Origin of the sequence: Pseudomonas sp. QC2 (assembly GCF_002859085.1) — a bacterium.
GTDB classification, from domain to species: Bacteria; Pseudomonadota; Gammaproteobacteria; order Pseudomonadales; family Pseudomonadaceae; genus Aquipseudomonas; species Aquipseudomonas petroselini.
Genome location: NZ_PKKS01000028.1, coordinates 109,702 through 151,181 on the forward strand (window position 1 = coordinate 109,702; position 41,480 = coordinate 151,181).

Sequence of the window (41,480 nt, forward strand, 5' to 3'; positions counted from 1 at the left end):
GGCTTTAGGTTTAGATGAGGTTGTTCGGGCAACGGTTTTTAGGGATGAAGGTGTAAAAGGTAAGTTTAGCTGTTTTGCAAGATATTGTTATGATGAGGATTATAAGGATAAGCGAGATTATCTTTATGATAGAGTTGGTTTGCTCGCTATTGCATGTAAACCAAAGGAAAATGGTGTTCACCTAAAGCTTCCTGATCCGAGAGAAAATGAGGACGCTTACATTAAATATCATGCGCAAAACTTGGGGTTGTCTTTAGCCAAGGCGCAAGGCCTTAGAATGAAGTCTCGCTGTTATATTGCGCTACCTATTCGAGATACAAAAGATACAAAAAATGTTGGCGTTTTAGTTTTGGAAGCTTTAAGTGAAAATGGTTTGGTTGCTGGCCTAAATCATAAGCTCGAAAAATATGGATATTTGACGAAACTGTCTTTCTTGATGGAGCTTGCTGAAGTTTTGAGGCCAAAGCTTTCGGCTATGAAAGGGAAGTCAATATGAACTCTAGAAGCAATCTTAAAGATTTAGTGGCTTATGTGCTGTTGCGTTACCCCTATCCTGATGATTTGTCAAATTCGCGTTTGACTAAGTTGATTTTTTTGATTGATTGGAAGTTCTGTTTGGTCGATGGGCGAAAAGCATCAGGAATTGAGTGGTATTTTGATCATTATGGGCCGTATGTTGAAGACGTCATTGAGTTGGCTAGATTCGATAGTGATTTTCAGGTTCTATCCGTTAGGGGGCGAAGCGGCTCGATTAAAAATATTATAGGTCTTTCAAAGGATTTTTGTGATGTAGTAAGGTTGGATGAGGTTTCTGAGAGTTGCGTTAAGTTTATAATTGATTTAACGGCAGATAAAAGTTACGATGAGTTTATTGAATTTGTGTATTCATTGTATCCTGTAGTTACGTGTCCTAGGTATTCGGATATTGATCTTGTGAAGAAGGCTCGCGAGTACAAGAAGTTAATATTGGACTCGGACTGAGTCCTGTCGGTGCGATGACTTATTCTTGAACCACTGAACCACTGAACCACTGAACCACTGAACCACTGAACCACTGAACCACTGAACCACTGAACCACTGATCTCGTTTTGTTTTGTGGGATAGAGCTGCAGACTGCTTTTTAAAACTCAAAATTTTTGAGTTTAAGCTTTGAATTTTTCCTGAGTTGTTAGAGCTGTGTGTATTCGCTCGAAACGTGGCGCCACAATCTCTAGCTTTGAGCCAGTTCGTAACCTGAGCTATCTTCACTCGTCGCTTCCAACCCTGCGACCGGACTTGAGAATCCGAGAAACAATAGGCGCATAGGCGCCACCATCCATTAGACTGTTGGCGCTTTTTTGTGCTCGTATGTCTGTGTCATGGCGGCTATGCGTGGGAGACCTTCGGGTCTGCCGGGTTCCTATTGTCCCGGTTTCTCAGCCCGCGCATAGCTGCCACCCATTCGCATGAGAAACGAACGTGGCGGCTCACTACACTAGGAGCTTAGCCAATGAGCATTTCTGAAAGGCCGTACCCTCACAACACCATCCTCAACACCTCCACGCATTCCGGAGGTGCCCAATGATCAACCCACCCCTCAACAAAACCCTCGGCATCATCACCTTCGCCACCTGTGGCAAGCAGCCCAACCGCCACCGTCTATTCCGCGTCAATTCCGGTGTACCCATTCGCGATGCCCTGGAGCATGCCTCCGAGCTGCTGCACTGTTCCAAGATGCTGGCGTTGGACGCAGCCATGGACACGGGTGCGGATCGTTTTGCCTGGGCGGCGCATTATTTGGGGGAGATGGCGAAGGCGGTGGTGGATGATTTGGCGAATGGGATGTTGCCGAATGGGGGGGGTGAGGAGGGGGAAGTGGTAGGTGTGTAAGGCTGTAGTTTGATGGTGTGGGGGAAGGCCCTATCGGGGGCAAGCCCCCTCCCACCTTTTGATCGGGGTACAGCCGTCTCAGCCTTGTAGGCAATAAGCAATTGCCTGCCGATCAGGTCAGCAGGTGCTTGGAGATCAATCGCGAGATTTCGACGATGGAAGTCTTGCCGGTGAATTCGAATTTCACTTTGCCCAGCGACGAAAAATAAATCTCCAGCTCCGAATCCAGATCAAACGTCCCGGACGTCTCCACCGAATACGCGACGATGTTTTTATACGGCAGCGACGTAAAGTCCTTTTTGCTGCCGGTAATCCCCTGCACGTTCACCGCAATAATCCGCTTGGTGGTAAACACCACGCCGTCGCGCATGGCCTTGTAGGCGTCGACCACTTCCTCGCCGTCGAGCAGCAGGGCCGATACGCGCTCGGCGTATTCGTTGTTTTGTTTGAGCTTGAAGAAGCCTTTGTTGTTGAAGTCGATCATGGGCCTGCCTTTGGGTGAGTGGTGCGGTGGGTGTATGACGTTTTGCTCGCGGATCTGTATCTAACGCGCGCATTTTGAACGCCCTACCATGGCGTCCAAGCCTACAACATTGGCCAAATGTTTCACGTCGACAGAATAACGATCAAGGAGCCAAACAATGCCTGAAGTGTCCAGCTGGCTTGCCTATGCGCTGATCTCGCTCGGCATGGTGCTCACGCCCGGGCCGAACATGATTTACCTCATCTCCCGTTCGATCTGCCAGGGCCGTACGGCCGGGCTGATTTCCCTGGGCGGCGTGGCGTTGGGTTTTTTGGTTTACATGCTGTGCGCGGCCTTGGGGATCACGGCCTTGGTCATGGCGGTGCCGTTTGCCTATGACGCGCTGCGTTTCGGCGGCGCGTTGTACCTGGCCTACATGGCTTGGCAGGCCATACGGCCAGGCGGGCGCTCGCCGTTCCAGGTGCGGGACTTGCCCAAGGACAGCCCGCGCAAGCTGTTCACCATGGGCCTGGTGACCAACCTGCTGAACCCCAAGGTGGCGGTGATGTATTTGTCGTTGCTGCCGCAGTTCATCGACCCGAACGGCCATGGCAGTGTGCTGATGCAATCCCTGGTGCTGGGTTTTACGCAGGTTTTTATCAGCGTGAGCGTCAACGCGGTCATTGCCACCATGGCGGGGTCGATCGCGGTGTTTTTCGTCACCCGGCCGGGTTGGCAGGTGGTGCAGCGCTGGTTGATGGGCTCGGTGTTGATGGGGCTGGCGGTGCGGATGGCGGTGGAAGGGCGGCGCTGAACCGCGCGTTACAGAATGGCTTTCAGGTAATCCTTGAGTGCGTTGAGCGGGGCATTGAGTTCATCCAGTGTCGACGCTTGGCGCACGCCCAGCGCCAAGCGCTGCAACTCGCGACCCATCACTGTATCGGCCCCGCCCAATGCCTCAAGCGCTTGATCAACACATTCCGCGACTTTGGATTGAATCACCGCCAAATCCCTCTGCCGCACCAGCAGCCCGAATACCTCTCGCTCATACCCATCCATCACCGGATCGTCCCGCAAAACCGGGCTGCCGCCGTCCGTCTCGTGCACCAGCTTCAGTGCAAAAAGCGCAACCGCTTCCAGCGTCAACTCCATGGTCTTGGTTCCTAGGGCTTGGGGGAGGGCGATGATCACTGTTCTACGCAGGAAAAAAAAGACCCCAATACCGCGAACGGCCAGGCTCACGCCCCTGTGAAGTCATTTGCCCAAGGAACGATATTAATTAGCCATGTTCCAACTCGCCGTGCCAAGTGCACCCGGCCACCAGACGGACAGGGTGCAAGGCTTAACCCATTACAAGGACGCAAGCTCTCATGCAGTCATCCCCCACCCAAGCACCTTCGGCCACTGGCGAGCTGATCGCGAGTTTCCGCCACGGCAAGGGCTTCCTGATGTTCAGTTTGATATTCGGGGTTGTGTTGCTAGCCCTCGCCGGTTTTGTGCTGTACCTGGGCACGATCCTGCCACCGGGCAACGATGGCCCGGTCAACCTCCAGACATCCCGTGGCATGGCCTTGAACTTTGCCAACCCGCATACCCTGATCTACGCCACCAGCGCCTTGCTGGCCGTACTCGCCGTGGGCGTGTTTGCAGCCTACGTCTGGCACAAAAAACTGCGCGCCCCACGTTACAACGTGTTTGAGTTCGGTATCGAACGCATCATCAACGAGCAACGCGAGTACACGGCGTTTGCCGATATCGAAGACTTGTACTTGTTCGGCTCCGGGCAAACCGTGATGACCGGCATGATCACCAACCTGGCCTATCGCCGTAACGCGTCAGAGCCGTTTCATCGTGTGATTGAGAGCCTCAAGGGCTTTTACGAATTCCAGCAACTTGCGCGTGAGCTGCACGTTCGCGCACGCATGCCGGCAGTGATCGCGACGCTGGAGATGGGCGGGGCGGTGAAGTTCAACTGCATCAGCTCGGGGCAGGTCTGGGGCAAGCGCATGAGTGGCAACTTCCTGAAAATCACCACCTCGCCAATCGTCGTCAGCCGCACATGCCTGGAGTACCAGGGCCGCAAAGTGCCAATGTCGTCGCTGCGCACCGTCGACCTCAACGCCTGGACGGAAAAAGTGGTGATCAAGGATGAAAGCGGCAAACCCGTGTTGTCGACCATCGCCACCGGCATTCTGAGCCACGACCTGTTCCTCAATACCCTCGATGCCGTGTTTGCGGCGCAACAACAAGCACGCGAGCTGGCTTGAGCCTGCTGCGTCACAACTGAGGATTAAACGATGATCTATCGCGGCGCAGGCTGGCTGACGTTGTTTACACCGGTGGCGATGGTGCTGCTATTGATGTGGCTGTGGCCCGACCCCAGCGTCAAACCCGGCAACACATCGCTGATGCAGGTGTTGCTCGGCTTCGGGGCGGGATCAGCGATCAACACCGTGCTGGGCTTTGTACTGAACCGACAACCGCACGCCGATGGCGTCCGCCACCACTTCTTTTTCATGCCGATGCAGTGGCCGGCACTGGTGATCACGGTGGCCTGCCTGCTGATTGCCTTGCTGAAATAACCCTGCCGGCCGCTCGCCCAGGGCGGCCGCGTCTCGACCCGTTCAAGGCTGACATGGGAAGACGCGTGAGTGTCTCGTAACAGTATGAGCGAGCAGGCGACGCCAGCCTCAGATCCACTGGTCATTCACAGCCGTACGCTCCCCACCTTCATGCCCGGTATTCAAAATGCCCCGTGGCTCGATCATCATCAGCTTGGCCTCGCCTTCTGCGGCTGTGCGGTGCGCTACGCCGCGAGGAACCACGTACAGCTCACCCGGTGCGACATAGACCGGGCCGTCTGGAAGGTCGATACGCAAGGTGCCGTCGAGTACCAGGAAGGCCTCATCGGTTTCGGGGTGGGAGTGCCAGATGAACTCGCCTTCGATGCGGACGACTTTGAATTGGTAGTCGTTCATCTGCGCGACGACGCGTGGGCTCCAGGGTTGGTCGATCAGGTCGGCTTTTTGGATGAGATTTATGGGTTTTGTCGGGGGCTGTGACTGAGACATGTCGGAGACTCTGCTGGTTAAGAGTCGTCAGGTTAGCGAACGAGGTATCAAGGGCGCTTGTACGATCCTGCAAGCAGCCTGAGCGTGTCGGCTGGCGTCACCTACACTTAACGCCCTGCTCAGTCACACACCGGTCATAAACCAGACGGAAGGCACTCACGAGTCCTAAAGTTGAGGCGCTAGGGGCGGATAAACTCTATGTTGATTACATCCGCAGCACTGTTCAAGGACCGAACCCATGCCCCAACGCTCATCCAGCCGCCTGCCCCCTTCCGTTTATCCTCGTTTCCGTTGGTTCGCCTTGGTCCCGGTCGTGCCGGCCGTTTTGTGGATACTCGTGCAATCAACCTCGCCAGCCAATCTGGTGGCTTGCACGGCACTGGTGATGATCGGCCTCGGTGCCTGTGCCTGGAGCGCGGTTTCACAGCGCAACGCACTGCAGCGAGCGATTGCGCAGGCGCAGGCGGACCAGTCAAGTGCGGATGTGCATAACGGCATAGCCTCTCGGGCACAGCTTGATGAGGTATTGCTGGGCGCCATGCCCATTTGGGCCAAGCAGGTGGAAAGCTCGCGCCATCAGACCGAAGAAGCGATTGTGAGCCTGGCGAACCGTTTCACCGGGATCGCCACACGCTTGCAGGAAACGGTACAAGCGTCGCAGCACGCGGCCGGCGAACTGGACGGACAGGCCGCCGACGGTGCGCTTGAGGTGTTGGCGCGCAGTGACAGCGAGTTGAGCCAGGTGATCAATTCGCTCAAGGCCACTCAAATCAGCCGTGACCAGACCCTGGCCCAAGTTCGCAGCCTGACCGCCTACACGGGCGAACTGCGCACCATGGCCGCTGATGTGGCGGCGATTGCCGCACAAACCAACCTGCTGGCCCTCAACGCGGCCATCGAAGCGGCGCGTGCCGGTGAGGCCGGTCGCGGCTTCGCGGTGGTAGCCGATGCGGTGCGCAGCCTGTCGAGTAAATCCAGTGAAACGGGCCAGCAGATGTCGGCCAAGGTCGACATCATCAATAACGCCATTACTCAATTGGTGCAGGCCGCGTCCAGCAGTGCCGACCAGGACAGCCATTCGGTGGCCGAGTCCGAAAACAGTATTCAGATGGTGCTCACACGCTTCCAGAACATCACTGGGCGTCTGGCCGAATCCGCCGACCTGCTCAAGCAGGAAAGCTATGGCATCCGGGATGAGATGACCGAGGTATTGGTCAACCTGCAATTCCAGGACCGGGTCAGCCAGATCCTCAGTCACGTGCGCGACAACATGCACGCCCTGCATGACCATCTCCTGCAGGCCAACCAGACCCCGGACCAACCGATGGCCATCGACGCCCGCCAATGGCTGGCGCGCATGGAAACCACCTATGCCACCGACGAGCAACGGCGCCTCCATCATGGAGAGGCGGCGGTGCAGCAGAACGCTCAAGACATCACTTTCTTTTAGGAGTACATCATGGCGAAGAGTGTATTAGTGGTTGACGACTCCATAAGTGTGCGGCAGGTCGTCGGCATAGCCTTGAAAAGCGCCGGTTACGACGTGATCGAGGCCAGTGACGGCAAGGACGCCCTGAACAAGCTGACCGGGCAAAAAGTGCACCTGATCATCAGCGACGTGAACATGCCCAACATGGATGGCATCACCTTCGTCAAGGAGGTCAAGAAGCTGGCCAACTACAAGTTCACACCGATCATCATGCTGACCACCGAGTCTCAGGAATCGAAGAAGGCCGAAGGCCAGGCCGCGGGCGCCAAGGCGTGGGTGGTCAAGCCGTTCCAGCCGGCGCAGATGCTGGCGGCGGTCTCCAAATTGATCCTGCCCTGACACCCGGCGCCAGGGAGGCCAACATGCCGATCACTCACGAAACCATCGACGACACCGCCCATGTGGGCATCGACGGCGAACTCACGATCTACACCGTCGCTGAACTGGCGGGCGCGTTGTTGTCGCAGATGGGCGCTGCGCCGCGCCTGGAACTGGACCTGTCCCAGGTGACGGAAATGGATGGCGCCGGCCTGCAGTTGCTGGCAGTCATCCAGCGTGAGGCCGGCATTGCCGGCACCGCCTTGAGTGTGACCGGCCATAGCCAGGCGGTCATGCAGGCGCTTCAACTGTGTCGCAGCGCCGCGCTTTAATCGGCACTGTCCCGTCCATTGATCGACAAGGAAAGTCCAGGTGAGCATCAATCTCGATCAGGCACTGCAGACCTTCATCGTCGAGGCGCGCGAGCTGCTGCATGCCATGGAGCAATCCCTGCTGCAGCTGGAAAGCGAGCCCGGCGACCAGGATGCCATCGGCGCGATTTTCCGCGCCGCGCACACCATCAAGGGTTCCGCCGGACTGTTCGGCCTCGCGTCGATCGTGGGGTTCACGCATATCGTCGAAGACGTTCTCGACCGCCTGCGCGACGGCAGTGTGGCGGTGGACGCCGCCTTGATCGCGCTGCTGCTCAAGTGCGGCGACCACATGCTTGAACTGATCGACGTGGTCGCCAGCCGCGGTGAGGTGCCAACCCCGGCCGCGCTGGAGCGCGGTGAGACCTTGCGCGAGGCGCTGAGCGCCTATCAGCCGCTGCACAGCGCCACTGCCGACGTCGTACCCGCTGCGGTGGACGACGACACCGGGGCCGAAGTGCTTTGGCATATTTCTCTGCGTTTCGGCGTGGACGTGTTCCGTAATGGCATGGACCCGCTGTCGTTCCTGCGCTACCTCGATACGCTGGGGCAAATGGTGCAGGTCACCACGCTGACCGACAGCATCCCCGCCCTGGAGAGCTGGGACCCGGAAAGCTGCTACCTGGGCTTCGAGATCGACCTGCGTTCGACGGCCAGCCATGCCACGCTCAACGAAGTGTTCGACTTCGTGCGCGACGACTGTGACGTGCACATCAGCGCGGTCGACGAAACGCCCGAAAGCAGCGTCGCCCTCGGCAGTGACCTGATCGCGCAAGCCGAGCCAGGTCCGGCGCCCGCCTCGCTCCAGCGCCTGCCGGCGAACAGCGAGGCCAAAACCCGCGACGGCAGTTATGTGCGGGTCAACGCCGACAAGCTCGACGAGTTGATCAACCTGGTCGGCGAACTGGTGATCGCCAGCGCCGGCGCAAGCCTGTTGGCGCGCTCCTGTAACAACGACCCGCTGCAGGAGGCTACCTCGACGGTATCGGGGCTGGTGGAAGAGATCCTTGATGGTGCCCTGCACCTGCGCATGATCCCTATTGGCGACACGTTCAACCGCTTCCGCCGCGTGGTGCGCGATGTCAGTCAGGAACTGGGCAAGGACATTGAGCTGATCATCAGCGGCGCGGAAACCGAGCTGGACAAGACCGTGGTTGAGAAGATCGGCGACCCGCTGATGCACCTGCTGCGCAACGCCATGGACCACGGTATCGAAAGCGCCGATGCGCGACGTTCGGCGGGCAAGTCGAGCAAGGGGCATCTGAGCCTCAATGCTTATCACGACTCCGGGAGCATCGTCATCGAAATCGCCGATGACGGCGCCGGTCTCAACCGCGACCGCATTCTGGAAAAAGCCGAGGAGCGCGGGCTGGTGGCCAGCGGCGCGGTGCTCACCGATCAGGAGGTCTACAACCTGATCTTCGAAGCGGGTTTCTCGACCGCCGAGGCCGTCACCAACCTGTCCGGGCGTGGCGTCGGCATGGACGTGGTCAAGCGCAATATCACACTGTTGCGCGGCACCGTGGACCTCGACAGCCGCCCCGGCCAGGGCACGATGGTACGCATTCGTTTGCCGCTGACCCTGGCGATCATCAATGGTTTCTTGGTCGGCATCGACCAATCCACCTACGTGATTCCGCTGGACATGGTCCAGGAATGCATCGAACTGGATGAACGCCAGCGCCAGTCCAGCCGCGATCAGGGCTATCTGGACCTGCGTGGCGAGGTGCTGCCACTGGTGGACCTGCGCGACCACTTCAGCCACGAAGGCCCTGCCGCGCGCCGTCAGAACGTGGTGGTGGTGCGCTATGCCGAGCACAAGGCCGGGCTGGTGGTCGATGACCTGCACGGCGAGTTCCAGACCGTGATCAAACCCCTGGGCAAGCTGTTCGGCGCACTGCGCGGTATCAGTGGCTCGACCATCCTGGGCAGCGGCGCGGTGGCCCTGATCCTGGATGTACCTGCACTGCTCAATCAAATCGTACAACTGGAAGCCCGCACGGCTCAGGCGCCTCAATCGCCAACGTTCGTCGCCCGCTGACGTCTTTGCAATTCCATGGAGGTTCCCCGATGAAATGGTTCTACGATCTTAAAATTTCCACCAAGCTGATCAGCTCGTTCCTGGTGGTCCTGGCGCTGACCGGGGCCATGGGCGCCTTCGCGATCCTTCAGCTCGGTGCCGTCAACCAGGCCGCCCAGGACATCAAGGGCAACTGGATGCCCTCCATGCGCGCAGCGGCAGGCATGCGTTTTTTTGCCGCCAACTATCGCTTGAAAGAAAACCGCCACATCAGTACCGAGATTGCCGAAGAAAAGGTCCAGGCCGAACGCGAAGCCATCGAGGCGCGCCAGCAGTTCGAAACCCGCATGCAGACCTACGAGCAATTGTTGTCGAACGATGAAGATCGTCAACTCATGCTCAGCGTGAAAAGCGCATGGGACGCCTACATTGCGAGCAGCAAGCAGGTACTGGAGTTTTCCCGTCAGAACGAGGAAGCCCAGGCGCGCAGTTTGCTCAGGGGAGAATCCAAAGGGCATTTCGATGAGGTGACCAGCCGCCTGCAGAAAATGGTCGAGCTCAATGACGCCGGTGCGACTGCCGCGGGTGACAAGGGCTCGGTGCTGTATGAAAGCTCACGCATGTCGATCATCGCGGTACTGGTCGCGTCCCTATTGATCGGTCTGGGCCTGGCGATATTCATCGCGCGGATCATTTCCCGCCCGTTGCGCCAAGCTGCCAGCGCCGCCGAGCAATTGGCCGAAGGCAACCTTAACGCGCACATCGAGCCAGGTGGCAAAGATGAAACCGGCCTGGTGCTCAACGCCATGCGTAACATGGTCGGCAAGCTCGCACATATCATCGGCGAAGTGCGTAACGCCGCCGATAACCTCGCCAGCGCCTCCGAACAGGTCAGCGCCACCGCGCAATCGATGAGCCAGGCCACCAGTGAGCAGGCCGCCAGTGTCGAGGAAACCAGTGCGTCGGTCGAGCAGATGAGCGCCAGCATCAACCAAAACACCGAAAACGCCAAGGTCACTGATGGCATGGCCAGCAAAGCGGCCAAGGAAGCCACCGAGGGCGGCGAATCGGTACAGCAGACGGTGGTGGCGATGAAGAAAATCGCCCAGCGCATCAGCATCATCGATGACATCGCCTACCAGACCAATCTGCTCGCGCTCAATGCCGCCATCGAGGCCGCTCGGGCCGGCGAGCACGGCAAGGGTTTCGCCGTGGTGGCCGCCGAAGTGCGCAAGCTGGCCGAACGTAGTCAGGTAGCCGCCCAGGAAATCGGCGAACTGTCCTCCAGCAGCGTGGAAATGGCCGAGAAAGCCGGCAAGTTGCTCGACGAAATGGTGCCTTCCATCAACAAGACGTCCGACCTTGTGCAGGAAATCAGCGCTGCATCCGAAGAACAGGCCGCCGGTGTCGCGCAGATCAACACGGCGATGACCCAGCTCAACCAAGTGACCCAGCAAAACGCCTCGAGCAGCGAGGAACTGGCGGCCACGGCCGAAGAAATGAGCAGCCAGGCCGAGCAACTGCAACAGGCCATGAGTTTCTTTGTGCTGGATTCAGCGTCCAAGGTCGCGGGTCAAAGCGCCGGCGCGGACAGCCCTGGCAGCACGCCCAACCGTCAGTCGCCACGCCCTAAACCAACGGCGCCGCGCAAGGCGTTCGCCTACACCATGGCCAGTGCCCCGGACGAATCGGATTTCACCCGCTTCTGATCGCACGATCGATGCGCGCCTACAAGGGAGAGTAGTGACATGGGTGCAGTAATGACGACTCGGCAGACTGCGGTGGCGGTCGATGAGGATGCGCAGTACCTGACCTTCATGCTGGGCGGCGAAATGTTCGCCATCGGCATCCTGGGGATCAAGGAAATTATCGAATACGGCAGCCTGACCGTGGTGCCGATGATGCCCGCTTTTGTGCGCGGGGTGATCAACCTGCGCGGCGCGGTGGTGCCGGTGGTGGACTTGTCGGCACGCTTTGGTCGGGCCAACTCAGCGATCACCCGGCGCTCCTGCGTGATCATCATCGAGGCGAGTACCGAGGACGGTCAGCCACAGGACATCGGGCTGCTGGTCGATACGGTGTCTGCGGTGCAGGAGATCCCGGCCACGCAGATCGAACCGCCACCCAGCTTCGGTGCGCGCATTCGCGCCGATTTCATCAGTGGCATGGCCAAGGTCGACGGCAAATTCGTGATAGTACTGGAAGTGGACAAGGTGCTGTCCATCGACGAGATGTCCAGCCTGGCCGAGGCCGGCCAGGCGCCAGCCCCTGACCTCGACCCGCGTTGAGGCTCGATCATGTCAGACACCGTCTCCATCGACGATCGCGAATTCGGTCAGTTCCAGGCCTGGCTGTACCGCGCGGCCGGCATCAACCTGTCGCCGGCCAAGAAAGCCTTGGTGGCCGGGCGCCTGTTCAAACGCCTCAAGCACTATGAGCTGCAGAGCTATGGTGAGTATTTCAAGCTGATCATGAATGACCAGCGCAAAGGCGAACTGCAGGTTGCACTGGATTTGCTGACCACCAACGAAACCTATTTTTTTCGCGAGCCCAAGCACTTCGACTTCCTGCGTCAGCACGTGCTGCCCAAGGCCGCGCCGGGCCGGATGTTTCGCGTGTGGAGCGCGGCCAGTTCCACGGGTGAAGAACCCTACAGCCTGGCGATGACCCTGGCCGAAAGCCTCGGCACCACGCCCTGGGAAGTGATCGGCTCGGACATCAGCTCCCAAGTGCTGGCCAAGGCGCGCACAGGGCATTACTCAATGGAACGCATCGAGACATTGCCCCAGCCGCTGCTGGTCAAGTATTGCCTCAAGGGCGTTGGTCGCCAGGAGGGCACCGTCCTGATCGACAAGGCCTTGCGCAGCCGCGTCAATTTTGTCCAGGTCAACCTTAACGAAGCGCTGCCGGTTCTGGGGGAATTCGAGGTGATCTTCCTGCGCAACGTGATGATTTATTTCGATCAGCAGACCAAGAGCCAGGTGGTCGCGCGTCTGTTGCCGCTGCTCAAACCCGGTGGTTACTTGATCATCAGCCACTCGGAAAGCCTCCACGGTGTCAATGACACCTTGAAGCTGGTGGCGCCGTCGATTTACCGCAAGCCATGAAAAAGCCTGTGGGTACGACCGAAGTGATATTGGCGCCTGGCCAAGTCAGCTTTGCGACGCGGCCGACGCGCCTGCGTACCTTGCTCGGCTCCTGCGTGGCGATCACCTTTTGGCATCCGCAACGGCTGATCGGCGGCATGTGTCACTTCATGCTGCCGGGGCGCCTGCGCAAGCATCAGCCCCTGGATGGCAGGTATGCCGACGAAGCCCTGGAACTGCTGCTGCGCCACGCGCAAGTCAATGGCACGCATGCACGGGATTACCAGGTCAAGTTGTTCGGCGGCGGCGAGATGTTTCCTGATCTGCACCGCCGCCTGCCGACGCAGGACGTGGCCAGCCTGAATATTCGCGCGGCACTGGCCCTGGCCGAGCGCTATCACCTGCACCTGACAGCCCAGGACATGGGCAGTACCGGTTACCGCACGATCATGTTCGACCTGTGGAACGGCAACGTCTGGGTTCGGCACCAACCAATGGGATTACTTCAAGAAGATGCCTACCAAAAAAATCAGTGTGCTGGTGGTCGATGATTCGGCCGTGGTGCGCCAGGTACTGCTGGCGATTCTCAGCGATACGCCGGATATCCACGTCATGGGTGCCGCGTCCGACCCAATTTTCGCCATGGACAAACTCGCTCGGGAATGGCCGGATGTGATCGTGCTGGACGTCGAAATGCCGCGCATGGACGGCATCACGTTTCTCAAGAAAATCATGAGCGAGCGGCCGACGCCGGTGGTGATCTGTTCCTCGCTGACCCAGAAAGGCGCGGAAACCTCCCTGCAGGCGCTGTCGGCGGGCGCAGTGGAAATCATCACCAAGCCCTCAACCGGTTTAAAGAGTTTCCTGATTGAGTCGGCGGCCGAGTTGGTGGCAGCGATCCGGGCCGCAGCGAACTCCAACGTCAAGAACCTGGGAAAGCGCAGCGTCAGCCCGCCATTGACCCCGGCCAGCAAGCTCAGCGCCGATGCGATCCTGCCAGCCGGCAATGGCCATGCCATGGCCCAGACCACCGAGCGTATCGTCGCCATCGGCACCTCCACCGGCGGCACCCAAGCGCTGGAAGCCGTGCTGACGGCACTGCCGCGCGTGTGCCCAGGTATGGTTATCGTGCAGCACATGCCCGAGAAGTTCACAGCTTCGTTCGCCGAGCGCCTCAACAGCGTCTGCGCGATCGAGGTGCGCGAAGCGCGCAACAACGACCGTATCCTGCCCGGCCTGGCCCTGATCGCACCGGGCGGCAAGCACCTGATGGTCACCCGCAGCGGCGCCTATTATCACGCTCAAGTTATCGATGGACCGCTGGTCAACCGGCACCGGCCTTCCGTGGATGTGCTATTTCGCTCGGTGGCCCGGTTCGCCGGCAGGAATGCCACCGGCATCATCATGACGGGCATGGGCGACGATGGCGCACGCGGGCTCAAAGAAATGCTTGAGGCCGGGGCCGCGACAGTCGCCCAGGATGAAGCCAGTTGCGTGGTGTTCGGCATGCCCAAGGAAGCCATCAAGCTCAACGCCGCTCAGCGCATCATGGCGCTGGAGGATATTTATCGGGCGATCCTGCATAAGTGAAGGTGGATGTTGGGCTGAGGTGACGATTTTCTTCCTCCGAACGCTCGTAACGCACCCGGGCGGTACATCGGACATTGCTCGCCACAGGCATTCGATGGTTGGCGCTTTTTGTGTGCGCATGTGTGTGGCCTGTCGCTGGGCGTGGGAGAGCTTTGGGTCTGCCGGGGTCGTATTGTCCCGGTTTTTTAGCCCGCGCAGAGCTGCTGTCCATTGCCATGAGAAAGGAGCGTGGCTGTTTTCGATATTTGCCGGATGAGGTGGTGGAGGAGGGGGGCGCGGCGGGTGTGTAGGCAGGTGGTTTGAGGGTATTGGGGCTGGCGCTGTCGCAGGCGGGGCAGATCCCACAATGGACTGTGTTTCAGGTGTGTGGTGGGTAGCCATTCCGCTGATAAGCCACTTTTATGCAGGCGAAAAAAAGACCTTGAATTTCAAGGTCTTTTTTTAAGATGGTGCCCGAGGGAGACCCGCGGGCTCTATATAATTCGTGCCTTGTAGGGGAATTATACAGTTAGGGATACAGGGTGGGATACATGCTGCTGGTTCCTAATTCAATCAAGCTTGTGGCACACCACGCTCACGCTGCCGCTCCCGTACTAAATAATCCATTCGATTGCTACCGAGCAACGTATCTAGCTCCGCTTCTGGGATGATTTCGGCGCGACTTACCTGTTCGATGAAATGTTCGAACCTGTTGGCGCCAATTAAATCTGCGTCCGTCTCCGTCGGCATGCGGATCACTCTCTCGATGTCATCCCTGGTCAAGTGAGAGAACAGGGGGGTTACCAAGCGAAGGAAGACATCGTTCGTGCTGTGATAACTTCTCGATTCAGAGATCAACCCAAATACTCGTTCTTTTGCTAGCTCGGCCATGCCGTATTCCTGAATTGCTACCGCAAGCAATTCAATCCCAAAGCCAAGAATCCGCCTTCTCACAATTTCGTCGATTTGGGGGTGGCGACCCAGTCCTACCATCGCTGGAAGAACATCTACATCCGGACCTACCCGTACGAACTCACTCAGCCGGAGTCGGGCTGCCTCATCTATGAGAGTAACTGCTTCGGGCACCGCTGCGATAAGGCGCGCTACCGCTGGCAGTCCATTGTCGTCGACACGGCGAACAAGTGTGCTCAACTTTTGAGCGATTCTCGATTCTGCCACCCCACGGTGAGTGTCAAGGAGCGACGATAAAGCAGTCCCAACCTGAATCTTTCCATACAGGGGGCTACCGGTCTCGGCGTATTTAAAAACTAATTCATCCACCAGGCCACGAACCAAGGCATCTGAGGGATTGGCCAACGGTGTTTGGCGCAGTGCGGTCGCCGCCTGATGTCGATCTTTCGGAAAGTACTCAGAAGCGATGGTTACGATGATTTCAGCAATAGCTGGCCGGCCCTGGATTGGAGGTTGTGACAGAACATGTTCGACAGCATTTCTGAGATGTAATCTCGCGAGCTCGGCCGAAGGGCGATGCGGCACACCGGCTCTTTGGAATGAGGGGTGTGCGCATTGGTGACGATCTTCACGCAAGCGTTCCAGGTCGGTAAATTGCTGATGATTAAAAAAGTTCAGCTCTTTTCGGCAGGTCGAGAGAATCGTACGCTCGAACTCGAGAGCATTTTTTACTCCCTGATCATTACCGTGATTAATTTGGGTTATGTAGGTTTCGTACTGGGTGTTTATACGAACGGCAATGGGGTCGTTGGCTAAAGCGAGCTCTCTAATTTTGTCCACCAGATCGAATACCACTGCGATCCAGGTGTGGACGATGGACGAGCGATAAGCCCCAGCTCGGTAACATTGAATCGATTCGGCTATGTAATCTCGAGAGCGCTCCGCTCTACACTTCAATGCTAAGGCGTCGATGTCGGCTAAAGAGTCAGTCATTGGTGCACCTTCTTCCAAGGAGGTTGATGGACGGTAATATCCATTTACGAGCACGGTGTGTTTTTAGCACAACACGCCGTGTTCGTATGCTCGGAAGGCGCCGGGGACCCTGAAGGTTTAGGTGACGTACGGGGCATGAAACCCGCGGGATCGAGGTAGTGGGAGGCGTTGAAAGTTACTGAAATTTCAGTAGTTGAAATTGAAAGGATTTTGAGAAAAAGGCCCATCGTTACAGCTTCGGTAACGGTGGCTGTATCTGTTGCTAATAGTAAACAACCGAGGGGCGTCAACCTTGGTGATGGGTGTCAACCACGTCAACCTGTCAACCGACGTATAAAAAACTGCCGCTAACACGATCTCGCGGGTTTCCTACCCCGTGCCAAACCCATACGTGCAGGGGCCCCGATGCTTCTTGAAACCAGAAGCTTTATCGATCAGCCCCTCGCTGGTGGACGATTCACAGACGGGGTTCGGGGTATCCCCTTAAAACTGTGTTACGCCTGTTACGTGCGTTACGCTACTCCATAACTATATGATTTTAGAAGGTTTATAGGGTGTTACACATCGGCTCGCAGTTCATCGATAGCCGTGTTACATGAAAAATAGGTGTTACATCAATAACTGTTTGCAAGGAGCCGGTTAAGATAATTGAGAAGACTGCCATCGGACCTGAGCTCTCGCTTGGATGGTCCGCTGATGCAGAAGCAGTGGATTAGTCTTGGCATCACTGAAAGGCGGACGTTTAGTTTTGTCTGTACAACCAGCAGGAATTTGGGTGTTGAATGCGACCCCACCTATGCTGGCTCTGCAGTTAAAATGCACCTGGTAGACCTTAGTGATTGAAGCGCCTTCTTTATCAGTGTTGAATGGCTAAAAATAGGCAGAGCACGAGCCTTGCTGCTTCACACCGACGCCAAGTTCGCCCTTGGTTTCTGGGAAGTCAAAGAACTCAATGCTGTTGGGAAAAGGACGAAACAACCCCAATGTCGAATATTGCAACAGAGGTCGATTCAGTCCGCGCTTCCCGCGCGGGTCACACCTTTCATGAGCGTTGGGCTGCGAGGAAAGCTCTCCAGTTGGTCTTTCCCGATGACTGTTTGTTTGCGATCGCCGTGGAAGGCATTTCTTCTACGGAGACCGCGAGCCCAGGAGCAAAAGCGGAAGAGGTAGCTGATCTCGTTTTATATTACGGTGGTGGAGATAACTTTAGAACATGCGATCGGCTAGAGACGGTTCAATTTAAATACAAATTGCGAGCGGAAGCTGTCACAGCAGTTTATCTTCGCAAAACAATCGAGAAATTCAGCGATACGATTTTAGGTTATGACAAAGAGTTTCCAACAACTAAAGTCGACAAAAAGCTATCTTTCATCTTCGTGACAAATTCAGACTTTACGGAGACCCTTTGGCAAGCAATTTGCTCCCTAGTTAACGGATCTAAGCCTAAGTCCGCAGGGGCATCCACCCAGGCTAAAAACCTCAGGCAATGGTGCGCCAATCGTGGCTTATCTGACGTAAGTCGTCTTTTTTCTAGAATAGTTTTTCGAGCGGGGGAAAAGAGTCTTGCGGGTCAAGAGAACTTACTCAAAAGAACACTCACTGACTGGTCACCAGGATCAGATATAGAAGCTCGTCTTAGGCTCTACGACCTGCAGGATTTAGTTTTAAAGAAAGCCGGGCCAACTGGTCAAGGTAAGAATTTGATTCGACGGGAAGATGTACTGGACGCGATGGATTGCGAACCAGAGGATCTTTTTCCGGCGGAATCTCGTTTTATCGACGTCGGAGCAGTTGTAGAGAGAGCAGAGCTTACTGTAACAAGCAATTTGATAAAGACTTCAAATTTACCTGTCTTTGCCCATGCAGAGGGCGGGGTGGGCAAAACTGTCTTTGTCCAAAGTCTTGCTGAAAGAATGGCTGCAGAGTTTGAGGTTGTTATTTTTGATTGCTTCGGCGGTGGGGCTTATCGATCAGAAAATCAAGCGCGACATTTACCTAAAATTGGACTAGTGCAAATCGTCAACGAGCTGGCTTCACGAGCACTATGTGATCCTATGCTTCCGGGTGGGGATGATAGTCGAAAAATAATTAAGGCAGCGTGCAGACGTTTTGCACAAGCAGCAGTGGCAATCCGAACCCAATCAAAAAAGCTTGGTTTGCTTATTATAATAGATGCTTCGGACAATGCTCAATTAGAGGCCGAATTTCGTCACGAGGAATCTTTTCCCAAACGTCTATTGTCGGCAATAGATGAAGATCCTATCGACGGTGTGAAAATTTTATACACAGCACGCACCCACCGTAAAAACTCCGTAATTGGACGAGCGCAAGTAAATGAAGTGGAGCTCGGCCCCTTTAATGATTTGGAGGCTAGAGAGTTTCTAGCCGCTCGTAAGCCAAATGCCACCAGCGTGGAAATATCTACCGCTCTAGCGCGGTCTGGGCGGAACGCACGGGTTCTCGACTATCTCGTACAAACGTGGGGTAAGAATGTTGTCGCTGATGTTACGGCAGAACCAATTTCCGTCCCCGAAATCATTGCTCAGCGCTGCGCTAAGATTGTTTCTGACCTCCATATAGCCGGTTGGTGTGTTACAGATATAACGGAATTTTTCGTCGCAATATCACTTCTCCCTCCACCAATTCCACTCGAAGAACTGGCGGATGCGCTCGGATGGTCTGTGACTCAAGTAAATACGGCTGCTTCTGATCTGGCTCCGATGCTAGAGATTTCATCGCACGGCGCAATCTTTAGGGATGAGCCAACGGAGACATTCGTAAGGGAGAGTTACTCAGAACAAACGAAAGCTCAAACAGTTATTGCAGATCGGCTCCTTTCTTCACAATCCACATCGAGCTACGCGGCTGAAGCACTGCCACACTTTCTAGTTGTTATAAATGACAGCGACAGAGCATTTGCCCTTGCTGAATCGAACAGCTTTCCAACAGCTGTGCAGTCTGAATTCGGACGCCGAAGACTTTCACTCGAGAGACTGCGTGCAGCTTTCAGACTGGCGGTCGCACAAGATGACCTGGATCGAGTGCTCGGCTTAAGCATGAGGCTTGGACAAGTTGAAACTGCCAACATGAGGGGTGATGGTTTTATTCTTAAGTCGCCAGCACTTGCGATAGTCCTTGGCGACTCCGACTCCTACCGCCGACTTTTTGCAAATCGCTCAGGCTGGCGTGGAGCGAGAAGTGCTCGATTAACGATTGCGCACCGATTTGCGGGTAACTCCGATGAGGCGCAGATACAATGTGAAAGCACAGTCCGCTGGATAAATTGGTATATGGAGCAGCGACGCGACGAAACAAATCGAGACCTAGAAGCACCAAATTTGGATGATTATGTAGCCGTATTATTTCAGCATAGCGTCGAAGGAGCATTTGCTAGAATTGATCGTAATTTGTCTAGTTGGTCCTCTCATTTATCGCTGGATGTAAGTGAAAGACTTCTGCAGTTGTTGGAATTATTCGATCAAGTAAATGGCACGAAAATATTTGCTTCTTTTTCTTCGTTTGCGGCTTCAGATGTTAGTAAGTCTCGAGAACTCAAATTGTCATTTTTATCCAGGCCTTACTTGTTAAGTAGGTCGCATTTAAAGGTGTTGATAAAAAAAGTTTCTGTCCTCGAAACTCCTAAAGTCGACAGGGTTGAGCGTTTTTCTAACAGAGACGAATCCAGTTATTTTGAAACTAATGCCGCCTTAATCGCATTGCTCTATAGCTCCCGAAAATTTGCAAAAGTTATCATAAGTAGCGCTTCTATGTCTCGCCCGTTAAGTTACGATTACGGTGAACGTTTTGGTCACTCCAACATCTGGCCCTCTATTTTCCGAGCATGTATTCGCGTGTGGTCCTCAGGAAAGCGGATGGCATTCCATGATCTGCTTCCGCAAAACGTCAAGATAACTAAGCATGCTAAGGCTGCGACCAATCGAACTGATTTGCGGGGATTTTTGAAGGGGCTTCGAGAACCAGTAGCCAACGTTGTTAGTGACAGGCGTGATCGCAAGAATAAAGCAAAATTTAGTGATCGTGAGTGTGAGGATATTAGCCAAGGTATATTCCTTGCGCATGAGTTGATTGCTCCGATCGAAAACGCGATCTTCGAGCACAAAAGCCTATCAGGTAATGCCTTCTCCGATTTTCTGAGTGTATGGAGTAAAAATACTAGGTCAGGCATTAACTTTCGATCTGAAACAGCCGCCGACGCACTTGTCCGCGCGGTTGGATTTGGCTGCGTAAGTATATTGTTGCAACATTCCTCCGCGCCATCGGTTGAAGACGTTAAGACACTGCTCGGCCTAGTCTCCACAACAGGATTTACGATTCAGCAGAAAATGAGTTTGCTGCGTCAGATCACTCAATGGGCAACCCTCCATAACCTTGCAGGTGCTTTTGCTCAGCACATTGCAGCACAATTACGCCAGGATGATGATATAGGGCGGCGTGGAGAAACATATGTCGATCTCGCTGCTTCAATATTGTCGATGAGCATTGACGAAGCGCGTGGTTATTATCGCCAGGGTCTGTCTGAATTAGATCAAATAGGAGGGGAGAGTTATGAGCAAATATACTCACTACTTAACTTTGCGAGTGAGCAGCAAGGTGGGCTTTTAAAGCCCGAACTAGGCCAGCGGCTTATGAACTTGTGCCAGAATATTATAAACAATGAACCTAAAAAATTCGGTTGGAAATTGTTTGCACGAGCTGCTGCAAAGACTATTGGGTTTCCTGCTCTAGCGAAGTTAGTACGTTGGCACGACCAAGATGTTGCCGATTTTTCCTATGGATTACCACAACTCGCTTGTTATTTTGCAATGCACGGGCATCTAGATCCGCGAAGAGCCGCTTTTATTCTCGCTATTTGTGAGGATCATGGCTGGTGGGATTGGCGGGCTGGTGAAGGTATCGCTGACCTTCTAGAAAAAGCTGAAAAATCAGATCATAGGAAAATTTTCCACACGATTATCTGTAAGTTGCGTGAGGATAATCCTTTTGGTGGGTGGGCTTCGCTTTGGGAGAGTTTGCTTGAGGCTGGTAAGAAATACCCAAATGCAATCACAAGCGAAGAGTTCAACGAGATTGACCAACTCTGGAAGGACGCAAAGCTAAAGCAGGATGAATTCAATAGCCGCAATAGCTCTTCACCAAACGTTGTACACGCTCAAATTGACACTCCTAGTGAAAATTATATTGAGAATTTCATCACAGATCTCATTGCAGAATGCGATTCTTCCTCCTCTACTGCAATTGACAAAGCTCTAAAGGCTATTTCGGCTGACGGAGAACTTTCCTATGATGTTCGTCAGCGCTTTATAGTTAAATTGCGTCTAGCATGCCCTTATTCTAAGCGTTTGGGTTTTTTGTTTGCAGTTTGTGATGCTGCTGAGCTTCGATTTGATCAGTCGATAGAGATATTAAACGAGAGTTTGTCATTTTGGAGTGGTTCGTCCTCGCATCTTGCCTTGGAAGCCAAGGGACTTGTCGAAAGACTTTTCACGGCCAGGAGTACTGAGCTTTTTGAAGATCAATTTCCTAATATTTCCCGCGATATACACAAGCTCACCAGCCTGTGCGGAGACAAACGATTTGTAATCCAGCTCGTTCTTCGTAAGATTACAGCAGATGGAGTTGATCTCGATGGGGACCATTGGTTGCAGCTGGCCACCTCACTATGCGAGGTTACTACCGGAAAATCCGCTTTAGATGCGCTGGAACATTTATTGTCTGGTCCTACAGCTCGCATGGCTGACGAAATTGGAGAGGGCGCATTTTGCCCTGAGGAGGCAACTTTTGGTACCGAGGAAGAGGTTGTTTCTGGTCTCATTTGGCACCTCTTAGGTAACGACGATGGCTACATTCGCTGGAAAGTTGCGCGACATTTAAACTCCCTTCATGAGCTTGGGCTGACTCATGATCTCAGTCTAGTGCTTGATCGCTTCGATCAAAGATCAGTAGCGGCAATGACAACGGCTGAGAAAAATCTATCGTTCCAAAATTCTCAGCAGTGGCTGCTAATGGGATTGGCGCGTACAACCTCGCGCCATGGGCAATCATTACAGTTGTTAAGGCCAAAGCTGGCAGCTTTAGCAAAGCGATCTGATATGCACGTTATACATAAGCTTCATATTGCCAGATGCTTAACTCATATAATTGGTCCAAATAAGCAAGACTCATTTGTAGGTGAGTTGTTTAATGAAATAAATGATCCTAAGCACGGTATCGTTGTTTCCGATAGCTATCCCGTCGCAGCAAAGCCAGCATCAGACTTTAGTTTTGATTATGAATTTAAAAAGCATGAGATCAGATCACTTGCAGAACTGTTCGGTGTGGCGGAGGCAGTTGTTGAGGATGCTCTTTCTTCCGAAATAAAACGTCTGTGGCCGGAAGCTACTTCTATGGATCATTTTCTCGGCCCTGAGCGATACGATTTGGCCCAAAATGATAGATTCCAGTTCTTTAGAGAACATATTCAAAAGCACGCGCTCTTAACTGTCGCCACTAATTTTTCTAATTTTTTGCCGGTGGTGGTCCGTAGTTATGAGGTTGAAGAAGAGTCTCCTTGGCTAAGGTGGCGCAGATCCTACGATGTAACATTCGACGATGGCTCGTGGTTGTCTGATCATAAGGATCCACTCCCGCAGCAAGCCAAAGAAGATTTATTAGGTAATCAAATCAGTCGACAAGACGCGTTATTAGATCAAGAGACGTTGTTGCAGAAATTAGGTCTCGTATCTGGTTCTAGCGCAGATATGTTTCCAGTGTACGGTCGTTGGTCATCTCCTGATGGAGTATCTGTAACGATCTCAACTGCGCTAGTCGAGCAAAAGGGTGCATCGCCCAAATGCGTTGCTTTCTCGAAAAGAGCCAGTCATGACATTTGGCTGCCACAGTTTTGGGATGACGGATACTATGACGGTCGATCTCGGCGTAAGAATCCATTCGATCCATTTGTGTGGGCACCCGACATGCAAAATCTCGGTATTGACGAGGGCGAGGAAATCGCTGCTACGGGCCCGGGAGGACGGCCACGTCTTGGGATAGAGCTTACGAGATATTTAGGGTTGATGAATGAGCCACTAAGTGGAGAATGGCGCGTAGGGGATGGAAGCATCGCGTTGAGAAGCCAAGTTTGGGGCCGCTGGGCGCCTGATCCTGATCATCGACAAGCGCATCACCATGAAGATGGTGAGATTTTATGGGCTTCAAATGATTGGCTTGATGGAGCTTTGGCCCGCCTAAACAGACAACTTGTTTTTGTCGTGACACTTCATAAATATAAGTCTTCACAAAGTTATAACCCCTCTAACGGTGTCAGGTCTGTTCTTGTTGGCCTCAGGCTTAATGACCGGTCGCTGAGACTGTGGCCAGCAAAAAAAGCTTCTAAGGTAGATTATTAGTCATTTGCAAAATCTGTGCGATCTTTGCCGGAAGCCATATAGTGAAAGATCAACTGTTGGTGGTCTTTCATCAGGTTCATCGGGCTTCTTATTTTTTTAGTGACTATCTTAAGTCTCTTATTGCTTGAGTTGTTTGACCGTATGTTTATTGGAGTCGCGGGCTGTAGACATAAATGACGCGGCTCACTGATGCGAAGCACCGCTTTCGGAGGAAAGTGCTCATAAGTCTAGGCCGCTGTAGACCGCGAACCGAAAAGGTGTGAGTCCTTATTTGCAAGGGGTGGATCTAGCGATACGGAGGTTTTTTAGGCTTCCACTTCGTCGTTATCCGCCCCTTCTTTTGAGCTGAAGGTCGATGAAATTGAGCTCTGTTTTGATTGCATCAATCGTGAGACTCTCGACGTTACTGGCGGTGTTTGCTCTTGAATTGAGTTTTTTTGTATTGGCCATGGTGAGAATGATCCCGTTCAAATGGAGCTTTCGGGCCTTTAGATAATCAGGCGTTTGTACGCTGTTCTGTGGTGGTTTGTTCATGTTTGGACCGATGGTAGGCCCGAAGCAGCCGACCCTCGCCTGTTGCTTCGGGGAGGATTCAGGTTAGGCTGCCAGTAGGTCAATAAGGCTGTGTTGGCGCGATCGATCTACGAGTTCTCGCCAAGTCCAGCTTCCAAAGTGCTCGCCCTGTTCAGGGATATCCAACTTCATCAGTGCAACCGGGTCACGACTAATCAGGTTGCGTGCAGCCCACAGCTTGCCGCCGGTCTCCAGCAGTGCTTTCGCAGCCTCGTTCCACTGTTCTTCCAGCACAGTGTTCGCCAGGTGAGCCGCGTTGTTCTCGATTTTGGCGCGTTCTGTTTGTGCCTCTGTGATGTGCAGATCTATTGTCACCAGCTCTTGTTCCAGAGCGGTGATCAGCAGTTGTTGGCGGCGGTGATGCTCAACAGCAGTTGTGAGGTTTTTTGCTGCCTTTTGAGCTTCTGCGTTAGCGGCTTTCTCGCCCTCCACATCGCCCCAGGCGACAGCCTGCGCATAGGCGGTTGCTGCGTCCGTTTCAGCTTGTCGAGCTTTTGCCATGTCCTCCTGATCGCTCTGGCGGACCTGCTGCAACCGGGTCTCGATACTGGTGCGCTTTTCGTTGAGTTCCATCTCGTCGGCTTTCCAGGTCGCCATGGCGCTAATGTAGTCCGCAGCCAAGCTCTCACGGTTCGCCAGTGCTTCGAGGCGATCAATCTTTTGATTCAGGTGATAGATCTCAAGACCTCGCGAGTCGATGCGTCTTTTGTGATCGTTGATTTCATCTTGCACTGCGCGTTGACGGCCTTGCTGGATAACCTCTGGGCTCACCAGCGCTTCTTCGAAGGGCGCCAGGTCGCGCTGAATGCTCTCCATTTCGAGGGTCAGTGTGTCGCGGCGGTCTTTCAGTTCTTGGATAGTGTTCATCTGTATTGTCCTGGGCACTGCGGTTGATAGGGATGGTTGTCGAACGGCTGGCGAGGCCGGGAATGAGCCGGCGCTACCTCGATCAGCAGGCATGCCGTCAGGCGGCCTTTGCCTCGCCTTCATCCGTTCCTGGAACGGTTTTCACCACGTAGCAGCGCTGGGGCCCTAACCCGGGCAGACGGATCAAGCTGTAGGCCTTGCCGTCACTACCCGGCTCAAGCACGCCGCGTTGCAGCAACTCCTTGTTCACCGCACTGATGTTCATGCCTTTGAATATCTCGGTCCTCCAGGCTTCAGGCAGTACGTAATAGGTGTTGGTGGTGTGCAGGGCGTCGCCCATGCCGTGTTCCAGCGTCTTGCGAAAGCCCAACCGATCAATCGTGCGCGGCCCGTGCTCATCGAGCTTGGCGGCGGCAGATTCCCAGCGGGTAAAGCGGCTTTCTCCAAACCGCTCGATGACCTGGCGCAGCCGCGCCAAGATCGCATCGCCCTCGAAGTTTCCGGCGCCGCCGCGTTCGGCCAGCCACGCATGCAGACACACCCGAGCGGCGGTCGTGGCTGTGCCATCCGGCCAGCCGGTAACACCAAAGGCGGTAGCCAACTCTCCGGCGGCGGCGGCGAGGCCGAAGCGAAGGGCGGCACGCTGCGCCTGACCACTGGCCGAGGCTGGTAGGTTTTGGGTGATGAACTGTTCCACCGTGCGGCGCACGATCACTGTCCACCTGAGCATTTCCCCAGGCGCACACAGTGCGTGCAGGAAAGCGGTGAGGGGCGTGCCGTAATATTTGGCTACTCGGGCCTTGAGCGCATCGGAGAGGGCGGCAGCGTCCTCAAAACCATTCAGCACATCGAACATGCCGAGGCCTTTGCTGGCATCCGCTGGCACGGCGAGCATGCGCACCTCCATACCGGCTTTCAGCTCCTTGTTTGCATCCGCCATGTGCTGCGCCAACGTCTTCTCGCCGGTCGAGAGAAACAGCAAGCGCCACTCCTGCACCTGTCGGCCCGCTTGTCCTCGATCATTCGCCCGGGCCTTGCCGGTGCCGTTGCCGAGCATGTACACCGTCTCGCCAATAATGCGCGGGTCGCACATGCCGATTTCATCCAGTACCAGGAGACCGTCTGAGTGTGCGGCGGCGATGGACTCCAGGGCGTTATCCGTGGAGCGCCACGAGCGCACCAGACGAGGCCCACCATAAACCGAGGCTGCGACTTGCAAGTGAGTGGTCTTGCCGCCGGAGCTGTCGCCGTAGAGGTGGAAGCCGCCCGACTCATGTCCGAGCATATTCAACAGTGGGCCTGCAAAGGCCACAGAGACGACAAACGCTAAGCGGTGGTTGCCAACGCACAGCGCGCCGATTTGTTGCTGCCATTGCTCCAGAGAGCCGGCCTCGCTGATCGGTGGCAGTTGGGCACCGGCTTCATAAAAATACAGGTGCTCGGAGTGTGAGCCGATCTGCTGTTCGGGCAATAGGAACGCATTGTCGTGCCAGCCCAAGCGTGTCACCAATCGTGCGCGCTGGGCGCTATCGAAGCCGCCGAGGTAACTCTGCAGGTCATTGCGTGCGTTGCGCCCTGATCGGCTTCCGGCAAGGCGCAGGCCCATGTCGACCAGTGGGCCGAGTACATCCTTGCCGAAGTCTCCGGTCATGGTTCGGGCCGGAATGTTCCAACGCTTTTTGGCGCCGTCCGGGTCATCGAACTCGACCAACAAACCCCAGTTGTGGCCCTTGTCGTCGCGAGTGCGAGCGATGATTTCGAGAGGCGAACACACAGGACGCGCCTCGCCATCGTCGCCGGAGTAAAATACCCCATCGGGCGTCAGGCGAAAGCCGCCCGGCAACAGATCATTTTTCGATTTCGCTGGGCGTTTGGCGGGCGCCTTGGCCTTCTGTTCTTGGGGTTCAGTTGGCTTATCGGCACTGCCGAAAAGCTCACCGCTATGCACCAGCTCGGCGACGTGGTCAGCGGTCCAACCTTTAGCTATCGCGTCCGCTGCATCGTCGCCGTCTGCCCATTTTCCGCCTTTGACGAGTGTCGGCTTAGCGCCTTTGTTGCTGGGCTTGAGCTTGAACACGTCGAGCGAGATTCGTTGTACCGAAGCGGCGCCCAGCTCAATCAACTTGAGCTCGATGGCGTCCATGCAGGTTTTACCGCTGGCATCGTTATCCGGCCACAGCACCACCGTGCGCCCTTTGAGTTGCGTCAGGTCGGCCTTGTGCCAAGAGTTGGAACCGTTCGGCCAGCAAGTGGCCACGTGTTCAGGCATAAGTTCAGCAGCCGCGTCAGCGGCCTTTTCGCCTTCACACAACACCACAGGTGCGTCGGAGCGCTGTGCGAGCTCATCTAGGCGCAGCAGTGGCCGAGGTTCCGGCAACCCTTGCCAGCGCCATTGTGTGGTTTGTACATCGGAGCGTTTGCACCAGGTCAACGGCGCAAAGACCTTTCGCGGTTTGCCGTCTTCATCTGGGCCCAGGTCGAAGCGATACAGCGCCATGACCGGCTGGCCCTTTGCATCGCGATAGATCCACACCTTGGAAGGGGCGCCGTGTTGTCGGTGCTTAGCTGGGCACTTGTTCATGGCCTCGGCCGGGATCGGCTGAATCGCGACCCACTCAGGCACTGCGCTTTTCGTCGGTGCGCTTTTGGTGGTTGCAGATCCTGCGGAAACGTTGAGCAGATCCGCCAGCTTTTTGCAGGCATCAACGTCCGTGCCGCCGTCGATGTAGCGCACCAGGTCGATCAGGTCACCGCCCTTATCGCCGGTGGCAAAATCCGCCCAGGTGCCTTTGCTCAAATTGACCTTGAGCGAGCCTGCTCGTTTGTCCGTGCGCGTTGGATTAGGTGCTGTGTATTCCTTGCCGCCATCAACACGTTTGCCGTTTGGCAGCCAGTGAGTAAGGACGCGGTCGATGTTCTTCAGAGCGGCGCTTTTTACGTCAGCGAAGCTCGGGCGTTTTGATGTGCTGCCGGTGCGCTGAGTCATGGTGCGGTCCTCGACTCAAGCAACGCCTCGTTCACGTCGTCGATCAGCGCCTTCGCCATCTCGCCGAGGTAGAACGCGGGCCAACTAAAACGCTCGCCCGCATCGCTGATGGCGGCGTCGAGGATCAGTTGGTTGGCGTGGTGCAGAATCTGAGAGACGGCTTCAAGTGCGTCCTCCAGCGGGATACCGGCATTCACCCGAAACAGGTTTTGGCCGTTACCGTTGGCAGGGGAAAACTCGGAGCGTCCAAGCGTGCCGGAGTGGGTCATAGCGCACCGCCTTTCTGACCCATCGGCACAGAAGAGGCATCACCGTACATGGTGAGTGTTTTGATCAAGCCCAAGGTGCCACGCACGTCCCAAATAACAGATGACAGCACGCGGTTGGAGAGTAGCGGTTTATCGCCGTCTAGGTGATCCTCGAGCAGCATGAGAACTGAATTGGCGCGGTCGAGCGCACAGGTGATGGCGTCGATGGGCAGACCGGCTTCGGCGTCTTGGCTGACGCAGAGTAGATCCTCGGGTAGTGCAAAGCCTGGGAGCATGCTCATTGGGCACCTCCTGCGGCTTCGAGGGCACGAGCCTTGGACATATGGGCGTTGTAACGGGAGAGACGTGTAGCGAGGCTGGAGTTGGCGTGTAAAGCGGCGAGAGCCATTGCTCGATGAGCGGCGGCGCGAATTTTGGATGGATTGAGGGCGTGCATCTGATGAAGCTCCTGTATGTGAGGAGCTGCCACGGTTCGCCGCTAAACGAATTAGGGTGGCAGCTGTGCGCGGGTTAGCGGACCGGGCATACAGGACCCCGGCAGACCCGAAGGTCTCCCACGCACAGCCACCATAAACGAGAGTCGCAGGCACAAAAAAAGCGCATGCAATCGAGTCGGAAGCGCTTGTGCGCCTGTATGTGCTCGGGCCGCTAAACCCGGTCGTTGAATTTGCAACGACGGTCAGAGAGTAACGCCCGTTTTTTGAAAGTGCAACCGTGCGGATCGCTTGCGGATTTTTTCGATGGGGCATAAATTGATTAGGCATGTAGATTTACCTCAACGCCTCCGGTTGCCGCCGGGGGCGTTTTCGTTTCAGGCATGGACGTCCCAGCGCAGGGAAACAAAGGGCAACAGGTCGCCTTCGAGGCAGGCGCGTGCATCCTCGTAGGCGTCGACTTGTTGGCCTTCGTCGACGATGATTGCTTGAGGGGCTTGGCAGGGAACTGACAATGCGCACCAGATGCCATCTCTCCATCGCATCACCATGACGTCCCGGTTAAGGCGTTTTTGCTCCGTGCGGTAACGCTCAAAACGCTGCATACCGCGTGATGAGAACCCGACTTTTCTGAGTACAGAAAAGGGCTGCAAGATGGCCTTGTTAGCAACACGACTTTTCATGCTGCCACCTGATCGCGGGCTGCGATGCGTGCCCGTGTCCATGCCTGCACTTCCCCCAATACCCACGCAACCGGAGCGCTTCGGGCATTGCTGTTACTCAGCTTCACCGGCAACGGGAATCCGCTTTCAGGTTGACGCATCAGCTTGTAGATAGTCGGGCGTGCGAGCCCAACGATTGAAATGACCTCGGGCATGCGGATAAGCGTCATGGAGGGATCATGTGAGGGAATTGCTTTTAATACGGTAGTCATAGCGAGCTAACCCTTTGTTAATTGAGATAACGGGTCATACGCTACGCAGGGGAGGGGGAGTGGACTGTGTCTGCTCCCTTTTATTTCAGAGGTCTAAGGCCCAGAGCGGTCAAGTGCTCTCGAATGGTTTTTTTTGTTCCGTTGCCCGCCTGATCGAAAAGCAGATTGGTCAGTTCAGCATCTGTGAGACTGCGCTTTTCACTTTTCCGACCACTGATGATTTGCTCTGCGGCTGCCTTGATTTTTGTTCGCCTATCCATAGCAGCGGTTTTTATCGCTGAGCTGGGATTGCGGTTCCCATTGCCTGCTTCCTGGCCCCTCTTCGTCGCCTTTGTCGAAAATGCGTCGTCGAGAACTCGATGCATCAGGCTTGATGTATTGAAGCCTTTTTTAAACACATCCATCTGTTCCACTTGGCGATAAAGACTCGCCATCAACAACGCCTGGTTCGCCTCGCCTAGTAACGTCGCGAATTCTTCTCGTGCCCTGATCTCATTCCCGCTGCTGCGGTCCCGCTCTTTTTCGATCAGGGCAAGGTACTGGCGTGGTGAGTCATGTCTCAGTTGCTCTATCAGGTCTGCATCAATGTCGTAGGTCGCGAGTTCAAGGTCGAATAGCCAATTTGCGAGCGTCTCAACGGCCTGTGTTCCAAGTACCAGGGCGTAGGTAGCCACGAGCTGTGAATCTGCTGCGGAACAGCTGACCCGAAGGACCCATCGAATCACGCTTGGCAATGAGCCTGCTTCCGCAGAGTCGGCATGGTCGTAGATGGCATCACGTACGGAGTAAAGGGTTCGTGTGATCAATTCTGCACCTGGGGAGTAGGAACCCTCCTCAAGCCAGAACGATGTGGCGGTGTTGATCAGATCGAAGGCACCTTTGAAGTGTTCTTTGAACTGCGGAAACAGCGCAAGACTGCGAACGGCTGCCTCGACGTCGTCCTGATCCCACACCAGGCACGTTACGTCGAAACCTGCGATTTCGAGTTCGAGCTCTTCTGCCTCGATGCCCCGCTCAGAGTCCATTTAGATCTCCCCGCCGCCCCGAAGCCGGTAGGCTGTTACAGCGATTTGCAGGTGGAGGCGCCAATGCCAGCAGGGTTGAGGGCGTGGCCTTTCTGTAACACGACTGCTCGATGTAACACGAGGTGCGCAGAAGTTTTGCAGTGCGTGTAACGCCAAATATCTTCAATAAAAACAATTGGTTAATGGTATTCGTAACGCGCGTAACACCCGTAACACCATTTCTGAAGGGGTATAGGGCTAACGGCTTCACACTGCCTTCCCAAATTGACCTTGCACTACATTGCCGGCCTCTAGGGAATCGAGATGATCGGCGTACCACTGCATCATTTTTACGCGTTGCTCAAAGTATTGGGCCTTGTTGTATACCCCCGAGATGCCTTCCTCTTTGTGAGCCAACTGCGCTTCAACATGTTCCTTCGGCCAGCCATTTTCTCGAAGTAACGTGCTCGCGGTGTGTCGAGTACCGTGCCCTACTAGGCGACCTTTGTAGCCGATGGTAGCGAAGACTTTGTTGATTGTGTTTTCGCTGATGGTTGGGTTCTTTGCTCCGACGCCGGGGAAAAGCCAGCGACCCCGTCCCGTTAAACAGTGCAGATCCCTAAGCGCTGTAACAGCTTGCAGGGGAAGCGGGCATACAAAATCCCGGCGCATCTTCATCTTGGCAGCAGGTGTCGTCCAAATGGCCTTCTCAAGGTCGAACTCTTTCCATTCAGCCAAGCGGACCATGCCTGGGCGGGACGCCGTCCAGATACAAAGCCATGCGGCGGTGCGTGCCGTCAGTCTGCTCGGAGTGTTTTTGAGTGCTTGGAGGAATTCAGCCAGTTCAGGCTCCAGCAAGTGTGGATGCTGCTGAGTCTTGGGTGCCTGGGCAGCAATGTCGCGAAGGCGGCTGCCCGGATCGTTTTCGGTGAGTCCTAAACCAATTGCTCGACCGAAGATTTGGTTGATCCAGGTGCGGCACTTTTCCGCGACGTTGTGAGCGTCTCTAGCTTCTAGGGATGACTGGAGATCTGCACAGTCGGTGCGGGTGATTTCGTCGAGGGGCTTATCTCCCAATGCCGGAAGTATGTCCTTGTCGAGGTAGGTGCGGATTTTGTGAAGGGTAGAGGGTGCGAGGCCCTTTTCTTCTTTTGCCTTGAGCCAAGCTTCAGCGGCAGCTCGAAACGTTCGGGCCTTGGCCGCATCGATTGCAGCTTTAGCGGATCGTTTCTGCTCAAGGGGATCGGCGCCGCTACTCACTACTTTGCGTAGATTGGCAGCTTTGTCTCTTGCCAGCGCACCACTGACCTCTGGGTAACCCCCGAGCCCCATCCAAGCCCAATTGCCCGCCGGACGTTTGTAGCGTAGCTGCCAGGATTTACCACCATCAGGTTTGACCCTGAAGTAGAGGCCGTTTCCGTCTAGCTCCCGGTATTCCTTTGACTCCGGCTCCAGCCCTGCAAGCGTTGTGTCTGCGAGAGGGCGGCGCTTGATATCTGCGCGCTTCATCCTTGTATCCCAAAGTTCGGTATTTTTCTCAGGATACAAGCAGGGATACAGGGATACAACGGATAAGGGGATACAGAGGTAGATAGCCAGACACAAAAAAACCGGCTCAAGTGGCCGGTTTCTCTGCTGCTGAGAGTCTGGTAGAGACTTTCAGATACTGCTATATGGTGCCCCGAGGGAGACTCGAACTCCCACTCCTTTCGAAAACGGATTTTGAATCCGCCGCGTCTACCAATTCCGCCATCAGGGCTCAATGGCGGCGAAGTATAGAGATGAGATTACCGTTGGTCAATCACGTTTCATGGTCAATTTTGACTATTTCCGCTAGACTTCCCGGCCCTGCTAGACGAACCCCATCATGCGCGTTGCTGACTTTACTTTTGAGCTCCCTGATTCGCTGATCGCTCGCCACCCTTTGGCCGAGCGTCGCGCCAGTCGACTGCTGACCCTGGACGGGGTGAGCGGTGCCCTCGCACACCGTCAATTCACTGATTTGCTTGAGCATTTGCGCCCAGGCGACTTGATGGTGTTCAACAATACCCGGGTGATTCCGGCGCGGCTGTTTGGCCAGAAAGCTTCCGGCGGCAAGCTGGAAATTCTGGTGGAGCGGGTGCTGGACAGCCATCGTGTGCTGGCCCATGTGCGCTCCAGCAAGTCGCCGAAACCGGGCTCTTCGATCTTGATCGATGGCGGTGGCGAAGCCGAGATGGTGGCGCGGCATGATGCGCTGTTCGAGCTCAAGTTCGCCGAAGAGGTGTTGCCGTTGCTGGAGCGCGTCGGCCATATGCCGTTGCCTCCTTATATAGACCGCCCCGACGAAGACTCGGACCGCGAGCGCTATCAGACGGTGTACTCCCAGCGTCTGGGGGCCGTCGCCGCACCGACTGCCGGGCTGCATTTCGACCAGCCGCTGCTGGATGCGATTGCGGCCAAGGGGGTCGAGACCGCCTATGTGACCCTGCACGTGGGGGCCGGCACGTTTCAGCCGGTGCGTGTGGATAACATCGAAGACCACCATATGCACAGCGAGTGGCTGGAAGTCAGCCAGGACGTCGTGGACGCGGTTGAAGCGTGCAAGGCGCGCGGCGGGCGGGTGGTTGCGGTGGGTACCACCAGCGTGCGCTCGCTGGAGAGTGCGGCGCGTGATGGCGTGCTCAAGCCGTTCAGTGGCGACACCGATATCTTTATCTACCCAGGCCGGCCGTTCCATGTGGTCGATTGCCTGGTCACCAACTTCCATTTGCCGGAATCCACGCTGTTGATGCTGGTGTCGGCATTTGCCGGTTATCCCGAGACCATGGCCGCTTATCAAGCCGCCATCGACAATGGGTACCGTTTTTTCAGCTACGGTGATGCGATGTTTATCACCCGTAATCCGGCGCCACGCGGCCCAGAGGAACAACTATGAGTCGTATGTCGTTTGAATTGCTCGCCACTGACGGCAAAGCCCGTCGTGGTCGCCTGACGTTCCCGCGCGGCACCGTCGAGACCCCGGCGTTCATGCCCGTGGGCACTTACGGCACTGTCAAAGGCATGCTGCCGCGCGACATTGTCGCCACCGGCGCCGAGATCATCCTCGGCAACACCTTCCACCTGTGGCTGCGCCCGGGCACGGAAGTGATCAAGAAGCATGGCGACCTGCATGACTTCATGAAGTGGCAAGGCCCGATCCTGACGGACTCGGGTGGTTTCCAGGTGTTCAGCCTGGGTGCCATGCGCAAGATCAAGGAGGAGGGCGTGACCTTCGCCTCGCCGGTGGACGGTTCCAAGGTGTTCATGGGCCCGGAAGAGTCGATGCAGGTGCAGCGCGACCTGGGCTCCGACATCGTGATGATTTTCGACGAGTGCACGCCGTACCCGGCTGACGAAGACGTGGCGCGGATTTCCATGGAGTTGTCCCTGCGTTGGGCCCAGCGTTCGAAGAACGCCCATGGCGATAACACGGCGGCGCTGTTCGGTATCGTCCAGGGCGGTATGCACGAAAGCTTGCGTAAACGCTCGTTGGAAGGCCTCGACAAAATCGGTTTTGACGGCCTGGCCATCGGCGGTCTGTCGGTGGGCGAGCCCAAGCACGAGATGATCAAGGTGCTGGATTACCTGCCGGGCCTGATGCCTGCTGACAAACCTCGTTACCTTATGGGCGTTGGCAAACCGGAAGATCTCGTAGAGGGTGTGCGCCGCGGTGTGGACATGTTCGATTGCGTGATGCCAACCCGTAATGCCCGCAATGGGCATCTGTTCATCGATACAGGCGTGCTGAAGATCCGTAACGCGTTCCATCGCCATGATGATTCGCCGCTGGATCCCACCTGTGACTGCTACACCTGCCAGAACTTCTCCCGTGCTTATCTGCACCATCTGGACAAGTGCGGGGAAATGCTGGGTAGCATGTTGAATACCATCCACAATTTGCGTCACTACCAAGTCCTGATGGCTGGTTTGCGCGAGGCTATTCAACAGGGTACATTGGCCGCCTTCGTCGATGCCTTCTATGCCAAGCGCGGGCTCCCTGTGCCGCCCTTGGACTGAGTTTTCCGACCCTAAGATTCACTATTTGCAACTGGAGTGCTAAATGAGCTTTTTTATCTCTAACGCCATGGCTGATGCCGCTGCGCCTGCTGCTGCCGGCCCTATGGGCGGTGGTTTCGAGTGGATTTTCCTGGTCGGTTTCCTGGTCATCTTCTACCTGATGATCTGGCGTCCACAGGCCAAGCGCGCCAAAGAGCAGAAAAACCTGCTGGGCAGCCTGCAGAAAGGTGACGAAGTTGTGACCACCGGCGGCATCGCCGGCAAGATCACCAAGGTTTCCGATGCTTTCGTGGTGCTGGAAGTCTCCGACACCGTCGAAATGAAGTTCCAGAAAGGCGCCATCGCCGCCACGCTGCCTAAAGGCACGCTGAAAGCGATCTAAGTAACAACCTTTACCAATCGACGGGGCGCGCAAGGCGCCCCGCGTTATAAGCGGGCGGCGTGATGCTGAACAAATACCCTCTGTGGAAATACGTACTGATCCTGGCGGTGCTGGCGATCGGTTTTATTTATTCCGCTCCCAATCTCTATCCTGATGACCCTGCGATCCAGATCACGGGCGCCAGCACTTCGCTGCAAGTCAATCAGGCTGACCTGGAACGCGCGAGCAAAGCGCTGACCGATGCCGGTATCCAGGTTAAAGCGGCAACATTGGCAGCTGATGCGAAGGGCGGCTTGTTGCGCCTGACCAAGCAAGAAGACCAATTGCCGGCCAAAGATGTCGTGCGCAAGGCCATGGGTGACGACTATGTGGTCGCGCTCAACCTGGCACAGACCACACCCGCCTGGCTGCGCAGCATTGGCGCGCACCCGATGAAGCTGGGTCTGGACTTGTCCGGTGGTGTGCACTTCCTGCTGGAAGTCGACATGGACAAAGCCCTAGACGCGCGCCTGAAAGTCTACGAAGGCGACGTGAAGAGCCTGCTGCGTAAAGAGAAGCTGCGTTATCGCAGCCTGCCGCAGCTCAACGGTGCCATCCAGCTGGGCTTCGCTGACGAAGCTTCCCGCGAACAGGCCCGTGCGCTGATCCGCAAGAACTTCAACGATTTCGATATCGTCCCGGCTGACCTCAATGGCCAGGCTGTACTGCGTCTGGCGATGAGCCCGGCGAAGATCGCGGAAATCCGTGAATACTCGATCAAGCAGAACTTGACCACGGTTCGTAACCGCGTCAACGAGCTGGGTGTGGCCGAGCCGATCGTTCAGCGTCAGGGCGCCAACCGCATCGTGGTTGAGCTGCCGGGCGTACAGGACACCGCTGAAGCCAAGCGTATCCTCGGTAAAACCGCCAACCTGGAATTCCGCTTGGCGGCTGAGCCGGGGGCTACCCGCGCCACTTCCGAAGAGTTTGAGTTCCGTGAAGGCAACCGTCCTCCCGCGTTGATCGAGCGTGGCTTGATCATCACCGGTGACCAGGTAACTGACGCCAAGGCCGGTTTCGGCGAGCACGGTACACCTGAAGTGAACATCCGCCTGGATGGCCATGGCGGCGAACTGATGAGCCGCGCCACGCGCAGCAACGTCGGTCGTAGCATGGCGGTGATCTTCATCGAGCAACGCCCGGTGACCACCTACACCAAGCAGATGGTCAACGGCGTCGAGAAAGACGTGCCGGTACAGACCTTCAAGGAAGAGAAGAAGATCATCAGCCTGGCGACCATCCAGTCGCCGCTGGGTGCTCAATTCCGTATCACTGGCCTGAACGGCCAGGGCGAGTCCTCGGAACTGGCCTTGCTGCTGCGTGCTGGCGGCCTGGCTGCGCCGATGTACTTCGCTGAAGAACGTACCATCGGCCCGAGCCTGGGTGCGGACAACATCACCAAGGGTGTCGATGCCGCCTTGTGGGGCATGCTGTTTGTGTCGCTGTTCATCATCGCCATCTATCGCTTCTTCGGCATCATCGCCACCGTGGCCCTGGCGGGCAACATGGTGATGCTGCTGGCCTTGATGTCGCTGCTGGGCGCTACGCTGACCCTGCCAGGCATCGCCGGTATCGTACTCACCATGGGTATGGCGGTGGACGCCAACGTACTGATCTTCTCGCGGATTCGTGAAGAGATCGCCGCGGGCATGACCGTACAGCGCGCAATCAACGAAGGCTTCGGCCGGGCATTTACCGCGATTCTCGACTCCAACCTGACCACATTGCTGGTCGGCGGGATTCTCTTTGCCATGGGCACCGGCCCGGTCAAAGGTTTTGCGGTAACCATGTCCCTCGGTATCTTTACCTCGATGTTCACGGCCATCATGGTGACCCGCGCAATGGTCAACCTGATCTTTGGCGGGCGTGACTTCAAGAAGTTGTGGATTTAAGGGGCTGCCATGTTACGTACAATCAACTTCATGGGCGTTCGCAACATTGCGTTCGGCGTCACCGTGCTCCTTACCGTTCTGGCGTTGTTCAGCTGGTTCCATAAGGGCCTGAACTACGGGCTGGACTTCACCGGCGGTACGCTCATCGAGCTGACCTACGAGAAGCCGGCCGACGTTACCCTGGTGCGCAGCGAGCTGGTCAAGGCCGGCTACCACGAGGCCGTGGTGCAGAGCTTCGGTGCCACCACCGACCTGCTGGTGCGTATGCCTGGCGAAGACCCGCAACTGGGTCACCAGGTTGCCGAGGCTTTGCAGAAGGTCGGCGGCGACAACCCAGCGTCGGTCAAGCGCGTCGAGTTCGTGGGCCCGCAAGTCGGTGAAGAGCTGCGCGACCAGGGCGGCCTCGGCATGCTGATGGCGCTGGTCGGCATCATGATCTACCTGGCGTTCCGCTTTCAGTGGAAGTTCGGTGTCGGCGCCATTGTGTCGCTGATCCACGACGTGATCGTGACCGTGGGTATCCTGGCGTATTTCCAGATTACCTTCGACCTGACCGTACTGGCGGCGGTGCTGGCGATCATTGGTTACTCCCTCAACGACACCATCGTGGTATTCGACCGGGTTCGTGAGAACTTCCGGGTACTGCGCAAGGCAACGTTGGTCGAGAACATCAACATCTCCACCACCCAGACCCTGCTGCGGACCATGGCGACGTCGATCTCCACCTTGCTGGCGATTGCGGCACTGATGATCTTCGGTGGCGACAACCTGTGGGGCTTCTCCCTGGCGCTGTTTATCGGCGTGCTGGCGGGTACCTACTCGTCGATCTACATCGCCAACGTGGTGCTGATCTGGCTGAACCTCAGCAGCGAAGACTTGATCCCTCCTGCCGCTACCGGCAAGGAGGTCGACGACCGCCCTTGATGGGGTGTCGTTGACTTGCTGTTACAAAGAAGGCACGAGGATTGAACTCGTGCCTTTTTTTTTGCTCCAAGGCTGGGTATAGCGCGGATCGTTCGGTCCGTTTGTGATGGTCAGGAGGTTCAACGTGAACAAGTCGTTACTGGTTGGTGCGGTATTGGGTGCTGTCGGTGTGACTGCCGGGGGTGCTGTTGCCACCTACAGCCTGGTAAAAAGCGGCCCTGAGTATGCGCAAGTGCTGGCGGTGCAGCCGGTGAAAACCCAGATTAAAACGCCGCGTGAGGTCTGCAAGGACGTCGCCGTGACTCGGCAGAAGCCCGTGCAGGATCAGCACCAGATCGTCGGTACGGTGGTCGGTGCACTGGCCGGTGGCCTATTGGGTAACCAGGTCGGTGGCGGTAACGGTAAGAAGCTGGCTACCGTAGCCGGTGCGGTCGGTGGCGGTTATGCCGGTAACAAGGTTCAGGAAGGTATGCAGAACCGCGATACCTACACCACCACGCAAACCCGTTGTAACACCGTCAACGACATCAGCGACAAGGTTGTCGGTTATGACGTGCGGTACACCTTGGATGGCAAGGAAGGCTCGGTGCGTATGGACCGTGATCCAGGCGGCCAGATTCCGGTCGACAAGGAAGGCCGCTTGGTGCTGGGCCAGAACCAGCAGTAATCTCAAGCCTGGTACAGATGCAAAAAATTATGTGAGTTCAAAATGTGGGAGGGGGCTTGCCCCCGATAGCGGTGGATCAGTCAGCTTGTTAGGTGCTGACCCACTGCAATCGGGGGCAAGTCCCCTCCCACAATTGATTTGTGTTGTTGCTGGAGTCGCGGCAAACCTCAAATCCCAGGCATAAAAAAAGCACCCCTCGGGGTGCTTTTTTGTGCCTGCTCGCTTAGCGCTTCAGCGAAGCTGGCAGGTGCGGCTGGATCGCCGTCAGTACTGCCTTGAAGCATTTGGTGTTGCCGGCAACCACGTGGCCTTTTTCAAGGAAGTCGTGACCGCCGGTGAAGTCGCTCACCAAGCCGCCTGCTTCCTGGATCAGCAGCGCGCCTGCAGCCATGTCCCACTCGGACAGGCCCGACTCCCAGAACGCATCAAAACGACCGGCAGCTACGTACGCCAGGTCCAGGCTTGCTGCGCCAGCGCGACGGATGCCGGCGGTCTGGCCAACCAGGGCGCGGAACATGCCCAGGTAGTTTTCCAGGTTGTCCATCTGGTCGTCACGGAACGGGAAGCCGGTACCCAGCAGGGCGCCGTCCAGGCTGGTACGACCGCTGACGCGCAGGCGGCGACCATTGAGTTGGGCGCCACGGCCACGGCTGGCGGTGAATTCTTCCTGGCGGACGGGGTCCAGCACAACGGCGTGTTCCAGGCGGCCACGGTATTTGCACGCGATGCTCACGGCAAAGTGCGGGATGCCGCGCAGGAAGTTGGTGGTGCCATCCAGTGGGTCGATGATCCACAGGTAGTCTTCGCCTTCGCCGCTGCCTTTGTGCATACCGGTTTCTTCACCGAGGATGCCGTGGGTAGGGTAGGCCTTGCGCAGAGCGTCGATGATTTTCTGTTCGGCGGCGCGATCCACCTCGGATACGTAATCCTTGGCGTCTTTTTCGTCGACCTTGATGGTATCCAGGCGCTCGATGGAGCGGAAGATCAATTCACTGGCGCTGCGGGCGGCGCGCAGCGCGATATTCAGCATGGGCTGCATGGATGTGTCACCTAAGGTTGTTAAAGAAAGCCGAGCATTCTAGCAGAAACTTTCTTCAGGTGAAGGACGACGTTAGCTTTCATGGCATAACCTTAGGCTGTTCTGTAAGATTTGCTCCCCTTTCCCGTGTCCGAGAGCGCCTCCCTTGCTGCAAAACATTCGTGTCGTCTTGGTCAATACCAGTCATCCCGGCAACATCGGCGGGGTGGCGCGAGCCATGAAGAACATGGGGCTGACGCGCCTGGTGCTGGTCGAACCGCGTCTGTTCCCGCACCACGAGGCTGATGCCCGTGCGTCCGGCGCCAATGACATCCTGGAAAAAGCCCAGGTCGTCGCCACCCTGGAAGACGCCCTGGTCGGCTGCAACCTGGTACTCGGCACCAGTGCGCGCGACCGGCGCATCCCCTGGCCGCTGCTGGATCCGCGCGAATGCGGCACCAAAGTGGTGGAAGAGGCGGCCGGCGGCGCTGAAATCGCCCTGGTGTTTGGCCGTGAAGACTCCGGCCTCACCAATGAAGAGCTGCAGCGATGTCATTACCACGTGCACATTCCATCAGACCCTGCCTTCAGTTCGCTGAACCTCGGGGCAGCGGTGCAGGTGTTGAGTTACGAAGTGCGCATGGCCTGGCTGGCCGCTGAAGGGCAGCCGAGCAAGGTCGAGAAGGATGAAGTGGCGTCGACCAAAAGTGGCGAGTTGGCCACGATGGACGAGCTGGAGCGGTTTTATGAGCACCTGGAACAAACCCTGGTGGCCATCGAATTCCTCGATCCGGAAAAACCACGGCACTTGATGGCGCGCCTGCGCCGCCTGTACGGGCGCAGCTCGGTCAGCCGGGCAGAAATGAATATATTGCGTGGCATCCTCACGGAAACCCAGAAAGCGGCCCGTGGCGAGCTTCTTAAGCGGAAGGATTAAAAATGTTCGAGCGTTTGCGAGAAGATATCCAAAGTGTTTTCCACCGTGACCCGGCGGCGCGCAATGCCTTTGAAGTGCTGACCTGCTACCCGGGCATGCATGCGATCTGGATCCATCGCCTGTCCGGCGCCCTGTGGGGCATGGGTTGGAAGTGGCTGGCGCGCGTGGTGTCGAACTTCGGTCGCTGGTTGACCGGGATCGAGATTCACCCAGGGGCCAAGGTCGGTCGTCGCTTTTTTATCGACCATGGCATGGGCATTGTGATCGGCGAGACTGCCGAGATTGGCGATGACGTGACGCTTTATCAGGGTGTGACCCTGGGCGGCACCAGCTGGAACAAAGGCAAGCGTCACCCAACGCTGGAAAATGGCGTGGTGGTAGGGGCGGGCGCCAAGGTGCTCGGCCCATTCACCGTCGGCGCCGGTGCCAAGGTGGGCTCGAATGCGGTGGTGACCAAGGCTGTGCCGCCTGGCGCAACCGTGGTGGGTATTCCGGGTCGCATCATCGTCAAGCCCGAAGTCGGCGACGAGCAAGAAGCCAAGCGCAAGGCCATGGCCGAGAAAATCGGCTTCGACGCCTATGGTGTCAGCGAAGACATGCCCGACCCGGTGGCTCGCGCCATTGGCCAGTTGCTCGACCATCTGCAGGCGGTGGACGGCAAGTTGGACGGCATGTGCGGCGCGCTGAAGGACCTGGGCAGTTCGTACTGTGCGAAGGAGCTGCCTGAGTTGCGCGAAGAAGACTTCGCCGAGATCAAGGATGAAGCATCAGTCACCAAGGCAGGCTGAGATCTCGTCACCACCACAGGACCCCTGTGGGAGGGGGCTTGAACTGGTCAAGTAATCTTGGACACCGATTACGGTTCACGCCGCCAACCTTTCCTTCACGACCGGCGACCTGTAGTCGTTATAGCTGTGAGGCCTGCTGATGTTGTAGCGCGAGACATAG

Annotated in this window: 37 protein-coding genes and 1 tRNA gene (1 of these 38 running past the window's edge); 24 read left to right on the forward strand and 14 right to left on the reverse strand. The window is 56.2% G+C overall.

Features of this window, described 5'->3' with window-relative positions; all coding sequences use genetic code 11:
• From QCBJ_RS29770 to QCBJ_RS29780, 3 genes are all read left to right on the forward strand, one after another.
• Window positions 1-496, forward strand: partial view of a hypothetical protein gene (locus QCBJ_RS29770; protein ID WP_145994256.1) — the end only. It extends 524 nt beyond the left edge of the window; only the last 496 of its 1,020 coding nucleotides appear in the window; its start codon lies beyond the left edge, outside the window; it ends in the stop codon at window positions 494-496.
• Entirely contained in the window at window positions 493-981 is a 489-nt protein-coding gene (locus QCBJ_RS29775; RefSeq protein ID WP_102062175.1) for a type II toxin-antitoxin system antitoxin SocA domain-containing protein, read from the forward strand. The genes QCBJ_RS29770 and QCBJ_RS29775 overlap by 4 nt, the downstream gene beginning before the upstream one ends.
• Window positions 982-1,561: 580 nt before the next feature.
• A complete protein-coding gene (locus tag QCBJ_RS29780; RefSeq protein WP_102062176.1) occupies window positions 1,562-1,870 on the forward strand; it encodes a DUF3077 domain-containing protein in 309 nt (102 codons plus the stop codon).
• A gap of 112 nt (window positions 1,871-1,982) precedes the next feature.
• Here the strand turns inward: QCBJ_RS29780 and QCBJ_RS29785 are convergent, their stop codons facing one another.
• On the reverse strand, window positions 1,983-2,354 hold the full coding sequence (locus QCBJ_RS29785; RefSeq protein ID WP_015885780.1) for a PH domain-containing protein: 372 nt from the start codon (window positions 2,352-2,354) through the stop codon (window positions 1,983-1,985).
• A gap of 157 nt (window positions 2,355-2,511) precedes the next feature.
• Between QCBJ_RS29785 and QCBJ_RS29790 the strand changes: the two genes are divergently transcribed.
• Window positions 2,512-3,147, forward strand: coding sequence for a LysE family translocator (locus QCBJ_RS29790; protein ID WP_102062177.1), 636 nt, complete (start codon window positions 2,512-2,514; stop codon window positions 3,145-3,147).
• Between the two features lie 8 nt (window positions 3,148-3,155).
• Here QCBJ_RS29790 and QCBJ_RS29795 read toward each other — a convergent pair whose 3' ends face one another.
• Window positions 3,156-3,485 carry a hypothetical protein gene (locus QCBJ_RS29795; protein WP_064052067.1) on the reverse strand — a complete coding sequence of 110 codons (330 nt, stop codon included), beginning with the start codon at window positions 3,483-3,485 and terminating at the stop codon, window positions 3,156-3,158.
• Window positions 3,486-3,703: 218 nt separating this feature from the next.
• On the opposite strand from QCBJ_RS29795, the gene QCBJ_RS29800 reads away from it, so the two are divergent.
• On the forward strand, window positions 3,704-4,600 hold the full coding sequence (locus tag QCBJ_RS29800; RefSeq protein ID WP_102062178.1) for a hypothetical protein: 897 nt from the start codon (window positions 3,704-3,706) through the stop codon (window positions 4,598-4,600).
• A gap of 30 nt (window positions 4,601-4,630) precedes the next feature.
• Window positions 4,631-4,915, forward strand: a complete 285-nt coding sequence (locus QCBJ_RS29805; protein WP_015885776.1) for a hypothetical protein — start codon at window positions 4,631-4,633, stop codon at window positions 4,913-4,915.
• Window positions 4,916-5,023: 108 nt separating this feature from the next.
• Here QCBJ_RS29805 and QCBJ_RS29810 read toward each other — a convergent pair whose 3' ends face one another.
• On the reverse strand, window positions 5,024-5,404 hold the full coding sequence (locus QCBJ_RS29810; protein ID WP_015885775.1) for a cupin domain-containing protein: 381 nt from the start codon (window positions 5,402-5,404) through the stop codon (window positions 5,024-5,026).
• 538 nt (window positions 5,405-5,942) lie between these two features.
• Between QCBJ_RS29810 and QCBJ_RS29815 the strand changes: the two genes are divergently transcribed.
• The 9 genes from QCBJ_RS29815 to QCBJ_RS29855 are packed head-to-tail and all read left to right on the forward strand — an operon-like array spanning window position 5,943 to window position 14,278.
• The gene (locus QCBJ_RS29815; protein WP_370636472.1) at window positions 5,943-6,854 is read left to right on the forward strand and encodes a methyl-accepting chemotaxis protein; all 912 of its coding nucleotides are present in this window, start codon (window positions 5,943-5,945) and stop codon (window positions 6,852-6,854) included.
• Between the two features lie 9 nt (window positions 6,855-6,863).
• Window positions 6,864-7,232 carry a response regulator gene (locus tag QCBJ_RS29820; RefSeq protein WP_015885773.1) on the forward strand — a complete coding sequence of 123 codons (369 nt, stop codon included), beginning with the start codon at window positions 6,864-6,866 and terminating at the stop codon, window positions 7,230-7,232.
• A 23-nt stretch (window positions 7,233-7,255) separates the two neighbouring features.
• Window positions 7,256-7,543, forward strand: coding sequence for a lipid asymmetry maintenance protein MlaB (locus tag QCBJ_RS29825; protein WP_046035222.1), 288 nt, complete (start codon window positions 7,256-7,258; stop codon window positions 7,541-7,543).
• 40 nt (window positions 7,544-7,583) lie between these two features.
• The gene (locus QCBJ_RS29830) at window positions 7,584-9,623 is read left to right on the forward strand and encodes a chemotaxis protein CheA (protein WP_102062179.1); all 2,040 of its coding nucleotides are present in this window, start codon (window positions 7,584-7,586) and stop codon (window positions 9,621-9,623) included.
• 29 nt (window positions 9,624-9,652) lie between these two features.
• Complete coding sequence (locus QCBJ_RS29835; protein WP_102062180.1) at window positions 9,653-11,311, forward strand: methyl-accepting chemotaxis protein; 1,659 nt, start codon at window positions 9,653-9,655, stop codon at window positions 11,309-11,311.
• Between the two features lie 39 nt (window positions 11,312-11,350).
• Entirely contained in the window at window positions 11,351-11,890 is a 540-nt protein-coding gene (locus QCBJ_RS29840) for a chemotaxis protein CheW (RefSeq protein ID WP_015885769.1), read from the forward strand.
• Between the two features lie 9 nt (window positions 11,891-11,899).
• Entirely contained in the window at window positions 11,900-12,709 is an 810-nt protein-coding gene (locus QCBJ_RS29845; RefSeq protein ID WP_064052072.1) for a protein-glutamate O-methyltransferase CheR, read from the forward strand.
• Window positions 12,706-13,239 carry a chemoreceptor glutamine deamidase CheD gene (gene cheD / locus QCBJ_RS29850; protein ID WP_015885767.1) on the forward strand — a complete coding sequence of 178 codons (534 nt, stop codon included), beginning with the start codon at window positions 12,706-12,708 and terminating at the stop codon, window positions 13,237-13,239. The genes QCBJ_RS29845 and cheD overlap by 4 nt, the downstream gene beginning before the upstream one ends.
• Window positions 13,202-14,278 (forward strand): chemotaxis response regulator protein-glutamate methylesterase, encoded by a 1,077-nt coding sequence (locus QCBJ_RS29855; RefSeq protein WP_015885766.1) that lies wholly within the window; start codon window positions 13,202-13,204, stop codon window positions 14,276-14,278. The genes cheD and QCBJ_RS29855 overlap by 38 nt, the downstream gene beginning before the upstream one ends.
• 552 nt (window positions 14,279-14,830) lie before the next feature.
• Here the strand turns inward: QCBJ_RS29855 and QCBJ_RS29860 are convergent.
• On the reverse strand, window positions 14,831-16,162 hold the full coding sequence (locus QCBJ_RS29860; RefSeq protein ID WP_102062181.1) for a hypothetical protein: 1,332 nt from the start codon (window positions 16,160-16,162) through the stop codon (window positions 14,831-14,833).
• A gap of 983 nt (window positions 16,163-17,145) precedes the next feature.
• Here QCBJ_RS29860 and QCBJ_RS29865 point away from each other — a divergent pair.
• On the forward strand, window positions 17,146-23,568 hold the full coding sequence (locus tag QCBJ_RS29865) for a hypothetical protein (protein WP_102062182.1): 6,423 nt from the start codon (window positions 17,146-17,148) through the stop codon (window positions 23,566-23,568).
• 597 nt (window positions 23,569-24,165) lie between these two features.
• Here QCBJ_RS29865 and QCBJ_RS29875 read toward each other — a convergent pair.
• The 9 genes from QCBJ_RS29875 to QCBJ_RS29915 form a co-directional block, all read right to left on the reverse strand.
• On the reverse strand, window positions 24,166-25,008 hold the full coding sequence (locus tag QCBJ_RS29875; protein ID WP_102062184.1) for a chromosome segregation protein SMC: 843 nt from the start codon (window positions 25,006-25,008) through the stop codon (window positions 24,166-24,168).
• Window positions 25,009-25,105: 97 nt separating this feature from the next.
• Window positions 25,106-27,994, reverse strand: coding sequence for a DUF927 domain-containing protein (locus tag QCBJ_RS29880; RefSeq protein ID WP_102062185.1), 2,889 nt, complete (start codon window positions 27,992-27,994; stop codon window positions 25,106-25,108).
• Window positions 27,991-28,263 (reverse strand): DUF3077 domain-containing protein, encoded by a 273-nt coding sequence (locus QCBJ_RS29885; RefSeq protein ID WP_102062186.1) that lies wholly within the window; start codon window positions 28,261-28,263, stop codon window positions 27,991-27,993. The genes QCBJ_RS29880 and QCBJ_RS29885 overlap by 4 nt, the downstream gene beginning before the upstream one ends.
• Complete coding sequence (locus tag QCBJ_RS29890) at window positions 28,260-28,544, reverse strand: hypothetical protein (protein ID WP_058426345.1); 285 nt, start codon at window positions 28,542-28,544, stop codon at window positions 28,260-28,262. Before QCBJ_RS29890 ends, QCBJ_RS29885 begins: the two co-directional genes overlap by 4 nt.
• Before the next feature lie 530 nt (window positions 28,545-29,074).
• Window positions 29,075-29,380: a hypothetical protein gene (locus QCBJ_RS29895; RefSeq protein ID WP_102062187.1), complete on the reverse strand. Its 306-nt coding sequence runs from the start codon at window positions 29,378-29,380 to the stop codon at window positions 29,075-29,077.
• Complete coding sequence (locus tag QCBJ_RS29900; RefSeq protein WP_026078127.1) at window positions 29,377-29,631, reverse strand: AlpA family transcriptional regulator; 255 nt, start codon at window positions 29,629-29,631, stop codon at window positions 29,377-29,379. Before QCBJ_RS29900 ends, QCBJ_RS29895 begins: the two co-directional genes overlap by 4 nt.
• Window positions 29,632-29,711: 80 nt before the next feature.
• Window positions 29,712-30,656: a hypothetical protein gene (locus QCBJ_RS29905; protein WP_102062188.1), complete on the reverse strand. Its 945-nt coding sequence runs from the start codon at window positions 30,654-30,656 to the stop codon at window positions 29,712-29,714.
• 246 nt (window positions 30,657-30,902) lie between these two features.
• Window positions 30,903-32,144 carry a tyrosine-type recombinase/integrase gene (locus QCBJ_RS29910; RefSeq protein WP_102062189.1) on the reverse strand — a complete coding sequence of 414 codons (1,242 nt, stop codon included), beginning with the start codon at window positions 32,142-32,144 and terminating at the stop codon, window positions 30,903-30,905.
• Between the two features lie 165 nt (window positions 32,145-32,309).
• Window positions 32,310-32,394, reverse strand: a tRNA-Leu gene (locus QCBJ_RS29915).
• A gap of 108 nt (window positions 32,395-32,502) precedes the next feature.
• On the opposite strand from QCBJ_RS29915, the gene queA reads away from it, so the two are divergent.
• The 6 genes from queA to QCBJ_RS29945 all read left to right on the forward strand — a co-directional run bounded on the left by queA (window position 32,503) and on the right by QCBJ_RS29945 (window position 38,577).
• A complete protein-coding gene (queA, locus tag QCBJ_RS29920; RefSeq protein WP_064053768.1) occupies window positions 32,503-33,552 on the forward strand; it encodes a tRNA preQ1(34) S-adenosylmethionine ribosyltransferase-isomerase QueA in 1,050 nt (349 codons plus the stop codon).
• 5 nt (window positions 33,553-33,557) lie between these two features.
• Window positions 33,558-34,673 (forward strand): tRNA guanosine(34) transglycosylase Tgt, encoded by a 1,116-nt coding sequence (gene tgt, locus QCBJ_RS29925; RefSeq protein ID WP_003175976.1) that lies wholly within the window; start codon window positions 33,558-33,560, stop codon window positions 34,671-34,673.
• Window positions 34,674-34,716: 43 nt separating this feature from the next.
• Complete coding sequence (gene yajC, locus QCBJ_RS29930; protein WP_003175975.1) at window positions 34,717-35,055, forward strand: preprotein translocase subunit YajC; 339 nt, start codon at window positions 34,717-34,719, stop codon at window positions 35,053-35,055.
• A 62-nt stretch (window positions 35,056-35,117) separates the two neighbouring features.
• Window positions 35,118-36,986 carry a protein translocase subunit SecD gene (gene secD, locus QCBJ_RS29935; RefSeq protein ID WP_043205853.1) on the forward strand — a complete coding sequence of 623 codons (1,869 nt, stop codon included), beginning with the start codon at window positions 35,118-35,120 and terminating at the stop codon, window positions 36,984-36,986.
• Window positions 36,987-36,995: 9 nt separating this feature from the next.
• Window positions 36,996-37,910 (forward strand): protein translocase subunit SecF, encoded by a 915-nt coding sequence (gene secF, locus QCBJ_RS29940; protein WP_064053767.1) that lies wholly within the window; start codon window positions 36,996-36,998, stop codon window positions 37,908-37,910.
• Between the two features lie 124 nt (window positions 37,911-38,034).
• Window positions 38,035-38,577, forward strand: a complete 543-nt coding sequence (locus QCBJ_RS29945; protein WP_015885750.1) for a glycine zipper 2TM domain-containing protein — start codon at window positions 38,035-38,037, stop codon at window positions 38,575-38,577.
• A 223-nt stretch (window positions 38,578-38,800) separates the two neighbouring features.
• Here QCBJ_RS29945 and suhB read toward each other — a convergent pair whose 3' ends face one another.
• Window positions 38,801-39,616 carry an inositol-phosphate phosphatase gene (gene suhB / locus QCBJ_RS29950; RefSeq protein WP_015885749.1) on the reverse strand — a complete coding sequence of 272 codons (816 nt, stop codon included), beginning with the start codon at window positions 39,614-39,616 and terminating at the stop codon, window positions 38,801-38,803.
• Between the two features lie 145 nt (window positions 39,617-39,761).
• Between suhB and trmJ the strand changes: the two genes are divergently transcribed.
• Both trmJ and cysE read left to right on the forward strand, forming a co-directional pair.
• Window positions 39,762-40,532: a tRNA (cytosine(32)/uridine(32)-2'-O)-methyltransferase TrmJ gene (gene trmJ / locus QCBJ_RS29955; protein WP_102062190.1), complete on the forward strand. Its 771-nt coding sequence runs from the start codon at window positions 39,762-39,764 to the stop codon at window positions 40,530-40,532.
• A 2-nt stretch (window positions 40,533-40,534) separates the two neighbouring features.
• Window positions 40,535-41,320, forward strand: a complete 786-nt coding sequence (cysE, locus tag QCBJ_RS29960) for a serine O-acetyltransferase (protein WP_102062191.1) — start codon at window positions 40,535-40,537, stop codon at window positions 41,318-41,320.
• Window positions 41,321-41,480: the final 160 nt, after the last annotated feature.

Excerpts from the sequence above, each read along its gene's own strand:
- QCBJ_RS29775 (WP_102062175.1), top strand. The coding sequence starts at position 493 with ATGAACTCTAGAAGCAATCTTAAAGATTTAGTGGCTTATGTGCTGTTG.
- QCBJ_RS29780 (WP_102062176.1), top strand. The coding sequence starts at position 1,562 with ATGATCAACCCACCCCTCAACAAAACCCTCGGCATCATCACCTTCGCC.
- QCBJ_RS29785 (WP_015885780.1), bottom strand. The coding sequence starts at position 2,354 with ATGATCGACTTCAACAACAAAGGCTTCTTCAAGCTCAAACAAAACAAC.
- QCBJ_RS29790 (WP_102062177.1), top strand. The coding sequence starts at position 2,512 with ATGCCTGAAGTGTCCAGCTGGCTTGCCTATGCGCTGATCTCGCTCGGC.
- QCBJ_RS29795 (WP_064052067.1), bottom strand. The coding sequence starts at position 3,485 with ATGGAGTTGACGCTGGAAGCGGTTGCGCTTTTTGCACTGAAGCTGGTG.
- QCBJ_RS29800 (WP_102062178.1), top strand. The coding sequence starts at position 3,704 with ATGCAGTCATCCCCCACCCAAGCACCTTCGGCCACTGGCGAGCTGATC.
- QCBJ_RS29805 (WP_015885776.1), top strand. The coding sequence starts at position 4,631 with ATGATCTATCGCGGCGCAGGCTGGCTGACGTTGTTTACACCGGTGGCG.
- QCBJ_RS29810 (WP_015885775.1), bottom strand. The coding sequence starts at position 5,404 with ATGTCTCAGTCACAGCCCCCGACAAAACCCATAAATCTCATCCAAAAA.
- QCBJ_RS29815 (WP_370636472.1), top strand. The coding sequence starts at position 5,943 with ATGCCCATTTGGGCCAAGCAGGTGGAAAGCTCGCGCCATCAGACCGAA.
- QCBJ_RS29820 (WP_015885773.1), top strand. The coding sequence starts at position 6,864 with ATGGCGAAGAGTGTATTAGTGGTTGACGACTCCATAAGTGTGCGGCAG.
- QCBJ_RS29825 (WP_046035222.1), top strand. The coding sequence starts at position 7,256 with ATGCCGATCACTCACGAAACCATCGACGACACCGCCCATGTGGGCATC.
- QCBJ_RS29835 (WP_102062180.1), top strand. The coding sequence starts at position 9,653 with ATGAAATGGTTCTACGATCTTAAAATTTCCACCAAGCTGATCAGCTCG.
- QCBJ_RS29840 (WP_015885769.1), top strand. The coding sequence starts at position 11,351 with ATGGGTGCAGTAATGACGACTCGGCAGACTGCGGTGGCGGTCGATGAG.
- QCBJ_RS29845 (WP_064052072.1), top strand. The coding sequence starts at position 11,900 with ATGTCAGACACCGTCTCCATCGACGATCGCGAATTCGGTCAGTTCCAG.
- cheD (WP_015885767.1), top strand. The coding sequence starts at position 12,706 with ATGAAAAAGCCTGTGGGTACGACCGAAGTGATATTGGCGCCTGGCCAA.
- QCBJ_RS29855 (WP_015885766.1), top strand. The coding sequence starts at position 13,202 with ATGCCTACCAAAAAAATCAGTGTGCTGGTGGTCGATGATTCGGCCGTG.
- QCBJ_RS29860 (WP_102062181.1), bottom strand. The coding sequence starts at position 16,162 with ATGACTGACTCTTTAGCCGACATCGACGCCTTAGCATTGAAGTGTAGA.
- QCBJ_RS29865 (WP_102062182.1), top strand. The coding sequence starts at position 17,146 with ATGTCGAATATTGCAACAGAGGTCGATTCAGTCCGCGCTTCCCGCGCG.
- QCBJ_RS29875 (WP_102062184.1), bottom strand. The coding sequence starts at position 25,008 with ATGAACACTATCCAAGAACTGAAAGACCGCCGCGACACACTGACCCTC.
- QCBJ_RS29880 (WP_102062185.1), bottom strand. The coding sequence starts at position 27,994 with ATGACTCAGCGCACCGGCAGCACATCAAAACGCCCGAGCTTCGCTGAC.
- QCBJ_RS29885 (WP_102062186.1), bottom strand. The coding sequence starts at position 28,263 with ATGACCCACTCCGGCACGCTTGGACGCTCCGAGTTTTCCCCTGCCAAC.
- QCBJ_RS29890 (WP_058426345.1), bottom strand. The coding sequence starts at position 28,544 with ATGAGCATGCTCCCAGGCTTTGCACTACCCGAGGATCTACTCTGCGTC.
- QCBJ_RS29895 (WP_102062187.1), bottom strand. The coding sequence starts at position 29,380 with ATGAAAAGTCGTGTTGCTAACAAGGCCATCTTGCAGCCCTTTTCTGTA.
- QCBJ_RS29900 (WP_026078127.1), bottom strand. The coding sequence starts at position 29,631 with ATGACTACCGTATTAAAAGCAATTCCCTCACATGATCCCTCCATGACG.
- QCBJ_RS29905 (WP_102062188.1), bottom strand. The coding sequence starts at position 30,656 with ATGGACTCTGAGCGGGGCATCGAGGCAGAAGAGCTCGAACTCGAAATC.
- QCBJ_RS29910 (WP_102062189.1), bottom strand. The coding sequence starts at position 32,144 with ATGAAGCGCGCAGATATCAAGCGCCGCCCTCTCGCAGACACAACGCTT.
- queA (WP_064053768.1), top strand. The coding sequence starts at position 32,503 with ATGCGCGTTGCTGACTTTACTTTTGAGCTCCCTGATTCGCTGATCGCT.
- tgt (WP_003175976.1), top strand. The coding sequence starts at position 33,558 with ATGTCGTTTGAATTGCTCGCCACTGACGGCAAAGCCCGTCGTGGTCGC.
- yajC (WP_003175975.1), top strand. The coding sequence starts at position 34,717 with ATGAGCTTTTTTATCTCTAACGCCATGGCTGATGCCGCTGCGCCTGCT.
- secD (WP_043205853.1), top strand. The coding sequence starts at position 35,118 with ATGCTGAACAAATACCCTCTGTGGAAATACGTACTGATCCTGGCGGTG.
- secF (WP_064053767.1), top strand. The coding sequence starts at position 36,996 with ATGTTACGTACAATCAACTTCATGGGCGTTCGCAACATTGCGTTCGGC.
- suhB (WP_015885749.1), bottom strand. The coding sequence starts at position 39,616 with ATGCAGCCCATGCTGAATATCGCGCTGCGCGCCGCCCGCAGCGCCAGT.
- cysE (WP_102062191.1), top strand. The coding sequence starts at position 40,535 with ATGTTCGAGCGTTTGCGAGAAGATATCCAAAGTGTTTTCCACCGTGAC.